Raw genomic sequence first — 57,671 nt, 5'->3', positions numbered from 1 at the left:
TTTTAAATCGTATCACCAAAGCGACGTTTGATTTCTTCCATTAGTTCTGCGGCGCCTTCTTTACTAAGAGTCAGCTTACCATCCACAAATTTTTTATTATCAACGGAAAACTCTCCAGTAACATCACAAACCAAGCCAGCTGAATATTTTTTTAATACAATTGCATCTTCATCAGTAAAAATTTCTAGAGGGTCTTTTACGTTTAAATTCATTGTGCGTCTAATTTCAATCGGGATAACGACACGACCCAACTCATCGATTTTTCTTACCATTCCAGTTGATTTCATTTTCTCACCTTCTTGATAATTTTAATTCATTTTAACAGATTATCAATATAATAGGAATGAATTCGAGGTGAAAAGGGTATAGACCATAAGCAGAAGAATTAGGGGGAATAAAAAATGAACATAGTTATCGCATTAATTCCAGCAGTGATGTGGGGGATTATGCCGTTAGTTGTTTCGAAAATTGGCGGTAAACCGAGGCAACAAATTATTGGTACAACATTCGGGGCACTAGCTTTCGCAATCGGCGTTTTTATTTTTACAAATCCAGAGTATACAGCAACAATCATTATTGCTAGTTTTATTTCCGGGGCATTTTGGAGCTTAGGGCAAATGAATCAGTTCCGGGCCTTTACGCAAGTGGGCGTTTCTAAAACAATGCCACTTTCAACAGGAATGCAGTTAGTCGGTACCTCACTGTTTGGTGTTTTTGCTTTCCACGAGTGGGGAACAACATCGAAGCTAATCCTAGGTTTTTCCGCGTTAGCACTTATTATTATCGGGATATTTTTAACGAGTTATCAACAACATAAAGACGAAAATTCTGACCAAAATATGAAAAAAGGAATTGTCACTTTACTTATTTCATCAGTAGGTTATGTAGGATATGTCGTTATCACTCGTTGGTTTGATATTAGTGGATGGGACGCGATTTTACCTCAAGCAATCGGGATGGTAGTCGCAGGATTATTATTTTCCATCAAGTCCGAAGAAAAACGTTTTAAAAAGCAAACATGGTTAAATATGATTCCAGGGGTGATGTGGGCTACTGGTAACTTGGCTCTACTTTTCTCAAACAAATTGGTTGGAATCGCTACAGGTTTTTCACTTTCACAAATGGGTGTTGTAATTTCAACCATTGGAGGAATCCTTTTCCTAGGAGAGAAAAAAACCAAGAAAGAACTTATTCTGGTCATTATCGGGGTTATCTTAGTTATTATCGGTGGTACGATGATAGGAATTGCTAAAAGCTAAGACCAAGCTTCCGGTTTGATAAAATGCTATACTTAAATTAATCTAAATTAAAGGTGGTTATGGTGAAAATGAATGCGAAATTAGAAGTAAATGGTGAGCTTGTAAAAGAATCTTATGTTTATTTATTGTCGCGGTATCTCGTTTTACGTCAAGAAAATTTTGATACGAAAGAAGATAAAATTCCATATAACACACTTAAGCATAATTCGGTTTCTCCAGCAGATGCGAATTTTGTGAATCCTAACTTTGATGTGGTTTATTCAGAAGCTTGGATCGCTGTAGATGACGATAATGCTGTTATTTTAGAAGTGCCAGAAATTAAAAATCGCTACTATACTGTGCAACTTTTAGACGGCTGGGGCGAAGTGGTAACAAATATCAATGAACGTAACTACCCAGATCATCCATACGGAAAATTTGCTTTCGTTAAAAAAGGAACAAATCCTTCCGTTCCAAGTGACGCTGTAAAAATCGAATTACCATCAGAGAAAGTAAAAGTACTCCTTCGCGTAGAACAAAAAGACGATCCTGAAGGCGCAGTAAAACTTCAAAAAGCATTCAAATTCGACGCACCAGATAATATAAAAATCAAAGAACCACTTGAGATTCCACATTTCACTAATGCAAACTTCTTATTAGAAGAAATTTATTCCAATTTAGAAGAACTACTAGCAACGTATCCAGATAAAATGCCAAAAGCGGCTGAATTCCAAGATAAAGCAAGACAAGTTGCGGCTTATATCGAGCTTGGCGACGAGCAAAAAGCAGAAGTAAGAAACCTTATTGTAAAAGAAGCCATTCCTTATTTTACTGACGGGGCAAAAGGTTTCGGAACGCAAAAAGGCGGTTGGTCAGTTACTTATGTGGCAGGCGCATTCGAAAACGACATTTTAGCACGAGCGATTATTAATTACGGAGGTATCTGGGCGAACTCCATCCAAGAAGCTTTATATTTCATCGGGCAGCAAGGTACGGACGGCGAACTTTTAAGTGGGGATAAAGTCTACAAAATCCATTTCCCGAAAGATCAACTTCCAAATGGCCTTGCAGAAGCTTTCTGGTCCGTTACACTTTACGGCGTTCCAGACTATCATGTTATTCCAAATAAACTAAACAAATTCAGTATCAATGACTATACTGGTCCTAAGACAAATGAGGACGGAAGCCTATCACTTTATATTGCAGCAGAAAAACCAGCAGATGTTGATCCTGGTAATTGGCTGCCAAGTAAAGCTGGCAAAGGATTCTCACTAAACTTCCGACTCTATGTTCCGAAAAAAGAAGTATTAGAAGGAAAAGTATTCTTACCACCGCTTGAAGTCCTTTAATAAACGAAAAAAGCTAAGTATGAAACTATCGATTTCAGATAGTAACATACTTAGCTTTTTTTATTTCTTTTTAAATAATAGTAATGGGGCGCTAATTAAAAGAAGTAGAGCTCCGAAGATAGTGGATGATGTACTTTGGTCAGTATCACCAGTTTTTGGTAAAGAGTTATAGGTTGTTTTTTCTATTGAATGACTAGTAGTAGCTGGTTTTACAGTGACCGGATTATGAGCTGCCGGGTTATCTGGATTAACAGAGTCAACTGATTTAACGGGATCAACAGGATCAACCGTAATTGGTGTTGGTGTAACGGCATTTTTTTTATAAATATAGTCAATTGTTTGTTCAGTATCAGTGAAAGTACCAGTTGCATTTGTAGGTGTGGTTTCTAAAGTATAACCAGCAATTTTTTTGCTTGTTGATTGGTAATTACTATTGAGAACTCCAGTTAATGTATCTGATTCTGCGATTTTATTTCCATCGCTATCAAGATAATTCACTGTGATATTTGCCCCGGCTATTGGAGCAGGAGTTGCTACGTGAACTGTAACTTTTACTACATTTGAAACGTTGCCTGCCTTATCGGTTGCTTGAACATTGACGGAATAATCGCCACTAACTGTTAAATTAACGGAAGAAGTAAAATCGCTTGTGAGGCTAACAGTGGAGTCGTAATTATCAGTAACACTAGCATTAATATCCGTTAAAAATTGTTCTTCCGTAACACTGCTTCCAGGGCTGTACGTGATTTCAGTTTTATCAGCTTTAACAACAGGAGCATTAATATCTTTTGGTTTTAAAGAGCCAGTAGAGGTTGACTTGTTACCAGCTTTGTCTTCGCTTGTAGCAGTGGCAGTTGCAACTAAAGAATCGATTTTGGCTTCTCCACCTTCACCTGAATAAGAGGTTTTCCAGTCGAATTTTACTTTTGCTTTGGATAAACTGTCCCAACTGGTTACTTTGTCGAATTTAAAAGTAACGGTATTAGTGGAACTGTCAAAGCTAGTTGTCCCTACTTGATTTGTAATATCTTCCCCACCAACAGAAACGTGTAAATCCGTATAGTTCATGCCGGTTGGTAGAGCTAATTTTATTTCCAGTTTATAGTCTTCTTTGGTTTGATTCGTTAAATCTGGAAATGTAATAGTTGATGTATATTTATATGGAAAATTCTCATTGGTGTTTTGAAGTAATGAAATATCATTTGTATCACGAGTATCAGCAAGTGCAGAAACGGGCGTAAGTGCTATTTGGCCAGCCAGAGTGCTTAAAATGATAAGGCTAGCAATAGTTTTTTTCTTAGTAAACATTTGTTAAATAACCTCTTTCCTGATGTTGAAATTTAATACAATTTAATTGTAGCACTAAATTTTGGAGCATAAGTGTACTAGTGGTAGTATAATGCGGCATACTTTGTCGAAATAGTGGCTAATGAGAATCATAAAAATATAAAACGTTCATTTAAACTTTGGCGATTAGCTCTATTAAATACTTTTACTCCGAAAACCTCTATCATCTTCCTGTTATTTCCGCTATAATGAAGTAATTGAAAACTAAATTAAACGGCAAACAAGGAGGAAAACGATTTGAACATTATGATTGCGCTGATTCCTGCATTACTTTGGGGAACAGTTCCGCTAATTATTACAAAATTTGGCGGTTCGACACGACAACAAACAATGGGGATGACGCTTGGGGCGCTCACTTTTGCAGTAATCGTTTTCTTCTTTACTGACCCGGTTTATACACTTAAAACAGTAGGAATTAGTTTTATAACAGGGTGTTTATGGACTGTCGGACAGATGTTCCAATTGCGCGCTTTTAAAATCATCGGCGTTTCAAAAGCGATGCCGATTTCGACCGGAATGCAATTAGTTGGAACAACACTTTGCGGCGTTATTCTATTTCATGAATGGGATACGACGTTACGCATTATTCTTGGATTTATCGCACTTGCGCTTATCGTTGGAGGGATTTTCCTAACTTCCTATGCGGAAAAAGAAGAAGATGGAACTAACGCTTTAAAACAGGGCTTAATTACATTAGTTATTTCATCTTTAGGGTATGTAGGGTTAGTCGTTCTCATTCAAGGGTTTAAAATCGACGGAATTAATGCGATTTTACCGCAAGCGATTGGAATGGTTTTAAGTGCCTTAATTATGACGCATAGTGGTGGCACGGAAAAACGCTTTAATAAACGTACATTGTTGCTCATTATACCGGGAATGATCTGGGCAGCAGGAAATGTAGCGATGGTACACGCAAACCAACTTGTCGGAGTCGCGACTGGTTTTTCACTTTCGCAGTTAGGTGTTGTCATCTCAACTATTGGCGGCATTGTACTATTAAAAGAAAAGAAAACCCAAAAAGAAATGCTTTATGTTATTGTGGGCGTAGTTTTAGTCGTTCTCGGCGGGATTTTAATCGGCGTCGCAAAAGGCGCTTAATTAATTATTTCGTTTAGCGCGAAAAATGATATAATGATACTAATTGTTTTATTTTTAAGGAGGGAATTGTGTTGCCTGAAGAGAAAAATACGTTTTATATTACAACACCAATCTATTATCCAAGCGGAAAAGCGCATATTGGACATGCTTATACGACTGTTGCGGGGGACGCGATGGCTCGTTATAAACGCTTAAAAGGATATGATGTGTTTTACTTAACTGGAACAGATGAACACGGTCAGAAAATCCAAGCAAAAGCAAAAGAACGCGGGATTTCTGAACAAGAATACGTGGATGAAATTGCAGAAGGTTTCCAAGAACTTTGGAAAAAACTAGAAATTTCTAATACTGATTTTATTCGTACAACACAAGACCGTCATAAAACATCCGTAGAAAAAATCTTTGAACAACTTTTAGAGCAAGGCGACATTTACTTAGGTGAATACGAAGGTTGGTACTCTGTTTCTGATGAAGAATATTTTACAGAAACACAATTAGAAGAAGTATACAAAGATGAAAATGGTAAAGTAATCGGCGGAAAAGCCCCAAGTGGTAATGAAGTCGAGCTTGTTAAAGAAGAATCCTACTTTTTCCGCATGAGTAAATACGCGGATCGTTTAGTAGAATATTATAATTCGCACCCAGAATTTATCCTACCTGAATCTAGAAAAAATGAAATGATTAATAACTTCATCAAGCCTGGCTTAGAGGATTTAGCAGTATCTAGAACAACTTTTGATTGGGGTATTAAAGTTCCCGGAAATCCAAAACACGTTGTTTATGTGTGGATTGATGCGCTTTCTAACTATATTACTGCGCTTGGATATAATACGGACAATGATACGAAATTCCAAAAATACTGGCCTGCTGATGTACAAATCGTTGGGAAAGAAATTGTTCGTTTCCATACGATTTATTGGCCAATTATGTTGATGGCACTAGACTTACCACTTCCAAAAATGGTATTCGGTCATGGCTGGATTTTGATGAAAGACGGTAAAATGTCGAAATCTAAAGGGAATGTAGTAGATCCTTACATGTTGATTGACCGCTACGGACTAGACGCGCTTCGTTACTATTTATTACGTGAAGTTCCATTTGGTTCAGATGGTTTATTTACGCCGGAAGACTTTGTTGACCGCGTAAACTATGATCTTGCTAATGACTTAGGAAACTTACTTAATCGTACAGTTGCAATGATTAATAAATACTTTGATGGTGAAATTCCAGCTTATCAAGGTAATGTAACAGAATTCGATCAAACATTAGTAGATTTCAAAAATAACGTCGTGAAAGAATACGAAGGTAGTATGGACCATATGCAGTTTTCAGTAGCATTAAACCAACTATGGTCACTAATTTCTCGTACAAATAAATATATTGATGAAACTGCTCCATGGGCACTAGCTAAAGAGGAAGATAAGCGTACAGAACTAGCGAGCGTAATGACACATTTAGCTGAAAACTTACGTATCATCGCAGTTTTACTTCAACCATTCCTAACAAGAACTCCAGGTGAAATCTTCTTACAACTAGGCTTGCAAGAAGAAAACTTGAAGAAATGGGATAGCATCTATGGCTACGGCGAAATTCCAGAAGGTACAACGGTAGTGAAAAAAGGTACGCCAATTTTCCCAAGACTCGATGCAGAAGTCGAAGTTACTTATATTCAAGATGAAATGAAAGGCTCTGCACCAGCTCCTGCTGAAGAAGTTGCAGAAGTTGAAGCACTTGAAACCCCGCAAATCGGTATTGAAGATTTCGACAAAATTGATCTTCGGGTTGCGGAAGTAAAACAAGTAGACAAAGTAAAAAAAGCAGATAAACTTCTTTGTTTCCAATTAGACTTAGGTGAAGGTAAACTACGCCAAGTTCTTTCAGGTATTGCAGAATTCTACCAACCAGAAGAGTTAATTGGCAAAAAAGTTATCGTTGTTTCCAACTTAAAACCTGTGAAACTTCGCGGACTAATGAGCGAAGGCATGATTCTTTCAGGAGAAAAAGATGGAAAACTAAGCGTAATTGAAGCAAATAGCGCACTTCCAAATGGCGCAAAAGTAAAATAATAAAAACGAGCCCTAATTCGCTGGAATTAGGGTTCATTTTTTTATCGAAAAAAACTTTTTAAAAAAAGATTGCATAATGCAAACGATTACAATATAATGTAACTATACTTACTTAATTCAATGAACGAAGTAAGTGCTCATCCAGAAGTAAAGGAGCCGGACTATGGATATCTTAAGAAAAGGGAACAAAGACTTAATTAAAGATATAAATCGCTATACGGTGCTGAATTTAATCCGTGAAAAAGGAGAAATCACACGTACAGAAATAGCTAAAAAATGCGATTTTGGGATGTCTACATTAACGTATATTCTAGATGACTTGCAACAAGAAGGCATTATTCTAGAAGGTGCGGAAACATCATCTACTGGGGGCAGACGTGCCAAACTAGTAAGATTTAATAAAGATTATGGATTTGTTGTTAGTGTCAAAGTAGAAGAGGAACAACTTCTTTTTGCGTTAACAGACTTAAATGCAGAAATTATTAAAAATACTTCCATACCATTTTCATCAGAGAAAAAACCGGAAGATGCAATAGACTTAATTGCTGAAAATGTAAAGAAAATGTGTAAAAACAGAGATATGAAAAACTTGCTAGGCGTTGGGATTGCTATTTCAGGTCTAGTGAATCGTAAAAAAGGAACAGTAATCCGCTCTACTATGCTGGGCTGGGAAAACGTTGCCTTAGAAGCGATGTTACATGTACATTTCCCTAATATTCCAGTGTATGTAGATAAAAATATAAACTGCTACACACTCGCAGAACTTTGGTTAGGTGAAGGGAAACAATCCAATAATTTTGCAACCGTTTCAGTTGGTGCTGGACTTGGTTTATCTGTTGTTATTAACCGTCAAATTTATTACGGTGCGCAAGGTGGAGCCGGAGAATTTGGTCATACAACAATCCAACCAGGCGGATACAAGTGCCACTGTGGTCAAAAGGGGTGCTTAGAAATGTACGCATCCGAATTTTACTTCCGAAACCGCGGCGAAGAAATAAAAGAAGCTTTTCCTACATCTGAATTAAATGATTTTCATTTTGATAATGTAGCAAAAAGCGCGCGTGCTGGTGACGAGATGGCGATAGAACTTATGGGGAAAATGGGAGAATATTTAGGATACGGGATTCGAAATATCATTAACACCTTTAACCCAGAAAAAGTAATTATTGTCGGAGAAGGCTTACACCACAGAGATTTATTCTTAACTAAAATTGATGAAATTGCTTCACAGAACTTTTTTTCAGGGGCTGGCTTTGAAACGGAAATTACAACAACTTCTCTAGAGGATCCTGCGTGGTTACAAGGTGCGGCTTTACTAGTCATCCACCAACTATTCCAAGTGCCAATCTATGAAGAAGAACAAACTTTATTACGTTAAAAGTACATAAATTATTTCGGGAGGTTATTTTTACATGGTTGGTATGACTAGAAAGAAAACACTATTTTGGCTATGCATTTTCTTGTTGCCCAATTTATTAGGTTTTCTCATTTTTATTGCTATCCCAATCCTTGGCTCGCTCGGTATTAGTTTTACCGATTGGGACTTAGTGAGTACGATTCACTTTACTGGATTTGAAAATTACAAACGTTTGTTTAATGACCCAGAATTTTGGAAGTCATTTAGAAATACTATCACATTTATCATCGGTTACTTGCCAAGTGTAATGATTCTTGGGCTAGCTTGTGCCTTGATGTTAAACCAAAAAATTAAACTTAGACCATTTTTCCGAGCAGTGTACTTCTTACCCGTGATTACTTCATGGGTAGCTGTTTCACTCGTTTGGAAATGGCTTTTCAACCCTTCATACGGTCTCATCAATTATTTCTTATCGTTAATTGGAATTGCTGGACCGAACTGGTTAACAGATCCACAAACAGCGATGATTGCAGTTATTATAACTAGTGCGTGGAAAGATATTGGTTTCGTTATGGTACTGTTTTTGGGTGGTTTGCAAAATATTTCACCTTCCTATTACGAAGCTGCAAATATGGACGGAGCGTCAAAACTTCGCCAATTATTCTCAATTACCATCCCGCTTCTTACTCCAACTACATTCTTTGTGACGATAATTTCGCTTATCAACTCATTCCAGGTGTTTGACCAAGTGATGATTATGACAGAAGGTGGACCAAGTGGAGCGACGATGACCTTAGTCCAAAACATTTACAATCATGCATTTAGATACTTCGAAATGGGCTATGCTTCCGCGATGAGTTGGATATTGTTTATTGTTATTTTCATCATTACAATTATTCAAAATAAACTTCAAAAAAGGTGGTCCAATTACTAATGAAAACAGAAAAAAGTGGTTCACCAAAATGGCAACTAATAAAAAATATTCTTACCTATACGATTATCTGTCTTGGTGGAATTATCATGCTTATGCCGTTTGTTTGGATGATTTCAACAGCCTTTAAAACAGGTGCGGCAAACATGGTACTACCACCACAATTTATTCCCAAAGAACCGACAACCGCAAACTTCACTCAAGTATTTGAAATGTTCCCAATGTTAAGATTTTTGATGAACTCAGTTGTTGTTGCCGTTGTAACGACACTTGGTCAAATGCTGTTTTGTTCGATGGCAGCATACGCATTTGCGAGAATACCTTTCTGGGGCCGCGATAAGTTATTTTTACTTTATTTAGCGACAATGATGGTTCCAGCTCAAGTTACGATGATTCCGCAATTTATCTTAATGAAACAATTTGGTTGGTTAGATTCTTATGCAGGGCTGATTGTACCAGCGTTATTCAGCGTTTTCGGCACTTTCTTATTACGCCAAGCTTTCATGGGAATTCCAAAAGAATTAGAAGAAGCCGCATTTATGGATGGGGCAAATCATTTTACTATTTTCCGAAAAGTTATTTTACCACTTGCGAAACCTACATTTGCAACACTTGGAATTTTAACTTTTATGCAATCTTGGAACAGTTATTTATGGCCATTAATCGTGACAAGTTCACAAGAAATGGCAACTTTACCTTTAGGATTATCTCTTTTACAAGGTAGATATGGAACGAATTACGGCTTAATGATGGCGGGTGTACTTATTAGTGTTATCCCGATTCTAGCAGTGTACCTTTTTGCTCAAAAATATTTCATCCAAGGAATGGCAATGAGCGGAATGAAAGAATAAAAAACCAACAAAAAAGGAGTGTTACAAATGAAAAAAGGTTTATTATTGTTAATGGTAGTTGTACTGTCTGTATTTGGTCTCTCAGCTTGCGGCGGTGGTAGTAGCAGCGGCGATAAAACAGAAATAACGTATTATCAATTCTCTGCCCCAGCGGATGGAAAAGCACTTGATAAAATGGTAAAAGAATTTGAAAAGCAAAACCCTGATATTAAAGTAAACGTTCAAACAATCGCATTTAACGACTATTTCACTAAACTACAAACACAAATCGCAGGTGGCGATGCTCCTGATGCCTTTGAACTTAACTACGAAACATTCATGCAATACGCTGAAAAAGGTGTTCTTGCAGATTTAACAAGCTATATCGAAAAAGATAAAGATTTTGATCCATCTACTCTTAATAAACAAGCGTATGATGCTTTCAAATATGAAGGCAAACAATACGGTATGGTAGAAAGTTTCTCCAACGTTGTAACTATTTATAATAAAGACATTTTTGACAAAGCCGGAGTTGAATATCCAACTGCTGACTGGACTTGGAAAGACGAAGAAGCTGCAGCGAAAAAATTAACAGATGCTAAAAATAAAGTTTGGGGAACTTCCCAACCAGTAACAATGAACGAATTCTTCAAAGTAGCTGCACAAAATGGTGGTTCAATTTTCGATAAAGATATGACAAAAACTACTATTAACAGCCCTGAAAACGTAGAAGCATTAACTCACTTAACTAATGAAGTAACAGAATCTAAGGTTGCTCCTTCACCATCTGATTTATCTGGACAATTACCAGAAGACTTATTCATGAATGGTCAAATTGCAATGCTTCATACAGGTATTTGGTTATTCGATATGTTCCAAGACGCACCATTTAAATGGGACGTACAAGTAGAAGCAGGCAATAAGCAAAAAGCGACTCACTTCTTCGCTAATGGAATCGGTGTTTCTAAAGACTCAGATAAAAAAGAAGCGGCGTTCAAATTTGCTTCCTTCATGAGTGCAAATAAAGAAGCGGCAAAAATTAGAATTGCAAACAACTGGGAACTACCGGCAACCGAAAACAAAGAAATTTTACAACCGTATCTAGATGCGACTCCTCCAGATAACAGAGAAGCAGTTTTTGAGTCCTTACAATATATGGTATTACCTCCAGTTGTAAAAGATTGGAACAAAATTAGTGATTATACAAACTCAGAATTTGAAAAAGTGCTAAACGGCGAATCTACACCAGAAAAAGCACTGAAAAATAGTGAAGATAACATCAACAAAACAATGGGTTTTAAATAAGTAACGAGAGTGGCAGGGACGTTTGTAAGTACCTTTACAAATTAGACTGCCACTTTAGTATATCCAAGAAAGGAAATAAAACATGTCTAAATTCACAAAATTAATGCAGGGTTACTTGCATTTAATAGAAGGAAAAAATGAAAATATCAAGCCAATCCTACTGGAAACAAAACCTGACTTTACAACTGATTCAGTACTCGAAACCGCTTCTTGGCTATGGCTTAGCAGTAAAATCAACCATTATGACAGAGAAGAAGTAGAGCCAGTAATTGCATTTTTAGTTGAAAACTGGAATCGTCCTGAAAAGTCTATTTGGGGTTCAGGTGAAAATGATATTTATTTAGCAACTATTTCAAGTGTATACTCTGCATTATTAGATGTGAAAAACACTTTTCCAAAACCGGAGTTACAACAAACAATTACAATTATCCGCGACTATTGTTTTGATAATTTATTAAAAGGTGATAGCATCCTTACTGGCTTTAACACGCGGAAAGTGTCAACCGACCAACTTTTATCCGTGCTTCCGTTTGGGTTATTTTCGCCCGAAGATCTTGTAATGGTGGCGGCTGTTGGCAAAATGGAACAACAATTAGTGCAAGATGATGGAGTATTGCCTTATTCAGGAGCTCCGAAAGTTAATTCCTTTGCAACGGCTCTAATGGCGCTATATTTCTTAGAAAAAAGTGACCAAGATAAAGCGTTACACTATTTGAATATGGCAATGAAGATGGAAGATAATGACGAACTTGGCGCGATTTTTATTGAAATTAACCAAGCTTTCCGGGCGATGGAAAGTGAAGTAACAGCGCATATTTCACACGATCCTTTCGGGAATGAAAATCGCTATGAGCAGCAGTTAACTGAACGTACGCCACATTACCCCGAAACAGAAATGCATTTTTCGGCTGCGTGTGAAGTTATTTCTGGAATCGAAGCAATCCAAGTCGAACTTGTATTAAAAGAAAAAGACTGGACCATTTTATGTGAGAAAAAAGAGAAAAATGATGTCCAAATCTGGGAAGCACTCGTTCCGCCATTAGAAGAAGTTGGCGAATACACCTATTATTTCCAGGCGACAATGAAAGACCAAACCACTTTGACATCAGATGATTATACTGTCGAACCAATCTGGAAACACTGGTCAGAAGAAGCAGCAATTTGTGAAACAGAGCAAGGCTTAATGGTTTTATTTAAAGAAAATCCATCAAGTGTCATCCCGGTCGAGTTCACCGTGAAATCAGATGAACTTGTAATCGGATTAAAACCTTCATTTGAAGCGAGCGATTTTAAAACAAAATCATCCGGCCAATTAAAAAAAGATGATTTAGAGATTATCGTTTCAAATAATCCAGTGCGTCTTGAGGTTCACTTTAAAGGCAAATTAATTTTAGAATCGCATAAAATTTACCCAGCGTTACAATGGTATACCGATAAAACTGGCTTGATTAACAAAGTAAAACTGCATTTAGACGCGCCAAAAGAAGAAGAGTATTACGGCTTCGGTGAACGATACAATGCATTAGGTCAGCGCGGGAATGTGCTTGATTGCTTTGTTTATAATCAATACCGCGATCAAGGAACGAGAACCTACATCCCGATGCCGTTTTATCATACGAATCGTGATTATAGTGTGTTCGTTGATACCGCTCGTTACACAAGTTTTGATTTAGGTAACCAATTAGCGGATAAACATACGATTACAGTAGAAATAAATGGCTGTGATACGGATATTTGTCTTCTAATGGGAGATATTCGTAGTGCAGTTGCTAATTATATGAAAAAAACTGGCAAGCCTGCAATGGTTCCAGTCTGGGCGCTTGGACCGTGGATGTCTAGTAATAACTGGGACCGTGAATCTGTCGTTCGAAATGAAGTAGAAACAACGCAAGAGCTGCAAATTCCATCAACGGTTGTCGTATTAGAACAATGGAGCGATGAGGCTACCTATTATATGTTCAATGACGCCGAATATGATGAAAAAGCACCTTCAGAAGCATATAGCTACGATGAAATTCGATTCCCTTCATGGGGCAGATGGCCAGATCCAAAAGGTATGGTTGACTACATCCATGACAACAAAATGAAATTAATTCTTTGGCAAATCCCAATTCAAAAATACTTAAATCGTCAACAACACCCACTAAAAGACCGCGAAGAAGCCTATATGATTGAAAAAGGTTACGTCGTTAAAAATCCAGATGGCTCGCCGTACCGTATTCCAGAAAACTGGTTCACAGAAAGCTTGATAATGGATTTCTCCAATGAAGAAGGAAAAAAATGGTGGTTTGATAAACGACAATATTTGATTGATATTGGCGTTGACGGCTTTAAAACAGATGGCGGCGAATTCGTTTTTGGAGAAGGATTACAGTTTGCTGATGGTAGACGTGGCGATGAAATGCGTAATCTTTATCCAAATGACTATGTGGAAGCTTATTATCAATTTGCGCAACAAAACGATGGCATGACATTTAGTCGCGCTGGCTATACGGGCGCTCAAAACTTCCCGGCTCACTGGGCTGGCGATGAAAGATCGACTTTTGATGCTTTTAGAAGATCCCTTATTGCTGGACTTTCAGCTGGATTTTCTGGAATTCCGTTTTGGAGCTTTGATTTTGCAGGATTTAATGGTGACATTCCAACTGCCGAACTATTTATCCGTTCTGCGGAAATGGCTACTTTCTGCCCAATTATGCAGTATCATGCCGAAAGTAAAGCCGAATTCAACCAAGACCGGACACCGTGGAACATAGCTTCAAGGACTGGTGATGACTCGGTTATTCCAATATACCGTCATTTCGCGAATGTAAGAATGAACATTTTACCTTATATTTATAATGAATCGTTAAAATGCGTCGAAACTGGCTTACCGATGATGCGTGCGCTTCTGCTTGATTACAAAGAAGATCCCCGTGTTTCTGATATGTATGATCAATACTTATTCGGGGAAGCTATGCTGATCGCGCCAGTAATTGAAGACGGGGTGCGTTCGAGAGAAGTATATTTACCAGAAGGAACTTGGTATGATTTCTGGAATGGAACTAGAGTAAGTGGACCAACTTTACGCAAATGTAAAGCGGATAAAGAAGAAATCCCAGTATTCATTCGTGGCGGTAAAGCCGTGCTATGTAACGTTGATGCCACTTTGAAACTCGGCTCATGGGTTGGAAATACAGTGGAGGAATATGATACCCCATTACTCAAAGTTTATTTAGACGGCGATTTCACTGAAGAAATTACTGACCATTTATCAGAAAAATGGCTAGTAAAAGTTACCGAAAATGCGGATGAAGTAACTATCTCCGTTCAAACAAATACGCCAGCATACGAAGTTGAAGTAATTGGAACCACCAAAAAAGTACAAATAAAGAAAGGAAGATAACGATGGATGCTTCCACAAGTTTTGCTATTTTACCATCTAACGTAAAACAAAAAACAGCTTTCCCGAGAAAAATAAACCAAGTGAAAACAGCTAGTTGGGCGAATAATTGCCTAACTGGCACACTTGATGTCGGTCATTTCAGTTGTTATTTTGTTAATGAAAAAATTGCACGCGTAACAGTGAATCCGTTTGGTGAAGCGGATCTGACACCTTCTATTGCGGCAATTAACGACACAGAAAAACAAGCTGCCATATTCACTGAAACAAATGATTATTACGAACTTCAATTTGCAGATAAAAAACTTATCGTTTCAAAAAATCCTTTCCAAATTATAATGAAGCAAGCTGGAAAAACCATTTTCCAAACAGAAGGACTGGCAATTAATCGTGATAAAGAACACCAAATTTCTATCCAAAGTAAGCCTGGAACCGCGATTTTTGGGCTGGGTGAAAAAACAGGAGCGTTAAATAAAGCTGGTTCCATTATTAGCATGTGGAATACAGATGTATACAGTCCGCATAACAAAGATACAGTGGAACTATATCAGTCCATCCCATTTATGATTGCGGATACGGAGGAAACAACGTACGGTCTGTTTTACGATAATTCACATCGGACAGAATTTGATTTTCAAAGTTTTGAAGAGATGTATACAATTTTAGCAGAAGGCGGGCAAGCAAATTTATACGTTATCTTTGGTGAAGATGTCAAAGAAGTTGTCGCGAACTACACGGATTTAACAGGAAAAACCCCACTTCCGCCAAAATGGTCATTAGGTTATCATCAATCAAGATATAGCTATACATCGGAAGAAGAAGTAGAGCGAATTGCCAACACTTTTAAAGAAAAAGAAATTCCGCTAGACTGCGTATTTATGGATATACATTATATGGATGATTTTCGGGTGTTCACTTTTAACCCGGATACTTTTCCAAATGGACCAGAACTAATTGCCCGTCTTCGGGAACAAAACATTGATGTTGTGCCAATTGTTGATCCGGGAATTAAAAAAGATGTTAATTATTCCGTATATCAAGAAGGGATCAAGCATCATTATTTCTGCCGTAAACTTGAAGGTGCGATTTATTATGGTGATGTTTGGCCAGGTGTCAGTGCTTTTCCGGATTTCCTAAGTACGACTGTTCAACGCTGGTGGGGAGATTTGCATCAGTTTTACACAGACTTAGGTATTCGCGGGATTTGGAATGATATGAATGAGCCATCTGTATTTAATGAAAGTAAAACGATGGATTTAGATGTTGTACACAATATGGATGGGAAAAATGTAACCCATAAAGAAGCGCATAATTTATACGGATTGTATATGAGTAAAGCGACTTTTGAAGGATTAAAACGCCTTGTGCCAAACGAGCGTCCGTTTTCACTCACTCGTGCTGGTTATGCGGGAGTTCAGCGTTATTCAGCCGTTTGGACGGGGGATAATCGTAGTCACTGGGAGCATTTAGAAATGTCGCTGCCGATGATTATGAATTTAGGTTTATCTGGTGTCGCATTTACAGGTGCGGATGTTGGTGGATTTTCTTCTGACTGTACGAAAGAAATGCTAATACGCTGGACGCAAGCAGGCGCGTTTTTACCATATTTTAGAAACCATTGCGTGCAAGATAGCATTTATCAAGAACCATGGGCATTTGGGCTAGACGCGGAAAAAATTGTGAAGAAATATATTGAAATGCGCTACACCTTTTTACCGTATATTTATACAGAATTCCAAAAAACTGCGGAGAATGGCTTGCCGATAGTTAGACCACTTTATATGGAGTTTAAAGAGGAACGCGATTTAATTCAAGTGAACGATCAATTTATGCTAGGTGAAAATATCCTCGTTGCGCCAATCGTTCGCGAAGGCCAAGTGAAGCGTTTAGTTCGTTTACCAAAAGGGACTTGGTTTAATTATTGGACGAAAGAGCAAGTAGAAGGCGGAGACTATATTATCGCTGACGCTCCGATTGACATTATGCCAATTTATATTAAAGCAGGAACGATTTTACCATTAGGTACTAGCGTTCAAAATACAAAAGAAACACAAGATTTGGCATTAGAAATATACTTAGATAACGACGAGGCAAGCGGATACGTGTATAATGATGATGGCAAAAGCTACCAATACGAAAGCGGAAAAATATCCAAAACAGCTTTCACTGCTACTTTCAAAAACGGCGAAGTACAGATAAATGGTGACCATCACGGCGAAGAAAACTTACAACAAAAAGTTACTACTATAGAAGTTTTCGGTAAAAAAATAGACAAAATTACAAGGGCGGGAATTTAATCGATGAAAGAAAAAGACTGGTGGAAAAAAAGCGTAGTTTACCAAATCTATCCAAAGAGTTTCAATGACTCAAATGGCGATGGAGTCGGTGATATTCAAGGGATTATTGAGAAATTAGATTATTTAAAAGAGCTTGGTGTAGACGTTATCTGGCTATCTCCGGTGTATGATTCGCCACAAGATGACAATGGATACGATATTCGCGATTACCAAAAAATTTACGAAGAATATGGTGATATGGCAACGTTTGACAATCTGTTACAAGGTTTACATGATCGTGATATGAAACTCGTAATGGATTTAGTTGTTAACCACACTTCCGACGAACATAAATGGTTTGAAGAATCTCGGAAATCCAAAGACAACCCTTATCGTGATTACTACTTCTGGCGCGAAGAAAATGAAATCAACAACTGGGGCTCGATTTTCAGTGGTCCAGCATGGGAATTGGACGAGAAAACAGGCGAGTACTACTTACACCTTTTCTCTAAAAAACAACCAGATTTAAACTGGGAAAATCCTAAATTACGCCAAGATGTATATAATATGATGAAATTTTGGCTTGATAAAGGTATCGATGGGTTCCGTATGGACGTAATTAACTTCATTTCCAAAAACACAGCTTTCCCAGATGGACCAGTTGCAGAAGGTCAAATTTACGGGGATGCAGGTAACGATTTCTGCAATGGACCACGTATTCATGAGTTCTTGCAAGAGATGAACCAAGAAGTAACTTCCAAATATGATGTAATGACTGTTGGCGAAATGCCAGGTGCTAGCACAACTGACGCGCAAATTTATACAAATCCAGCAAATAATGAAGTGGATATGATTTTTACATTTGAACATATGAACCTAGACTCCGATGGTGATAACAAATGGGATCTAAAACCAATTTATTTACCAGATTTAAAAGAAAACATGTCCGAGTGGCAAGTAGCGCTTCAAGAAAACGGCTGGAACAGTTTGTATTGGAACAATCATGACCAACCACGTATTGTTTCTCGTTTTGGGAATGACAATCGTTTCCGCGTTCGTTCGGCGAAAATGCTTGCAACATGTCTGCACATGATGAAAGGAACACCGTACATTTATCAAGGTGAAGAAATCGGAATGACAAATGTTCATTTTGAAACACTGGAAGAATATCGAGATATAGAAACATTAAACATGTACAAAGAACGTAAAGAGCAAGGACACAGCCACGAAAGCATTATGCAGTCTATTTACACTAAAGGACGCGACAATGCAAGAACACCATACCAATGGGATAATAGCGAGAATGCTGGTTTCACAACTGGAACGCCGTGGCTTAAAGTTAACCCGCGTTATACAGAAATCAACAACGAAGAAGCGCTGAAAAATCCAGATTCGATTTTCTATTACTACCAAAACCTAATTAAGTTACGCAAAACAACAGAAATTATCACAACTGGTAATTATCGCCTGTTGTTACCAAAAGATGAAGCGATTTTCGCATATGAACGTTATACAGAAAATGAAAAATTAGTCGTTTTATGTAATTTCACAGAAGAAGAGCAAGTTATTACCGATGAAAATATTTTAAACGACATCAAAAAAGGCTCCGTGCTTGCAAATAATGTTCCTGATATTATAGAAGGAACTTTACGACCATACGAAGCAGTAGTTTATCAAATTAAATAAACAGACTAGAAAGGCCACTTGCGTTTTAAGTGGCTTTTTTTGTTTGCATCAAAAATTATAGTATAATAGAAGGAAATGATTTTATTAGGAGGAATTCTCGTGCTATTTGATACGCATGTACACCTCAATGACGAGGCTTTTGATGATGATCTAGAAGAAGTAATAAAACGCGCAAAAGAAAACGATGTGACCCGTATGGCCGTTGTAGGCTTTAATAAAGAAACAATTGACCGGGCACTTAAATTAGCCGATAAATATGATTTTATCTATCTAATCGTCGGCTGGCATCCTACAGACGCTATTACCTTCACAGACGAAGATTTAGAATGGTTACGCGATTTAGCCCTAACGCACCCGAAAGTAGTTGCTTTGGGCGAAATGGGCTTGGATTATCACTGGGATACTTCACCAAAAGAAACACAATTTGAAGTTTTTAGAAAGCAAATTCGTTTAGCTAAAGAAGTGAATTTACCGATAGTGATTCATAATCGCGAAGCCACAGAAGATGTAGTTCGCATTTTGCAAGAAGAACATGCTGAAGAAGTAGGCGGAATTATGCATTGTTTTGGCGAAACAGTCGAAGTGATGGAAGCATGTTTAGCAATGAATTTTTATATTTCATTCGGTGGAACAGTCACTTTTAAAAATGCAAAATTACCAAAAATCGCAGCCCAAGCTATACCAATTGACCGTTTATTAATAGAAACTGACGCCCCATATCTCGCTCCAACCCCAAATCGTGGAAAAAGAAATGAACCAGGATACGTCAAGTTAGTTGCCGAAAAAATCGCGGAACTGAAAGAAATGAAATATAGCGAAATCGCCACGCACTCAACAGATAACGCGAACAGGCTTTTTAAAATTAAAGACTGATTGTAATATAACTGTAATATAAGGCCGAGTCTGTAACCCAATCTTAAGCTTCTAGAAGATAAAAATCACTACTTGGACAAAAACCCTTATTTCATGCCTACGACCAGAGACGTAGAAAAATGACACATTTCTGTTACATTTGACACTTTTTAAAAATTTTATATTTGAAAATGGCTTTATACCAACGTTTATGCTTTAAGTTTGCGAAGGTGTGAACAAACTATAGAAAAAATTGACAGTTCTTTAGTCCCCTGTATATAATCACTAGCGAAGTAGAAAGGGGAGAAATACATGACCATGGAAAACAGCAGTAACGTAGCCCAATCATCAAAATGGAAATTACCAATCATGATTGCAGGATTTGTTATTGTAGTAGCATTGGTTTTTTATTTCGTTTTCGAAGGAACTAAAAACGATATCACTATAGTAAACGCTGGTGAAAAAATTGAATCAAGAACACATGCTAAAACAGTTTCTGAAGCATTAGATGAAGCAGGAATTAAAGTAAGTGCACAAGATGAAATCGCGCCAGGAAAAAATGCGGAAATTAAAGACGGTATGGAAATTAAATATCTTCCAGCTCGTCAAGTTACAATAAATGATAATGGTACAAAGAAAAACGTTTGGAGCACAAAAACAAACGTAGCAGACTTGCTTAAAGACGAAAATATTACTACTCGTCCACAAGATGTTTTAAATGTTGCATTAGATACTAAATTAAAAAATGGCCTAGAGGTTAACATTAACCGTGCCATTGAACTTTCCTTACAAAACGGAACTAAAAAAGATACAGTATGGACAACTAAGAAAAAAGTTAGTGATTTACTAACAGAGAAAAACATCAAACTTGATAAAGATGACCGCGTGTCACCTGCTAAAGACAGTAACTTAAAGGAAAAAATGACCGTACAAGTTACATACGTCAATTCAAAAGCAGAAAAGAAAAATGAACAAATCAAATTTGAAACAGTTTATAAAGAAGACGATAGCCTAAATAAAGGCGTTGAAAAAGTCGTTCAAGAAGGTAAAAATGGCGAAAAAGTTGTCGAGTATAATGTAACTTTTGAAAATGACAAAGAAACAAAACGCGATGTCATTAAAGAAAACGTTACTTCTGAAAAGACAGATAAAGTAGTTGTACGTGGCACAAAAGAAAAAGCGAAAGTATCACAAATCGCAAATGCTTCATCTTCAAAAGCAACCACTTCTAACGCTTCATCAGCTCCATCAGGTGGTAAAACTTATCGTATGGAATCAACAGCATATTCAGGTGGCGGTATGACAGCTTATGGTATTAACCTAAGTGCTAACCCTGGAATGAAAGTAATCGCAGTTGATCCAAACGTTATCCCACTAGGTTCTAAAGTATGGGTTGAAGGTTACGGCGAAGCAATCGCTGGAGACACTGGCGGCGTTATCAAAGGAAATATCGTTGACGTTTATTTCCCAAATGAAAGCCAATGCTACTCATGGGGTAGAAGAATGGTTACTGTAAAAGTGTTAAACTAATTTCGTATAAAAACGAGGCTGACTCATAGGGCCTCGTTTTTTCTTTGCCCAAAATGTGGTATGATGTATTTACTTATTTTATAAAAAAGGATGTTATCAATATGAGCGGGAAGCCTGTAATACATGAGTTTATTGTTGTAGAAGGACGTGACGATACAACTGCAATCAATCGTTCAGTTATTGCAGATACTATCGAAACCAATGGCTCAGCACTTTCACAAGAAACAATTGAAAAGATTAGACACGCTCAAGAACTGCGGGGAGTCATTATTTTTACGGACCCAGATTTCCCAGGTGAAAAAATTAGAAAACAAATTGATTCTGCGGTACCAGGATGTAAACATGCATTCATTAATCGACAAGACGCTCTACCAAAAGCAGGACGTGGACTCGGCGTAGAACATGCGAGCAGCGCCCATATTAGAGAAGCTTTAGAGCACTTTCATACAAGCAGCGTACCGACTGAAAAACAATATATCTCCAAAGAAACCCTGATTCACTTAGGCCTTCTAGGTGGAACAGGAGCAAAAGAACGTAGAGAAAAACTCGGCAACATTTTAAAAATCGGCTATACGAATGGAAAACAATTGCAAACAAGGTTGGAATCATTTGCCATTAGTGAAGAACGATTAGTAGCCGCGTGCCAAACGATTATGCAGGAGGAAGAAAATGAGTAAAGATATTGCAACTCCCGGAAGAACTACGGAAATTTTAAAAAAATATGGTTTCTTATTTAAAAAAAGTCTCGGTCAAAATTTTCTCATCGATAGCAATATTTTGACACGGATTACCGATACAGCTGAAATTACGAAAGAAACGAATGTCATCGAAATCGGACCAGGAATTGGTGCGCTAACTGAGCAGTTGGCCAAAACAGCAAATGAAGTCGTTGCGTTCGAAATTGATCAACGTTTGTTACCGATTCTGGATGACACACTTAGTAACTACGATAATGTGCGCGTTGTCCATAATGATGTGCTGAAAGCCGATGTTGCTGAAGTGATCACTGAACAATTTGCGAAACCTGAACTGCCTCTTAAGATTGTGGCAAACCTGCCTTATTATGTAACTACCCCGATTATTTTGAAATTACTTCATGATAATATCCCAGCAGACTCAATGACTTTTATGTTGCAAAAAGAAGTTGCTGACCGAATTAGCGCAGTTCCAAGCACAAAGAGTTACGGTAGCTTAACCATTGCTATCCAATTTTACATGGAAGCAGAACTAGCATTTATTGTTCCAAAAACTGTCTTTATGCCGCAACCTAATGTCGATTCTGCCGTTATTCATTTAAAACGCCGTAAAGAACCATTAGCAAAAGTAAACGACGAAGAGTTTTTCTTTGAAGTAACAAGAGCATCTTTTGCTCAAAGAAGAAAAACGCTATGGAATAATTTAGCATCCAAGTTCCCGGCCTTAAAACCGCGTAAAGAAGAGTTGGTAGAAGGTTTAAATGCAATTGGTATAGACTTAATTAGACGCGGAGAAACGCTTGATATACCAGAATTCGCTAAATTAAGTAACTTTCTTGCTGATTTCCTCGCAGAAAAATAATTTTTTTCAAAAAGAGCGCTTTCTTAGTTGACAGCTAGCCCTTCCAACTGTTAAAATATTTGGTTATTGATTTCCGAGCCCATCTGTGCTATAATTGTTATTAGTGAGGTGGAAAATAAATGCCAAAAACCATTGCAAGCATTAAGACGAATTTAGATTCTAGATTAGGTAAAGCATTGACATTGAAAGCAAACGGCGGTCGTAAGAAAACGATTGAACGTTGCGGTATCCTAGCTGAAACATATCCATCCGTTTTCATTGTGGAGCTTGATCAAGATGAAAACAACTTTGAAAGAGTATCCTATAGTTATACGGATATCTTAACAGACGCAGTAGAACTTGTATTTACAGATGATAATAAAGAATTAGCTTTATAATGAAGCTGAAGTAACCGAACCGTTTAGTATGGTTCGGTTTTTGCTTTACATAGAAACCCTTTTGGACCGCTAGCTACATATTTTTTCTTTCATATGATAGAATAGAAAAAGAGATTTTGAACGCGGAGGCCAAGAAAAATGAAAATAAGCATAACAGCACCAGCTAAAATTAATCTTTCACTTGATGCGCTATACAAACGTGAAGATGGCTATCATGAAGTGGAAATGGTGATGACAACAATAGATCTTGCTGACAGATTATTCTTAGAACGCTTAGACGAGGATAAGATTGTGCTAGATGTAAAAGCGCATTTTATTCCGGAAGATCGTCGTAATTTGATTTATCAAGCGGCTCTCCTCTTAAAAAATCGTTTTAACATAAAAATGGGAGTGCGCATCACAATTGATAAGCACATTCCAGTTTCAGCGGGATTAGCTGGTGGGAGTTCGGATGCTGCTGCTGCGCTCAAAGGTTTAAATATCATTTGGGAGCTCGGTCTTTCGATAGAAGAATTAGCAGAAATAAGTTCCGAAATCGGGTCTGACATAGCTTTTTGCGTATATGGTGGAACTGCTCTTGCGACTGGACGTGGAGAAAAAATCTCTGCATTGCCTAATATGCCTGGTTGTTGGATAGTACTAGCTAAACCTAGCATTAGCGTGTCGACACCAACGATTTATAAAGAATTACAAGTAGATAATGTAGAACACCCTAACACCGAAAAAATGATTGAATCTATCAAAAATGGCGATTTAGACGGAATTTTTGCTTCAACAGGAAATGTATTAGAGTCTGTAACGCTAGAAAAAAATCCACAAGTTAAGCGAATTAAGGACCGGATGTTAGCATTTGGTGCTGAGGCGGCTCTAATGAGTGGTAGCGGCCCGACAGTGTTTGCGCTCATCAAACAGTATTCAAGAGCGAAACGTGTCTATAATGGCTTGCGTGGCTTTTGTGAGGAAGTTTATATGGTTAGACCGTGGAGTGAAAGCGAAAACGATACGATTAATTAATGGATGAGAGGGGTCAGACAAATGAAAATTATTTTTAATGCAGATGACTTTGGAATTAGCCCAGGAGCAGTTTATGGTATTTTAGAATCGTATAGACGAGGTGTTGTAAAATCAACGACACTTCTTGCTAACAGCCCAGCTTTTGATTTGGCTGTAGAAGTAGCGAAAGAAAATCCTGGACTGGATATTGGTGCTCATTTGACCCTTACATTCGGTTACCCGTTACTTCAAGGTTTAGAAACTTTAACGGATGATAACGGGCGTTTCCGCAAAAATTATACAGCGCTTGAGTCTGGTTTAGCTAACGTGGATATGGAAGAAGTGGAGCGCGAATTAACAGCGCAAATCGAGAAAATTTTGGGTGCAGGAATCACTATTTCGCACTTTGATACACATCATTCCATCGAACCGTTAATTTATCCAGTTCAGCATAAGTTGGCAGAAAAATATGGTGTAAGTATTAGACGTCATTCAGATGTTTCTGATTTTGGCGCTATTAAAACACCAGATTTATTCGATACATCTTTCTATGCAGATGGCGTATCTTTTGAAACAATTAAAAAAATAGTACAAGAGCATATCGGAACAAACGATGTCGTGGAAGTGATGACTCATCCAGCGTATATCGATGAAACGCTGCGAGAAATATCCAGTTATGTAGAGCCGCGCATCAAAGAAGTTTCCATTCTAACTTCAAGAGAATTACAAGCATATTTAGGCCAACAAGAAGTAGAAATTATTAGTTTCCGTGATTTATAAAAGCATTGGCCTGTCAAAGGATGTTTATTTGACAGGCTTTTTAATACTTTAAAAGAATAAAAGTTGTCAATTTTATAGAAAACGTTTTATAATAGAGAAAATACGGACAAAATACGTGAAATAGCTTTTTAATATACGGAATTTTATCAAAGGGAGAGAGATTATGAAGATTCGTCGCAGTGAACGATTAATTGATATGACGCAGTTTCTATTATCGCATCCGCGAAAGTTAGTGCCGCTTACGATGTTTGCTGAACGTTATGGCTCAGCTAAGTCTTCTATTAGTGAAGATTTGGTTATCATAAAGAAAACATTTGAAGATAGAGGGATTGGAACACTTGAAACTGTTCCGGGTGCTGCTGGTGGAGTGCAGTATATTTCAATAGCGGGAAATGACGATGTGCTTGATTTTGTACATACGTTGTGTAACCGAATCGCGGAACCTAACCGTCTACTTCCAGGAGGGTATTTGTACCTTTCAGACCTACTTGGGGAGCCAGTGACGCTTAAAGCAATTGGTAAAATTTTAGCTACCAAATTTAACAACCAAAAAATAGATGCAATTATGACTGTGGCAACAAAAGGGATTCCTATTGCACAAGCTGTTGCTGAGCATTTGAGTGTACCTTTCGTTATCGTGCGCCGAGATAGTAAGGTTACTGAAGGCTCTACAGTGAGCATTAACTATGTTTCAGGCTCATCTAAACGAATCGAAAAAATGGAACTATCCAAACGAAGCTTAGCAGAAGGATCTAACGTAGTAATCGTGGATGACTTTATGAAAGCTGGCGGTACGATTAATGGGATGAAGAATTTACTAGAAGAATTCAATGCGCATTTAGTTGGTATTGGCGTTCTAGTTGAATCTGAATATGCAGAGGAACGTTTAGTCGATGATTACGTTTCACTTGTCAAAATTAAAAACGTCAACATGAAAGAAAAACAAATTGAAGTAGTTGACGGAAATTACTTTAATAACTAATTGATAAACCCTAGAAGAATTTTCTAGGGTTTTTTATTTTCGTTAAGTGATACTAAAAACAAATCAGACTTGCGATGTACTTCACTCAGTTAACTTTTGTGGTAGAATGAAACCTATCATTGCTACATAAAATACAGGGCTTCTATTCATAAGAAGCAGGAGGAGAACATTCATGAAAAAATGGGTTAAATGGTTAATTGTTATCGTAATTATCGCAGTGGTTGCCGCGGGTGCGGTTTTCTTGCTGTCAAAAAATAGCGGTTCCGTAACACAAGAAAAATTAGTTACAGCCAAAGTGAAACAAGGGGATATGAAAATCAACGCTACAGGAACAGGTGCCATTTCGCCGCAAAACACACAAGTTCCAGATTATGATGAGCTTCAACTAGTAGCGCAAATGGATGAACTGGATATTCCTAACATCAAGAAAGACCAAGAAGTTAAAATCACAGTAACAGCACTTCCTGACAAAACATACACAGGAAAAGTAAAAGAAATTGCAGAACAAGGTCAAGTCCAAAATGGCGTGTCTAGCTTCTCTGTGATTATTTCTCTTGATAAAACAGACGATTTGAAGGCCGGTATGACTGCTGATGCCTCAATTTTAGTAAAAGAGAAAAAAGATGCGCTTTACGTACCGATTGAAGCTGTTCAAAAAGACAGCGATGATAAATATTATGTACTAATTCCAGAAGAACAAGAAAATGGCAAAACGAAAAAAGTGAAGAAATTTGTAGAAACTGGTCTTCACAACGAAGATAATATCGAAATCACTAACGGCGTTAAAAAAGACCAAAAAGTAATCCTTCCTACACAAGAAACTTCCACAGTTCCAGGTGCTCCTAGCTAAGTTTTTTGTATATACGTATTAGATAAATAGTATGAAGGAGGGATAAACATGCCAAAACCGCTAATTGACATGAAAAATTTAACGAAAACATATACACTAGGCGGAGAAACGTTTAAAGCATTAGACGATGTTACTTTTACCGTTGAAAAAGGTGAGTTTTTATCCATCGTTGGTCCATCTGGATCCGGTAAATCAACTTTAATGAATATGATAGGTTGTTTGGATGTTCCAGATGAAGGCAGTTATCACCTTGATAATGTAGATGTATTTAAATTAAGTGACAACAAATTATCCGAAATTAGAAATAAGAAAATCGGTTTCATTTTTCAGCAGTTTAACTTACTTCCTAAATTATCTGCTTTTGAAAATGTAGAATTACCTTTAATTTATGCTGGGCTAAGTGTTTCAGCACGCGAAAAAGCTGCAATCGAATGCTTGGAAAAAGTTGGTTTACTAGAAAAACGAAGAAATTTACCAACTCAATTATCAGGCGGGCAGCAACAACGTGTAGCTATTGCGCGCGCACTTGCCGGTAACCCACAAATCCTTTTAGCAGATGAGCCAACAGGAGCTCTTGATTCAAAAACAGGTAAAGAAGTAATGGGTATCTTACAGGAATTAAACAGAGCAGGGAACACCATCGTTATGATCACCCATGATCCAACCATCGCTTCTTACGGAACAAGAAGTATTCGTATTCAAGATGGTAAGCTATTCCACGAGGAGGCGACACAAGCATGAATGTTCTCCAAAGTATGAAAATGGCGTGGAAACAATTAAAAGCAAGTAAACTTAGATCATTTTTAACAATGTTGGGTATTATTATTGGGGTTGCCTCTGTTATTCTGTTAGTTTCACTAGGTAATGGTGTGACGAAAGAAGTAGACGACCAAATGGGCGATTTAGGCTCCAATTTAATCACAGTAGTTAATAGTTCGGTGAATCCAAATGATAAATATACTTATGATGAAGTAATGAAATATCAAAACATCGATGGCGTAAAAAGTGTATCTCCAGAGCTATCTGGTCAAGTGAATGCGACATACGATTATAAAAGTTCAAGCAATAAAGTCATTGGGACGAATGACCAGTACAAAGCGGCTCGTAGCTTAGAAATGAAGGAGGGGCGCTTCTTACTACCGATTGATACGGAATATGGCCAGAAAGTAGCTGTAATAGGCTCTACGGTAGCCAGTGATCTATTTGGTTTTGGTAATCCAATCGGTGAAACAATTAGATTGAATGGTATGCCTTACAAAGTAGTTGGCGTTCTTAAAGAAAAAGGCGCTTCTATGATGGGCTCGAGTGACGACCAAATCTTTATCCCGATTTCTTCGGCTCAACGATTACTAAAAGATACAAATGTCCGTACTATCTACGTAGAAACAAAATCTGCTGAAGATGTTGATTTTGTAGTAAATACATTAGAATCTCGCCTCGCTATTAAGTTTGGCAATGAAAAAGAACAAGAAGAAAATGCTTCTTCTGCTCAAATGGGACCATCTTATCAAGTCATTAATCAACAAGAAATTCTCAACGCGTTCAATACAATCAGCACTACATTAACTACTGCGCTTGGTGCAATTGCGGCCATTTCGCTTGTAGTAGGTGGGATTGGAATTATGAATATTATGCTTGTTTCTGTTAGTGAAAGAACGAGAGAAATAGGTATAAGAAAAGCGTTAGGAGCTAAAAAACGAGCAATTCTGCTACAATTCCTAATAGAATCTATTGTTATTAGTGTTTGCGGCGGGATTATTGGAATTCTTATCGGCGTTTCAGGCGCATTGATATTCGGCTCAGTTGCTGGCATATCGTCAGGAATAACAGCTGGAACCATTATCTTCTCGTTTGTATTCTCCTTATGCATCGGCGTAATATTTGGTATCGCCCCTGCGAATAAAGCATCTAAATTAAGACCAATCGACGCTTTAAGATCAGAGTAACGAAAAAAGAAATCCGGAATTGTGTATTTCGGATTTCTTTTTTTAACTAAAATTAGTGCTTTAAGTTGTCTTGTCATCTATATTTAATGTTTTTGTCACAATTAAGCGTTTTCAAATCGGGATTTAGTTCTTTTTTTTACTAGAAAAAAGAAAAAAGTTCTTGAATCATGCATTAGAATAGGATTTTCAGGGTATACACTATTTATTGACTTATTCAGATGAGATGAATAGAGACATCTAAAATTGTAAATATATGATCTCAGAAAAATCATAAATTCTCTGTAAATTGTATACAATTATTTTTGAGAAATCATAATTTTAACACCATTTTACTAGCGTTCTTGCCCATAAAATAGTATGATGATTACATCTTGATACTGTGCTAGCAATGGTTTCGGCGTTTTTGTTACTTTAGTGATAAAAATTGTATACAAAACAAAAACTTGAAGAAACAATCTGAAAATGTCAATGATTTTCAAAGAAAAACTATTTTTTTTGGTTTACAATTCACAAAGTTGTCAAATTTAGTTTTTTTTATTATTATGTTCATAGGGAAGAATTTTACGTTAATATTGCTTGCTTATAAAAGTGATTTTTTCTATGGGGGAATTTTTCTCGAGTGTGTACTTATGTTGCATGTGAGCATTGTTTACTAGCAGCGCAACTAGAATAAGGTGGTGAAGATAATGGAGATTACAGATGTGAGATTACGACGTGTTGAGACAGATGGGAGAATGAAAGCTATTTCTTCAATTACGATTGATGGTGAGTTTGTTATTCACGACATTCGTGTCATCGATGGCAACGAGGGTTTATTCGTAGCTATGCCTAGTAAACGTACGCCGGATGGTGAGTTTAGAGATATTGCTCATCCGATTAACTCAGGCACCCGTGCAAAAATTCAAGAAGCCGTTTTAGCTGCTTATGAAGTAGCGGACGAGCCAGCAGTAAACGAAGAAAGTTCTGCAGACGAAAGTGTTGTAGAAGAAAACTAAAAAATCCTCGGTTAGGAAGAACGTTGTTGGGAACAGCTGGGGGATACTTACCTGAGATTTTAGCTGGGATAAGCAGATTCTTTTTGAGAGAGGCAAATGGGATAAGGAGTGACTAATAATGCAAGTAACAGATGTGAGATTACGTCGTGTAGAAACTGATGGAAGAATGAGAGCGATTGCTTCAATCACTTTAGATGAGGAATTTGTAGTTCATGATATTCGCGTTATTGATGGGAATAACGGATTATTCGTAGCTATGCCAAGTAAACGTGGTGTTGACGGTGAATTCCGTGACATCGCTCACCCAATTAATTCCGATACTCGTGCAAAAATTCAAGAAGTTGTTTTAGCTGAATATGAGCGCGTTGGTGAAGAAGAAGCAACTGCGGTAACAGAAGAAGAATCTGAATCCGTTTCTGCTGAATAATTAAAAAAATTTCCAAGGGCTAGCTTAGTGCTAGCCCTTTTTGTGTAGAATAACTATGAAAAAAATCATAAATAGCCTTGGTCTTCTATTTTGGCTATGGTATAATTAAAAGCAGATTGTAAAAACAGGGAGGAGATTTTAAGTGATGTTGCAAAAACAGATGTATTCAAGCAAACATTTTTGTAGCACAAGTGTAAAATCCTCTTTTAGTAAGCAAATAAATAACCACACTGTATCTTTCGGAATTTTCAAACAAATAAAACTTTAAATTTCCTCTTTACCTAAAAAACGTAGGTAGGGGTTTTTATTTGGGCGCATTCTTGAAAAAAAGCAAATTTTACGTTATCATTCATAGTGGATGAATAGTGAATATTGGAGGTTCTATATAATGTCAAAACGATATGCTGTAGTGCTTGCTGCTGGCCAAGGCACACGGATGAAATCAAAATTATACAAAGTATTACATCCTGTTTGTGGAAAACCAATGGTCGAACATGTAGTAGACCAAATTTCGACACTTGATGTTGATAAAGTGGTTACAATTGTAGGTCATGGTGCTGAGAAAGTACAAGAGCATTTAGCGGGTAAGAGCGAATTCGTGAAACAAGATGAACAACTTGGAACGGCGCATGCAGTACTTCAAGCGAAATCAGAACTTGCAGGAAAAGATGGTGTGACGTTAGTTGTTTGTGGAGATACACCTTTAATCGAAGCTAGCACAATGGAAGCTTTATTAAAATATCACCATGAAAAAAGAGCAAAAGCAACTATTCTTACAACCGTTATTGAAGACCCTACAGGATACGGACGTATTATCCGTGATGACCTTGGTATTGTCGAAAAAATCGTTGAACATAAAGATGCGACAGAAAAAGAACAACGCATTTCAGAAATTAACACCGGCACATATTGCTTTGATAATAAAGCTCTTTTTGAAGCTTTGGAAAATGTCTCTAATGATAATGTGCAAGGCGAATATTACTTACCAGATGTTATTAAAATTTTAAAAGATGCGGACGAAGTTGTTGCAGCTTACAAAATGGAGTCCTTCGAAGAGTCACTTGGAGTAAATGATCGAATTGCTTTAGCTGAAGCTTCCAAATTAATGCAACGTCGAATCAATGAGAATCATATGCGTAATGGAGTAACACTTGTTAATCCGGAAAACACGTATATTGATATAGATGTAAAAATAGGTCAAGATACAGTTATTGAGCCAGGAGTAATGCTTCGTGGCAAGACTGTAATTGGTGATGATTGCGTGGTAACGAGCGGTTCAGAAATCGTAAGTAGTGTAATCGGTGAACGCGTGCACGTCAGAAATTCCTCGATTTTTGAAAGTAAAGTCGGTGATGACGTTCAAATCGGACCATACGCTCACTTAAGACCAGAATCTGATATTCATAATCATGTGAAAATCGGAAATTACGTCGAAACTAAAAAAGCAGTTGTCGGTGAAGGAACTAAATTACCTCATTTCATTTACATGGGAGATGCGGAAATTGGTAAAAACGTCAATGTTGGTTGCGGAAGTATTGCTGTTAATTACGATGGCAAAAATAAAGCAAAAACCATCATTGGTGATAATGTCTTTGTCGGATGTAACTCGAACTTGATTGCACCTGTCAAAGTGGGAGATCGTGCTTTCATAGCAGCGGGCTCCACAATTACAAAAGATGTTCCTGAAGATGCGTTAGGTATTGCTCGCGCGAAACAAGATAACAAACTTGGCTACGCGAAACATTTGAATCACGGTAAATAATTTCCTATTGGAAAGTTTAAAATTTTAATAAAAAATAGTGGAGGCTGATTATGTCAAACGAGTATTTTGATCCAAAGTTGAAGATTTTCTCGCTAAATTCTAATCGTGAACTAGCTGAAGAGATTGCGAAAGAAGTAGGTATTGAGTTAGGGAAATCAAGCGTTACTCATTTTAGTGATGGAGAAATCCAAATTAACATTGAAGAAAGTATCCGTGGTTGTCATGTATATGTTATTCAATCAACGAGTAATCCTGTAAACCAGAATTTAATGGAACTTTTGATCATGATTGATGCGTTGAAACGCGCTTCCGCAGCAACAATTAATATTGTTATGCCTTACTATGGTTATGCACGTCAAGACCGTAAAGCAAGAAGTCGTGAACCAATCACAGCGAAATTAGTAGCAAACTTAATCGAAACTGCTGGTGCAACTAGAATGATTACACTTGATATGCATGCACCGCAAATCCAAGGTTTCTTTGATATTCCAATTGATCACTTGAATGCAGTTCGCCTTCTAAGTGACTATTTCAGCGAACGTCATTTAGGTGATGATTTAGTTGTAGTTTCACCTGACCACGGCGGGGTTACACGCGCTCGTAAAATGGCTGACCGTTTGAAAGCGCCGATTGCTATCATTGATAAGCGTCGTCCGCGTCCAAACGTAGCTGAAGTAATGAACATCGTTGGAAATGTTGAAGGAAAAGTTTGTATTATCATTGACGACATTATCGACACAGCTGGAACAATCACGCTTGCTGCAAAAGCATTACGTGAAGCTGGCGCGACAAAAGTATACGCATGTTGTTCGCACCCGGTTCTTTCTGGCCCAGCAATGAAACGTATTGAAGATTCACCAATCGAAAAACTAGTTGTAACAAACTCCATCGCTCTTCCAGAAGAAAAATGGATCGATAAAATGGAACAACTTTCTGTAGCAGCTCTTCTTGGTGAAGCAATCGTTCGCGTTCATGAAAATGCTTCTGTAAGTTCTTTATTTGAATAAAATTTAAAACTAAAAAGGATTTTTCTGTGATTATCATAGAAAAATCCTTTTTTTAATTAAACCAATTATGAAGACAGAAAATATACTCATTATATAAAATCTCCCTTTTGAAAACGGCGAGAAAGTCCATTTTTATCATTGTTTTAGATGAAGATGTGATAACTTTAATTCGGGATAAATGGTTGCGGAAAGCAGTATCTAGAATGGTTTTGAACTTGTTTTTCGAGAAGATTCTTACAAGTTTTTCGCAAGGATTTTGGAGGATAAAGTTCACAGAATGTCTATTGTAATGGCTCTGTTTGTTAGGTACCCTTATAATAGTACAAAAGACTAATTAGGAGGAGCATCTATGAAAATGCTAAAAAAGGGAACTACAGTATTATTTGTAATGATTATGGCGGTTATGTTAGTAGCGTGTGGGGATAAGGAAGAAAGTAAGACCTTTGCGCTTTCTCAAAATGGTGTAGATTCGAAATTAACATACACTTATAAAGGGGACAAAGTTACTAAGCAAACCGCTGAAAACACAATGTTATATACTTCAATGGGCATTAAAACAAAAGAAGAAGCTGAAAAAATGCTTAAAGAAACAAGTGAGAAATTCCAAAATATTGAAGGATTGAAAGAAAGCATTGATTATAAAGATGATAAAGCTATTGAAACATTAGAAGTAGATTACACGAAAATAGCTTCTGAAGATCTTAAGAAATTACCGGGCATGGCAGCGACTGGCGATGTATCTAAAGGTATTAGTATGAAAGAATCTGAAAAAATGTTGAAATCTCAAGGCTTTAAAGAAGTCGAAAAATAAGCTAGTAGTAAAAAAGAAGTATCCGACCAGTCGGATACTTCTTTTTGCTTAATAATCTTGCGCTTCAATAACAACGGCAGTACCGGAAGCAGTAACCATTAACATGCCATTATCTGCACCGAGCACTTCATAATCAATGTCAACACCAATAACGGCATTTGCACCAATATCTTTCGCGCGTTGTTCCATTTCGCGAATTGCTTCCTCGCGAGCGTTAATAAGTTCATCTTCATAGCCTTGCGAACGGCCCCCGAAGAAATTTCTAAGTCCGGCTCCGATGTCTTTCATAAAATTAACACCAGTAATGACTTCGCCGAAAACGATTTTTTTATACTCGATAATTTGTTTGCCTTCAATATTTGGTGAGGTTGTTACAATCATGAGTTATCCCTCCAGTTTTCTTTTATCATACCTCTTAGTACTTTTTCTAGTCAAAGGATATCTGCTTAATTTGTACGATTTCGCGCTTTTTCAATATAAGAAATTGCATCTGGAACTTTACAAGCTGTTTTTCCTAGGTTTACGTGAACCTTTCCAACTGATTTTGCAGCTTCAATTGCTTTTTCATGCAAATCGTCTTTGTAAATTCCGCAAGTGATAATAAAGCCGTTCATCGAATAGCGAGTTCTGTTTGATTCGGATTGTAATGTTTCTTTCGCGCGTTGTAGTAATGCCTCTGCTTCAGGCAAGTTGTTAATATGCTCGCTATAAATCTGCCAGCCCATGGATTTAGTTAAATCATACTCGCTCTCAATCCACTTCTTTGCAAAAAGAAGTGCATCATCACGTTTGCTTACGATCGATGCTAGTCCAAAGGTGAGTTGTGACCATGTTTCGCGAAAAGCTACATTCCATTTTTCGATTTGCTCGGTAGTTACTTTGTTTGGATTGACCGCAAGTAAACCAAGATAAATTAAGTCGCTGTTATTTGATTCGATTAGCTCTACGGCCAGTTCATGGTTTTTAGTTAATTTTTCGCGGCGGATAATTTTCTTTAAGTCTCCAATTTTTAGTCCGTAAAGATCTAATGAATCCGGACAACCGTGATTACGAAAAATTTTAATCGTATTGGGGTTTTCTAAGGCTTGTAGCTCGGTGTCAAGTTGGTCAAAAGTAATCATACGCGTCACTCCTCTCGAATAAATTAAGTATAACAAAAAAGCATGCAAAATCGCATGCTTTTAGGAATTAAGAATATTAGTCGATTTGTTTCATTGCGTCGTCTAGAACTTTTTTAAGTGTGTCTGCGGAGTTTTTCATTTGTTCTTTTTCTTTATCGTTTAAGTTCATTTCAACAATGTGGCGAACTCCTTGGCGGTTAACTACTGCTGGTGCGCCGATGTAAATATCGTTCATACCATAGTGGCCATCTAAATAAACAGAAAGTGGTAAAATCGCATTTTCGTTATTTAGGATCGCTTTTGTAATACGAGCAAGAGCCGCAGCAACGCCGTAGAATGTAGCGCCTTTTTTATTGATAATTTCGTAAGCTGCATCACGAACGCTTACGAAAATAGTATCCATTGCACCTTGTTCGTCTTCGTTAATCCATTCAGTGATTGGAAGGCCACCAACTGTTGTATGGCTCCATGCTGGGAATTCTGTGTCGCCGTGTTCGCCGAGGATATAACCATGGACGTTACGAGCATCCACTTTTAAGTAATCGGCAATCGACATACGGAAACGTGCTGTATCAAGGCTTGTTCCAGAACCGATAACGCGTTCTTTTGGAAGACCTGAGAATTTCCATGTAGCGTAAGTTAAGATGTCTACTGGGTTAGAAGCGATTAAGAAGATACCGTCAAATCCGCTCGCCATAACTTCATCCACAATGCCTTTCATGATTTTGATATTGCGGTTTACTAGGTCTAAACGAGTTTCACCAGGTTTTTGTGCAGTCCCAGCAGTGACAACAACTAAGTCTGCATCATGGCAGTCGCTATAATTTGCTGAGTAGATTTTCTTCGGTGTGGAAAATGGAACGGCGTGGCTTAAATCCATCGCATCCCCGATTGTTCTGTCTTTATCTATGTCAATAATGCCGAATTCTTGTCCGATACTTAAGTTTACACAAGCAAATGCATAACTAGAACCAACTGCTCCGTCGCCAACTAAAATAATTTTTTGATGATCTTTCATTTCGAATTCCTCCTATAAAAAATCTATTTACTAGTACAGTATAACATGTATTTTTCATTTGTGAAGCATTGAACGTCCTAAATTTTAAAAAGTTGTTATAATAAATTTATGAAAACGCTATAGTACAGTTTGAAAGCGTCTGCATTAGGAGCGGTTCGCTATTTTCTGTTTACCTTTTATTGAGAATTATAAACCTTTTAAAGAGAAATAAGGCTTTTGCTTTGTTTTGCTATTTTTCTAAAGGGTAGATATAATATAGATGTACCAAAATTGAATGAGTGGAGTGATTTTTTATGGCAACAACATTAGAGGTCCAGAAAAGAGAAACAACGCAACATTCAGAAGTAACGAGATTGCGTAGTGAAGGAAAAGTGCCTGGAATTATTTATGGTTACAAATCGGAAAATGTTCCAGTTTCCGTTGATTCTTTGGAATTAATCAAAGCAGTTCGTGACAATGGTCGAAACGCCGTATTTTCAGTTACTGTAGACGGCAAGAAATTAAATGTTTTATTACATGAATATCAAGTGGATCCGTTAAAAGACGTATTAGTACACGTTGATTTACTAGCTGTTGATATGAATGAAGAAGTTGAGACTGATGTTCGCGTGGTATTAGTTGGTGATGCTCCAGGCGTTAAAGCTGGCGGTGTACTTCAACAAATTATCCATGATGTAAAAGTTTCAGCAACACCAGAAAAATTACCAGAAACAATTGAATTAGACATTTCTTCATTAGAAATCGGTGATGTTTTAACTACAAACGACCTTCCTGAAAACAAAGATTATGTCGTGCAAGCAGAGGAAGAAGAAACAGTTGTTACCGTTTCTGCTCCACGTGCTGAAGAAGAACCAACGACTACGGAAGCACCAGAACCAGAAGCTGTACATGGTAATGATGAAGAACCAGTTGAATAATTTTTTATAAATAAGGATGGAAGATTCGCATTTGTTTGCGATATCTTCCATTTTTTTTGTTATAATAGCTGTATGAAGGAGGCGGTTTCATGCTTGATAAATCAGTACCACATATTTCTGTTGCAATGGTAAATCATAGTGCTACCAAATATCCTGAGTTCAGTTTGCCAGAAGGTTATTCGTTTCGTTTTTATAGAGATGGGCTGGAGGAAGACTGGTGCAGTTTGCAACTAGAAACTGGCCAAGTTCCATCGATGGAAAGTATTCGGATGCGTTTTAATACAGAATTTGGAAATGAAAAAGAAAAATTAGCCAAGCGCTGCGTCTTTGTAGAAGCCCCAGACGGCGAAATTATCGGGACCGCAATGCTTTGGGATGGAAATACATTTGGCGAGATGGCAAGCCGCATTCATTGGGTCGCTGTACTCGACTCGCACGGCGGAAAAGGTATCGCCAAAGCCTTGTTATCTAAAATTCTCGGCTTAAACAAAAGTGATTTCGTCTATCTAACAACGCAGACAGGAAGTTACCAAGCTATTTATCTTTATCAAAAATTTGGCTTTGAAAAATTCGTGGGTGAAACTCCTGAAAATTGGAAAACAGAAAACTTTCAAGCAGAAAACGAAAAAGCTTGGCAAATAATTGAAAATAAAATTGCGGAATACAAGGCTTAGTTGGAAAACTTTCAACCAATGGAAATCCGTGTTATAATCAAAAAAACATCGAAACAAAAACCAGTTCATTCGTGAAGTGGTTTAGTTCATGTAAGGAGAAGCTTTTATGAAATTAATCGCAGGACTCGGAAATCCGGGCAAAAAATATGAACGTACCCGGCATAATGTCGGTTTTATGGTAGTAGATGAGCTGAGTTTTCGCCATCAAACCCCTTGGAAAAAATCAAAATTTAACGGTATGGTAAGTGAAATTAATGTGGGCGGCGAGAAAATGATTCTAGTTAAACCACTGACTTTCATGAACGCTTCTGGTGAGTGCATTCGTCCGCTAATGGATTACTACAATATCCAGATAGAAGACGTTCTAATTGTATATGATGACTTAGATTTACCAGTTGGGAAAATCAGATTGCGCCAAAAAGGTAGCGCAGGTGGTCATAATGGGATGAAATCAATTATTCAACACGTCAAGACGCAAGAGTTTAATCGTATCCGTGTGGGTGTCAGTCGTCCTTTAAAAGGGGAAGTCATCCATTATGTATTAGGAGATTTTCCAAAAGCGGAACAACCTGATATTATCGCAGCAATTCAAAAAAGCGCAGATGCTATTGAAGATTTTGCGCAAACACCATTTATTGAAGTAATGAATAAGTATAATTAAAAAATAGACTATCCGAGAGGCGTGGCAATGCTTTTGCCACGTATTTCGGTCTTTCTTCTAGCGTGTGATTTAATCTTGCATTGCATAGAATGAATTTTCTGACAAAAAAGGAGCTGTTTTCCCTTGAAAGGATTACAACAATTAATATATGAACAAAAAGATATTCGCGCGGTCTTAAATGCGCTTGATGAAAAAGAAAAATCACAACTTGTCACAGGGCTGACAGGCTCTTCGCGTGCACTTTTTGCGAGTGTAGTGGAAGGTGCATCTAAGCGGCCAGTTGTGTTTGTAACGCATAATTTGTACCATGCGCAAAAATTATACGATGATTTACTTTCTTTAATAGATGTTGATAGATTGTTTTTATATCCAGCAGATGAATTGATTTCTTCAGAGTTAAGTATTTCTAGTCCAGAATTGCGTGGTCAACGTGTTGAGGCGCTCGACTTCTTATTATCTGGCAAACCAGGAATTGTAATTGTTCCAGTTGCGGGACTTAGAAAAATGCTTCCACCTGTCTCGTTATGGAAACATTTTAATATATCTATCGTTGAAGGCGAAGAAATCGATCCAGATGTATTGCGCCAAAAATTAGTCACTATGGGTTACACGATGAGTGGAATGGTTAACACCCCAGGAGAATTCAGTGTCCGCGGGGGCATCATTGATATTTATCCGATTACAGAAGAATTTCCGATTAGAATAGAACTTTTCGATACCGAAGTGGATTCTCTTCGTTTCTTTGATGTGGAGACACAGCGTTCGACAACACGTGTTGAAGAATTCCGTTTGCTTCCCGCGACAGAAATCATCTTAGATCAAAGCTATTATCCTGACATTGTTACTCGTTTAGAAAAGAAAATGACGCTTACGTTAAATGAACTAAAAGAAAATGAAGATAAACAAGCACTCGTTGAAAATTTAGAAGAAGATTTAGAAATGTTGCGTTCTGGCGTAAAACCAGACATGTTCTTTAAATATATTGGTTTAGCTTATCCAGATCCAGCTTCACTTTTCGATTATTTGCCAAAAAACACTGCTATATTACTCGATGAATTTGCGCGGATTTTAGAAACCGAAGAAAGTTTGGAGCGGGAAGAAGCTGAGTGGCAGACTGAAACATTAAGTCGCATGGAAACAGTTCGCGACGTTCAAGTAAGCCATTCATTCAAAAAATTATTAGATGAAAACCATTCGCCCAAAATATACTTAACGCTTTTCCAAAAACAAATGGCAAGTATGCGCGTGTCAAAAACGACCAATATCGTTTATAAACAAATGCAGCAATTTCACGGTCAAATGAATGTTTTAAAAACAGAAATAGAAAGTTGGCACAAAAATAATTATGCCGTAGTTATCTTAGCGCCAAACTTAGAACGCGCTGAAAAAATGCAGCAAACTTTAGCTGATTACGATATGGAAAGCACGATTTTGAAAAAAGAATCGGATGTACCAAAATACGGTATGGTTCAATTTGTCATCGGAACGTTCCAAAACGGTTTTGAACTTCCGCTTGCAAAAGTAGCCATTATTAGTGAAACTGAACTTTTTAATAAAAAAATCAAAAAGGTGAAAAAACGTCAAAAACTTTCTAATGCAGAGCGAATTCAAAGTTATTCTGAATTAAAAGTTGGAGACTATGTGGTTCACGTTAATCATGGTATCGCCCGTTATGTGGGGATGGAAACACTAGATATTAACGGCGTGCACAAAGATTATTTGCTACTTGTTTACCAAGGTGAGGATAAACTTTTCATTCCAGTGGATCAACTTGATTTAGTTCAAAAATATGTTGGTGCAGAAGGGAAATCCCCAAGGTTAAACAAACTAGGTGGTGCTGAATGGAAGCGTGTGAAGAAGAAAGTACAAGCTTCTGTCCAAGATATTGCCGACGATTTAATCAAATTATATGCCGAACGAGAAGCTGAAAAAGGGTATGCTTTTAGTGCGGATGACGAAATGCAGCGCGAATTTGAGGAAGCCTTTCCGTACCAAGAAACCGACGACCAATTGCGCTCAATTTCAGAAATTAAAAAAGATATGGAACGCCCGCGCCCGATGGATCGACTTTTGGTTGGAGATGTTGGTTACGGGAAAACCGAAGTGGCTTTAAGAGCTGCTTTCAAAGCAATTATGGATGGCAAGCAAGTTGCGTTCTTAGTCCCAACGACTATTTTGGCGCAACAACATTATGAAACAATGAAAGAACGGTTCCAAGGTTTCCCAATCGAAATCGGACTTTTAAGCCGTTTCCGTACAAAAAAACAACAAACAGAAACGTTAAAAGGAATGAAAAATGGCACAGTTGATATTGTTGTCGGAACGCACCGCCTATTATCAAAAGACGTTGAGTACCAAGATTTAGGCTTGCTTGTAGTCGACGAAGAACAACGATTTGGCGTAACTCACAAAGAAAAAATCAAACAAATGCGTTCAAAAATAGACGTGCTAACTCTTACTGCAACACCAATTCCGAGAACACTTCATATGTCTATGCTCGGCGTTCGTGACTTATCTGTTATCGAAACGCCTCCAGCGAACCGTTTTCCAGTTCAAACATACGTAGCAGAGCAAAATAACGTTTTAGTTCGCGAGGCAATTGAACGTGAGTTGGCGCGGGATGGGCAAGTTTATTATCTTTACAACCGTGTTGAATCAATTACGCAAAAAGCTGATGAGATTTCTGCGATGGTTCCGGATGCGCGTGTTGCAACGGCTCATGGTCAAATGGGTGAATCGGAATTAGAATCGGTTATTTTAAGTTTCCTTGAAGGAGAATTCGATGTGCTTGTTACGACAACTATTATTGAAACCGGAGTAGATATTCCGAACGTTAATACGCTTTTCGTGCAAGATGCTGACCGTATGGGACTATCACAACTGTACCAATTGCGCGGACGGGTAGGACGCTGGAACAGAATCGCATATGCTTACTTTATGTATCAAAAAGATAAAATTTTGCGTGAGGAAGCTGAAAAACGCTTATCAGCCATTAAAGAGTTTACCGAGTTAGGCTCTGGATTTAAGATTGCAATGCGCGACTTATCCATTCGTGGGGCTGGAAATATCCTTGGAGCGCAACAACACGGCTTTATTGATTCGGTCGGCTTCGATCTATACTCGCAAATGCTAAAAGAAGCAATTGAAGCGAAAAAACCGAAAGAAGAACAAAAGCAAATCGTTCCAGTCGAAATCGACATTCAGGCAGATGCCTATATTCCAGAATATTATATTACTGACGGGCGCCAAAAAATTGAGATGTACAAACGTTTCCGAAATATTGAATCGTTACTCGACCTAGAAGACTTGCAAAGCGACATGATTGACCGTTTCGGTGAGTATCCAGAAGAAGTTGAATATTTATTTACGATGACAGAGCTCAAAGTACATGCGCTTGAAGTTGGAATTGAGTCAGTTAAACAAGAACAAAATAAAATTACGATGTTATTCTCAGAAAGCGGAACAGCTGGAATTCGCGGAGACATCGTCATGCAAATTATTGGCGAATTTGGTCGTATGGTTGGAGTCGGCATGGAAGGAACACAGCTGAAAATCACTATAAATGTCCAAAATAAACCTTTAAAAGAATGGTTATATCAAGTGAAAAGTTTAGCTGAAAAACTTCGTGGAGCTATGAAAGAACAAGTATCTACCGAAAAGTAGTACATTATTAAGACGAAAGGAGGTGGCGGGATGTCAGAACGTTCCATGAAGGGACTAATGAAAGGAGCGGCTTGGCTAACCGCTGCCTCGTTTATTTCTAAATTACTTAGTGCAGTTTACCGAGTACCTTTTCAAAATATGGTGGGGGATGTTGGATTTTATATTTTTCAACAAGTATATCCAATATATGGAATTGCGATGACACTTGCGCTTGGAGGCTTCCCAGTTGTTATTTCTAAAATGCTGGCAGAAGCAGAGGGCGATTTAAGAAGGCAGCAAATAATTATGCGCGCTGTCTCCCGGATGCTTCGAATTGTAAGCATCGTGATTTTTGCTTTCTTATTCATATTTGCAGGTTTGATTGCAATCATGATGGGCGATCCAGCCCTTTCTGAGTTGATTCGCGTTATTAGCTTTGTGTTTTTACTTATGCCACAACTCGCGTTCATGCGCGGATTTTTTCAAGGCGAGGGAGACATGATACCAACCGCAATTTCTCAAACAGTCGAACAAATAATTCGAGTAGCTATCATTTTAATTGGTGCAGGACTTGCGCTCAATTTGGGACTTAATCTATATGACGCAGGCTCGATGGCGATGAGCGGTGCATTTTTTGGCGGGGTTGCAGGAATCTTTATTTTGCGCCACTTTTATAATAAAAAAGTCGCGCTTGGAGGAGGATTACAACCTGCTGTATTTGCAAATAAGGAAGAAAAAGTAGGGATTGGCCGGGCTTTTTTACGGCAAAGTGTAGCGATCTGTGTGGTCAGTTCCATGCTGATTTTATTTCAATTAGTGGATTCTTTTCAAGTTTATCGGTTAATGAGCGATTCGGGAATTCCGGAATTTATCGCTAAATCACTCAAAGGGATATACGACCGCGGGCAGCCAATTTTGCAATTAGGACTTGTATTATCAACGGGGCTCGCTCTTGCGCTTGTTCCAATGATTACTGCGGCAAGGGTTCAAAATCAACAAAAAGAACTCAAACGATCCATTTTATTAGCAGTTAAAATTACATTGATTTTATCGGGAGCAGAAACTGTTGGCTTAATCGTTATTATGCGCCCTTTAAATCAAATGCTATTTCAAACGCCAGATGGAACCTTTGTCTTACAATTATTCATGCCCGCCGTTTTCCTAAGTTCATTAATTGTAATGCTGAGTAGTATTTTACAAGGCTTCGGAAAAATCATCGTACCCGCAGTTGGTGTTGGAATCGGTCTTATTGTAAAATGGATTACAGGCAGCTTACTAATACCACGACTTGCAACTATTGGCGCGTCAATCTCAACGTGTATTGGCCTACTGATAGTCCTAATCATCTGTTACATTTCGCTTAAACAGACCATTCGTGTACCATTTGTAGAGAAAACAATGATTTTAAGATTAGTCGCTGCGTTAGCTTTAATGGCAGTAGTTCCGTGTTTGTTCGAATGGTTCGCTCCGTTAAGTACTAGACTCGGAAGTGCATTCCAAGCTATAACAAGTGCCGCTATTGGCGGAAGCGTTTTTCTTGTTTTTGCTCTGAGGTACAAATTGCTCGGCCCGAAAGATTTCGTTTTCCTTCCGTTTGGCTCCAAATTACTCGCACTTAGTAAGTTTGTTGCACGGAAATAATAATATAAAGTAGGTGAATAAAATGGCAACAACTATGCGCTTAGATAAATATTTAAAAGTTTCAAGATTAATTAAAAGACGAACAGTAGCAAAAGAAGTAGCTGAAAAAGGACGCATCGCTGTCAATGGAGTAACAGCTAAACCAGGAACAAATGTAAAATCTGGTGACGAACTTGTGATTCGCTTTGGTCCAAAAATCGTTACAGCAAAAATTGAACGCTTAGAAGAAAATGCAAAGAAAGAACAAGCAACAGAAATGTATACAATTTTAAAAGAAGAACGCACAGATGAAAGCAGATAGAAAAATCGTTTGAAATCGCGCACGTTAGCCGATTTCAAACGATTTTTTATTGCGCATAATAAAGTACAAACAATTTTTTGCAAAAAAGTCAAGAAAAATATCATAAAAAAAGCGGATTCCAATAGACAAATGCCTGATTTATTGATATTATTTTAAGCAAGAAACGTTTTTTTCTCTACCGAATTTCACAGATAAGAGCAAATAAGAACATGGGAGGGACGATGTATGAAAAAAGCCGAATCAAAAGTAGCGAGAATAGAAAACCGCTATATTAAAGATACCGCAACAATGAAAAAAACTCGTAATCGTCGCCGCATTGCCCTGTTCCGTAGACTTGCTTTTATGGCCATTATCTTTGCAGTCGTTGGTGGACTACTAACTATTACGTATACCAAACAAGTTTTAGCCCTCAAAGACAAAAAAGAAAAACAAGTGCAAGTAGATAAGAAAATGGTTGCAATGAAGGATGAACAAGAAGCGCTAAATGACCAAATCAAAAAACTTCATGATGATGAGTACATAGCCAAATTAGCAAGAAGTGAATATTATTTATCCAAAGATGGAGAAATTATTTTTAATATTCCCGAAGAAAATTCGAAACAAAAAGAGTAAGTCAGAGCCGAGCCGTCATTCTCCATGGTAAATCAAAGGGAAAATATAGTTGAGTATTTTTGGAGTTTGTAAGTTTGACTGTTTGACACTCTTTTTATTATAGCTATAATTAAGCAATAGAGTGATATTTTAAGGAGGACGCATTTTTTTATGTCGATCGAAGTAGGCAACAAGTTACAAGGGAAGGTTACTGGAATTACTAATTTTGGAGCATTTGTGGAGCTAGAAGGTGGCAAAACAGGTTTAGTCCATATTAGTGAGGTAGCAGATAACTATGTTAAAGACATTAATGACATCTTAACTGTAGGGGATGAAGTTACTGTCAAAGTAATGAATATTGGTGATGATGGCAAGATTGGTCTGTCCATTCGTAAAGCAGTAGATCGTCCGGACCGCCCAGAAAAAAGTTATGATCGTAAGCCAAAATACAGCAAAAAACCTGCTGGAAACTATGTGAAACCAGCCGAGAGCTTTGAAGATATAATGTCTAAATTCTTGAAAGATAGTGATGAAAGACTTACTACTATCAAACGCCAAACAGAATCTAAACGTGGCGGCCGAGGCGCAAAACGCGGCTAAAACGCTAAAAACTAATTGTAAAGTATAGAAGGATGCACCGTATTGGATCATAATACGGTGCACTTTTTGATAAAATGTGAGAGCCGAATTTCGAAGGAAGGGTTTCTTGAATGGATGACACCAAAAAACGAATACATAAATATATCGAGAAACATGACTTAATCCGATCCGATGATAAATTGCTTGTGGCAGTTTCTGGTGGGCCGGATTCTTTTGCGTTGCTCCATTTTTTATGGTCAGCTAAGTTAGTTCCAAAAGAAGCTATCGCCGTTGCTCATCTAAATCACCATTTACGAGAAAATGCAGAAAAAGAGAAACTCGCCGTTCAGACTTTTTGCGAAGAGCGGGGTATTCCATTTTTTATAGAAGAAGTAGATGTAAAAAAACGCGCGGAGAAGCTGCAAAAAGGCATTGAAGAAACAGCCCGCATTGTCAGATATGACTTCTTTGAAAAAGTAATGGCCGAGAACAATATAAATAAACTTGTACTTGCGCATCACGCGGATGATCAAATCGAGACAATTCTCATGAGGTTAGTTCGTGGTAGTTCTAGTATCGGTTGGTCAGGCATACAACCAAAACGTGAAGTGAAAGGCGGTTATGCCATTCGCCCTTTCTTACCAATTACAAAAGCCGAAATCATCGAATACGCAAACAAACACACTTTGCCATATGAAATCGATGAATCAAATACCAGCCAAGAATACACTAGAAATCGTTATCGTACACAGCTGCTGCCCTTTCTATCTAAAGAAAATCCCGCCGTTTATGATCACTTCAAAAGATTTTCCGAAGAAACAAGCGAAGATTTTCAGTTTTTAGAAGAGTTAGCGAGCAATTTATTAAAGAAAAATCTCATTCAAAACGGCAAACAATCAACACTTTTACTCAGTGACTTTAAAAATGAAGCGAATCCTTTACAACGTCGCGCAATTCATTTACTATTGATGTATCTGTACAATGATGATGGCCGTGTTATTACAGTCAATCACATCTACCAGATTATCCAGATGATTCAAAGCGAAAATCCATCAAGCTCTATTGATTTACCAAAAAAACTCACTGTTATAAGATCATACAACGAACTCCATTTTCAATTTGGAGAAAGACATGCTCCTCCTGAGTTTTATCATCAATTAGAACTAAATGACCGCATTGAATTAGACAATAAAGCAAGCATCCGTTTAAAGTTAAAAAGTTCTGTTGTTCAAACAAATGGGCTAAATGGAATGCTACTGGATGCAGAAGACATCACACTTCCATTAATCGTCCGAAACCGTGTGAACGGCGACAGAATGACGATGAAAGGACAAGCAGGTAGTAAAAAACTAAAAGATATTTTCATCGATGCCAAAATACCAAGGCAAGAACGCGACAATTTACCCGTAATTACAGACTATACTGGAAAAATCCTTTGGGTGCCCGGCGTGAAAAAGTCTGTATATGACCGAGAATTTAGTCGTAGCAAAAAGCAATACATTATTAGGTACACTCGAAATATAGGAGGAAACGAGAGCATGCATAATGATATTCAGAAAGTACTGATATCGGAGGACGAATTACAAGAGAAAATTCGTGAACTTGGTCGTGAGTTGACAGTGGAATATGAAGGACGTAACCCATTAGTGGTAGGCGTGTTAAAAGGCGCAACCCCTTTTATGACTGATTTACTTAAAAGAATAGACACATACTTAGAGATGGACTTCATGGATGTTTCCAGTTACGGAAATGGTACAGTATCATCGGGTGAAGTGAAAATTATTAAAGACCTGAATGCTTCAGTAGAAGGTCGCGATGTACTTATAATTGAAGATATTATTGATAGCGGTCGTACACTTAGTTACCTAGTAGACCTAATCAAATATCGCAAAGCAAAATCAGTTAAACTGGTTACTTTGCTTGATAAACCAGCTGGAAGAAATGTGGCAATTGAAGCTGACTATGTAGGGTTTGTTGTACCTAATGAATTTGTAGTTGGATATGGCCTAGACTATGCTGAACGTTACCGCAATCTACCATATATCGGTATTTTAAAACCAGAAATTTATAGCGAGTGAAAATAATTAACAAACAGAACTATTTTTTGTTAAAATGTAATAGATACCTTTTTCGAAAACAAAAAGAAAAAAATTGCTGGCAAACATGCAAAATAGTGGGCAATCTAGATTCGGTATGCTATCATTAGTCTTAGTTTTCGAAGGTGAAAATTGTATCAATAAATATTAAAAAATCTAAATTAATAATAGAATAACTTCGTGAGAGAAAAAGCGAAACGGATATGTTTTTAATAATCAGGGGAAGAAAACATTGTTTCTCAATCTGCTATTAGTAAAAAACAACTTTTAAAGGGGTAAAAGTCCAGAGAAAGTAAGAATCCAAGCTCTTACGTGGGAGGAGGTAAGGAATGAACAGGTTTTTTAGAAATGCGATATTTTATGTCATAATATTCCTTGTTATTATCGGGATTGTTGCTTCATTTAATTCAAATAAAGAGGCAGCCAAAGATATTAGCTATTCAGAATTTGTGAGTAAATTAGAAGATGGTAAAGTTAAATCCGTAGAAATACAGCCAGACCGCAGTGTTTATACAATCGAAGGAGAATTTAAATCAAGCGATAAAAGCTCCGACGACAAAAAAACCGGTCTTGGCCAAAGTAAAACAAGCAGCACTGCTTTCACAACATACGCTTTAAATAGCGATACTTCACTTGACGATTTACAAAAAACAATCAAAAGTGAAGACGTGAAAATGAATGTAGTACCTGCCAAACAAAACAGCGGTTGGGTTACATTCCTAACTTCTATTGTACCTTTTGTAATTATCTTCATCCTCTTCTTCTTCCTAATGAGCCAGTCTCAAGGTGGTGGCGGCGGTAAAGTTATGAGCTTTGGTAAAAGTAAAGCCAAACTTTACAACGACGACAAGAAGAAAGTTCGCTTCACAGATGTAGCTGGAGCAGACGAGGAAAAACAAGAACTTGTTGAAGTAGTAGAATTCCTAAAAGATCCGCGTAAATTTGCGGAACTTGGCGCTCGTATTCCAAAAGGTGTCCTTTTAGTAGGGCCTCCGGGTACTGGTAAAACCTTGCTAGCTCGTGCAGTTGCCGGTGAAGCAGGCGTGCCATTCTTCTCAATCTCAGGTTCAGACTTTGTAGAAATGTTTGTCGGTGTCGGTGCAAGCCGTGTCCGTGATTTATTCGAAAATGCGAAGAAAAATGCGCCATGTATCATTTTCATTGATGAAATTGATGCAGTTGGTCGTCAACGTGGAGCAGGAATGGGCGGCGGTCACGATGAACGTGAACAAACCCTAAACCAATTACTAGTTGAAATGGATGGTTTCGGCGGCAATGAAGGTATCATCATTATTGCAGCAACTAACCGTGCAGACGTACTTGACCCAGCACTTCTTCGTCCAGGTCGTTTTGACCGTCAAATTATGGTTGATCGTCCAGACGTAAAAGGCCGTGAAGCAGTACTTCGTGTTCATGCTCGTAACAAACCACTTGCTAAAAGTGTTGATTTAAAAGCAATCGCTCAACGTACACCAGGGTTCTCTGGTGCCGATTTAGAAAACTTACTGAATGAAGCTGCACTTGTTGCCGCTCGTTCCGATAAGAAAGAAATAGACATGAGTGACCTCGATGAAGCTAGTGACCGCGTAATTGCTGGACCGGCTAAGAAAAATCGAGTTATCTCTGAAAAAGAACGCCGCACAGTTGCCTATCATGAAGGTGGTCACGTTATCGTCGGAATGGTACTTGATGAAGCGGAAGTTGTGCATAAAGTTACCATTGTTCCTCGTGGACAAGCTGGTGGTTATGCCGTAATGTTACCAAAAGAAGATCGCTTCCTAATGACGAAAGCTGAGTTAATGGACCGTATTACTGGTTTACTTGGTGGACGCGTAGCCGAAGAAGTTACTTTTGGTGAAGTAACAACTGGTGCAAGTAACGACTTTGAACGTGCAACTGAACTCGCTCGCCGCATGGTAACTGAATGGGGTATGAGTGACAAGATTGGACCACTTCAATTCACTTCTGGTAACGGTCAAGTATTTATGGGCCGCGATTTTGGTAGCGATAAAGGATATTCCGATAAAATCGCCTACGAAATTGATACAGAAGTTCAAAGCTTAATCCGCTACTGTTATGACCGCGCTAAAACAATCATTACAGAACACCAAGAGCAACATAAACTTATCGCGGAAACATTACTAAAAGTAGAAACATTAGATGCTCGCCAAATTCGTTCCCTATTTGATGACGGTGTAATGCCTCCAGATATCGATACGATTGACGTAGAAGCAGAATATCCTTCTGAAAAAGACGAAGAAGTAGCAGGTAAATCTTTTGAAGAAGAAAAAGAAGACTTGAAAGAAGAAAAAGTCGAAGAAACACAAGATGAACCAAAAGAAGTAACTTCGGAAGATGCTCCAAACATTGAGCAAACTCCAAACGATAAAAAAGACGAATAAGATCAAAGAGGCTGGGCTTTCCCAGTCTCTTTTTTGAAGCTATATTATTCGGATTTTTAAGTAAAACATGTTATGATACGTTAGAAAAATCTTCTAAAGGACGGTATTTAAACTTATGATACTTGTAATAGACGTGGGAAATACTAACTGTACTGTCGGAGTTTATAAAGAACAGAAACTTCTAAGACATTGGCGGATGACAACTGATCGTCATCGTACTTCCGATGAATTAGGAATGACAGTCTTGAACTTTTTTTCGTATGCAAATTTAACGCCTTCTGATATTCAAGGAATTATTATTTCGTCCGTCGTTCCACCAATCATGCACGCAATGGAAACAATGTGTGTACGCTATTTCAATATTCGACCGCTAATCGTTGGTCCAGGAATAAAAACAGGCTTAAATCTAAAAGTCGATAACCCTAGGGAAATTGGTTCTGATCGAATCGTAAATGCTGTCGCTGCTTCAGAAGAGTACGGAACTCCGGTAATTGTAGTTGATTTTGGAACTGCAACCACTTTTTGCTATATTGACGAGGCTGGAGTCTACCAAGGAGGCGCAATTGCTCCCGGTATTATGATTTCGACCGAAGCCCTATACAATCGTGCCGCAAAACTTCCGCGGGTAGACATTGCAGAATCAAGCCAAATTATTGGTAAATCTACCGTGGCATCGATGCAAGCGGGTATTTTTTACGGTTTCATCGGTCAATGCGAAGGAATTATCGCAGAAATGAAAAAGCAATCTAATACAAGTCCGGTTGTAGTAGCGACTGGCGGGCTAGCTCGGATGATAACAGAAAAATCTTCCGCAGTAGACATTTTAGATCCATTTTTAACATTAAAAGGTTTGGAACTTCTCTATAGAAGAAACAAGCCAACCACAGAAAAATAAAGGAGTTTTATATAATGAGCGATTATTTAGTTAAAGCGTTAGCCTACGATGGCATGGCGCGCGTATACGCAGCAGTAACAACAGAAACAATCAAGGAAGCACAAAGAAGACATGATACATGGTCAGTTTCCTCTGCCGCACTTGGTAGAACGATGACTGGAACACTTTTCCTTGGAGCAATGCAAAAAGAAGACCAAAAAATAACCGTGAAAATCGAAGGCGACGGCCCAATCGGTCCAATCGTAGCTGATAGTAACGCACAAGGTCAAATTAGAGGTTACGTAACAAATCCACACGTCCACTTCAGCGAACTAAATGAAGCTGGAAAACTAGACGTCCGCCGCGGTGTTGGAACATCCGGCATGCTTTCAGTAGTAAAAGATTTAGGCTTTGGAGAAAATTTCACTGGTCAAACACCAATCGTTTCAGGTGAAATTGGCGAAGACTTTACTTACTATTTAGCGACGTCTGAACAAATCAATTCATCAGTAGGCGTTGGAGTTCTTGTTAATCCAGATGATACAATCGAAGCAGCAGGAGGTTTCATGCTGCAACTTCTTCCAGGTGCAACAGACGAAATCATTGATGAAATTGAAAAAAATCTCTCTACATTACCCACAGTTTCAAGAATGATTGAAGCCGGAGAAACACCAGAAACCATTCTAGCTAAACTCGCAGGCGGTGAAGATAAACTGCAAATTTTAGAAAAAATCCCTGTAGCATTTGAATGTAATTGTTCCAAAGAACGTTTTGGCAGTGCGATTATTTCACTTGGAAAAGAAGAAATACGTTCGATGATAGAAGAAGATCACGGTGCCGAAGCAGAATGTCATTTTTGCCGTAACACCTACGATTTCTCAGAAGAAGAATTAGAAAAACTATACGAAGAAGCGAAATGATGAAAAAGAGCGCCTGACTGGGTGCTCTTTTTTTAAAAGTGATTAAACTTGACAAAATAGGTCGGAATTAATTAAACTATATGAAAGACCTAAAAAAGATAGGAGTGCTTTAAAAATGACAATTGTAAATTCGATCACTGATTTAATTGGAAAGACACCTATTGTGAAACTTAATCGTTTACCAGAAGCAGGTAGCGCCGACGTATATGTGAAATTAGAATTCCAAAATCCGGGTGGTAGCGTAAAAGATCGTATTGCTAATGCGATGATTGAAAGCGCTGAAAAATCAGGTGCATTAAAACCAGGAGATACAATTATCGAACCAACTAGTGGTAACACTGGTATCGGACTAGCAATGGTAGCAGCAGCAAAAGGTTACCAAGCAATCTTCGTAATGCCAGAAACAATGAGTATAGAACGTCGTAAATTACTTCAAGCTTATGGTGCGAAATTAGTGTTAACTCCAGGGCCAGATGGCATGAAAGGCGCAATTGCTAAAGCAGAAGAACTTGCAAAAGAAAATAATTATTTCGTTCCTCAACAATTCCACAATCCAGCAAACCCAGCTGTCCATGAAGAAACAACTGGACCAGAAATCGTTGAAGCTTTCGGTAAAGATGGCTTAGATGCTTTCATCGCAGGAGTAGGAACAGGCGGAACAGTAACTGGTGTAGGACACGTACTTAAAAAGAACTACCCAGATGTTAAAATCTATGCTCTTGAACCAGAAGAATCCCCAGTACTTAGCGGTGGTTCTCCATCGCCTCATAAAATCCAAGGTATCGGAGCTGGTTTTGTACCAGATACATTAGATACAAAAGTTTATGATGGCATTTTGAAAGTTTCAAGTGAAGATGCGCTTGAAACAGCACGCGAAGTAGCGAAAAAAGAAGGTATCCTAGTAGGTATTTCTTCCGGAGCAACTATTAAAGCTGCTCTAGACCTTGCAAAAGAACTTGGTGCTGGTAAAAAAGTACTCGCAATCGTGGCAAGTAACGGCGAACGCTACTTAAGCACACCGCTTTATAATTTTGAAGCTTAGTAATCCAGAGAGCCTAGATTTTCTAGGTTCTTTTTTTATGATAAGAAATAAATGTATTTCTTACTATTTTCTAATCAAATGCACAGCGGAAATTTTCTTTTTCTAGTTAAAATGTATTTATAAGCTAACAACAACAAAACATTTTCATTCTTTCCCCTTTTAGAATGGAAATCCCAAACTCCCTTTTTGACCAGTGTGGTTTACTCCCTTTTTCCACACTGGTTTTTTAATGCAAAAAATGAAAAGAAAAACCGAGAAATCTCATGAAACTTTAACAAAAATCACAGTGTATCCACCGAAAACTTGGTTAATATATAGTCATAAGCTAACAACAAGCAAAACAATTCATTCTTTCCCCTTTTTAGAATGAAATTCCTAAACTCCCTTTTTGACCAGTGTGGTTTACTCCCTTTTTCCACACTGGTTTTTTAATGCAAAAAATGAAAAGAAAAACCGAGAAATCTCATGAAACTTTAACAAAAATCACAGTGTATCCACCAAAAACTTGGTTAATATATATTCATAAGCTAACAACAAGCAAAACATTTTCATTCTTCTCCCCCCTATTAGAATGAAAACCCTAAACTCCCTTTTTTTGACCGATGCGGTTTACTCCCTTTTCCGCATCGGTTTTTTTGTGCGCTAAAATCACTGAATTCTGCTATAATAAATCTCGGAAAGAGGTGTTGGTGCTTGAAGAAGTGGAAAAGGGATCACCTAGGTATGGTCATGGGAATATTGAATGTTACGCCAGACTCTTTTTCAGACGGCGGAAAATATATGCAAGTAGAAGAAGCTGTAGCTCGAGCTGTGCAAATGGCGAAAGATGGAGCGGGAATTATCGACGTTGGTGGAATTTCTACTCGACCAGGTTTTTCGGAAGTTACACCAGAAGAAGAACTTGCACGAATTATTCCGGTTATTAAAGCTGTTAGAGAAACCCTTCCAAATATATGGATTTCAGTTGATACTTGGCGAGCGGAAGTAGCGGAACAAGCCGTTTTAGCTGGAGCTGACATGATAAATGATCAATGGGGTGCGAAAAAAGAACCGAAAATTGCTGAAGTTGCAGCGAAGTATGGTATACCGATTTGTTTAATGCATAACCGAGAAAATACGCAATATCAAGATTTCTTAGAAGATGTGAAGAAAGATTTATTAGAGAGTGTTGCAATCGCTAAAGCAGCAGCTGTGCCAGATGAACATATCATTTTAGATCCAGGCTTTGGATTCGTTAAAACACCAGCTCAAAATTTAGAAGTATTGCGCCGTATTGATGAAATTGTCGCACTTGGCTATGAAGTCCTGCTTGGAACAAGTCGAAAATCAACTATTGGCTTGGTGCTTGGAACTACTCCTCTAGATAGAATGGAAGGAACTGGCGCAACAACAGTTTACGGATTTGCAAAAGGATGTACAATTACTCGTGTACATGATGTGCTTCCGATAGCTCGCATGGTACGGATGACAGATGCGATTACTGGTAAATTAGATATTACAAAATTATAAAGAGGTGCTTTGATTGGATAAAATTTATTTAAATGAATTAGCGTTTTATGGTTATCATGGAGTTTTACAAGAAGAAACAAAATTAGGTCAAACATTTAGAGTATCTCTAATCCTTGGACTTTCTACAAAAAAAGCAGGTCAATCAGATAGTGTAGATGACACTGTAAGTTATGCGGACGTCTATGAAACCGTGAAAGGAATAGTAGAAGGTACGCCGTTTAAACTAATTGAAGCCCTTGCTGAAAAAATCGCATCAGAAGTTTTAACAGACTATCCGCTTTTAGAAGAGATTACGGTCAAACTTATTAAACCAAATCCGCCAATTCCAGGTCACTATGATTCTGTTGCAGTCGAAATTAAACGTAAGAGAAGTGATTTAGATGGCTAAAGCTTTTTTGTCGATTGGTACAAACATCGGGGAACGCTTAGATAATCTAAATGATGCACTAAGAGGCCTAGCTGATTCTGAGAAAATCAAAATTACTAATGTTTCTAGCGTTTATGAAACAGATGCGGTAGGTTATGAAGATCAAGCAGCATTTTTAAATATCGCAGCGGAAGTCGAAACGGATTTTACGCCAAATGAATTACTAGACTTTTGCCTTGCGTTCGAACTTGAATTGGGGCGAGTTCGATTATTCAAATGGGGGCCGCGCTTAATCGATATTGATATTCTATTATACGACGATGTTAAAATCGATACAGAAAAGCTAAAAATCCCACATCCTTATATGAAAGAACGTGCTTTTGTAATGATACCTTTAATAGAAATTTCACCAGAAAAAAGCAATCTTTTAGAGAATCCAGCAATTTTAGAAGAACAAGGCGTTCGAAAAATAAAAAATCAAGTGAACTGGTAAAATTGGCACTTGCAGAAAAAACTGATTATGATAACATATCACTAGCGCAATTTAAGAGGAAGGGGTTTACCAATAATGTTTAAAATCGGTAACGTAGAAATTAAAAACCAAGTAGTTGTGGCGCCAATGGCCGGTATATCCAATTCCGCATTTCGTCTAACAGTCAAAGAATTCGGAGCAGGTCTAGTTTGCTGTGAAATGATTAGTGACAAAGGAATCGCATACCGTAATGCTAAAACACTTGATATGCTATATATTGATGAAAAAGAAAAACCACTGAGCTTACAAATTTTTGGTGGCGAGAAAGAAACGCTTGTAGAAGCTGCGAAATTTGTGGCTGAAAACACTACAGCAGATATTATTGATATTAATATGGGCTGCCCTGTAAACAAAATTATCAAATGTGAAGCTGGAGCAAAATGGTTACTTGATCCAAATAAAGTTTATGATATGGTAGCTGCTGTTGTGGATGCTGTTGATAAACCTGTAACAGTTAAAATGCGTATTGGTTGGGACGAAGAACATGTCTTTGCTATCGAAAACGCCCTCGCAGCTGAACGTGCAGGGGCTGCAGCTGTTGCAATGCATGGTCGTACTCGTGTCCAAATGTACGAAGGTAGTGCAAACTGGGATGTGCTTAGAGATGTTAAACGCGAGCTAAAAATCCCGTTCATGGCAAATGGTGACGTAAGAACACCTGAAGATGCCAAACGAATCCTAGAACATACAGGAGCTGATGGCGTAATGATTGGCCGTGCTGCTCTAGGAAACCCGTGGATGATTTACAGAACAGTGAAATTCTTGGAAACAGGAGAACTCCTACCAGAACCAGAACCACGCGAAAAAATGGAAACAGCTATGCTTCACTTAAACCGTTTAGTCGAATTAAAAGGCGAAAACATTGCTGTACGCGAATTTAGACAACACGCAGCATACTATTTAAAAGGAGCTCGCGGTAGTACCCGTGCAAAAGTAGCTGCTAACCAAGCGACAAAACAATCAGAAATGGAAGCAATTTTAAATGAATTTGTTCTTCAATACGAAGAAAAAGCATTAGCAAAACAAGATTAATCATTGTTGCCTCGAGATTTCGGGGCAATTTTTAAATTTATACTAGAAAAACAAGACCAAAAAAGCGTATAATGGAAACATCTGTAGAAATGAATAGAATAGGAGTGTACCTATATGAGTAACGAGAATCATGAAGAACTAAATGACCAACTCATCGTCCGTCGAGAAAAAGTGGACACATTGCGCGAAGAAGGCATAGATCCTTTTGGTGAGAAATTCATCCGTTCCATCAGCCCGGAAGAAATTGAAACAAAATTTGCTGATAAATCAAAAGAAGACCTTGAAGAAGCTGCGATTGAAGTTTCTGTAGCAGGACGAATCATGACGAAGCGTGTCAAAGGTAAAGTAGGTTTCACGCATATTCAAGACCGTTTCCATCAATTACAAATCTACATTCGTAAAGATGCTATTGGCGAAGATGCCTATGCAATTTTCAAATTAGCTGATTTAGGAGACATTATTGGTATAAAAGGAACTATTTTCCGCACTAACACAGGGGAGTTATCCGTAAAAGCAACAGAGTTCACTTTGCTTTCTAAATCATTACGCCCACTTCCTGATAAATATCACGGTTTAAAAGACGTAGAACAACGCTACCGTCAACGTTATTTAGACTTAATTACAAATGAAGAAAGTCAAAATCGTTTTGTTATGCGTAGTAAAATCTTGAAATACACTCGTGATTACATGGATAATCAAGGTTTCTTAGAAGTAGAAACACCAGTACTCCATACCATTGCTGGAGGAGCTGCTGCAAAACCATTTATTACACATCATAATGCTCTTGATATGGAATTATACTTACGAATCGCATTAGAACTACATCTGAAACGCCTAATCGTCGGCGGGATGGATAAAGTCTATGAAATCGGCCGTGTTTTCCGAAATGAAGGAACCTCCACACGCCATAACCCTGAATTCACTATGCTAGAATCATACGCTGCTTATGAAGATTATGAAGATGTTATGGACTTAGTGGAAGGCTTAGTATCAACAGTATGTGAACAAGTAAAGGGAACAACGAAAATAACATACGGCGAATACGATGTAGATTTAACTCCGAATTGGCGTCGTATCCACATGGCGGACGCAGTAAAAGAATATGTAGGTGTGGATTTCTGGAATGTAACATCCGATGAAGAAGCACACGAACTAGCTAAAAAACATGATGTAGCAGTAACAGAACACATGACATATGGCCATATTCTTAATGAATTTTTTGAAACATACGTAGAAGAGAAACTAATTCAACCGACATTTGTATATGGACATCCAGTGGAAATCTCTCCTTTAGCTAAGAAAAACAAAGAAGACGAGCGTTTCACTGATCGTTTTGAATTATTCATCGTCGGTCGTGAACATGCTAATGCGTTCTCAGAATTAAATGATCCAATTGATCAAAGAGAACGTTTTGAAGCACAAATGAAAGAACGCGAACAAGGAAATGATGAGGCTCACGGAATGGATGCAGATTTCCTTGAAGCATTAGAATATGGTCTACCGCCAACAGGTGGACTAGGTATAGGTATAGATCGCCTAGTAATGCTATTAACAGACGCTCCATCTATCCGGGATATATTATTATTCCCAACAATGAAACATCGCGATTAACAACGAATCCAGAGCTGATTTTACCAGTTCTGGATTTTGCTATTTTTTTAGAAAAAAACAAATTTGCCAAAGAGAAACTTTTTCTTAAAATATGCTTGCAATACCTATAAAAACATGATATATTTATAAACGTTCCAGTTAAACAAAGACAAAATGTTCTTCAGGAAATTAAATTTTTTTGAAAAAACTTCTTGACTTTAACTACTGGATAGAGTAAGATATAAGAGTTGCTGCTAAACGCGGCAACGAAGAAAAAGTGACCTTTGAAAACTGAACAAAGAAGAAGACGAAAAGCAATGAGACGTAAAGTCTCACTGGTAATCGCAGGGCAGAAAACAGAAAGCTGTTTTCAACAAAAACAAACTAGTGATTTAATTGCTAGCGAAGTCAATTTGACGCAAGGAATC

50 protein-coding genes are annotated in these 57,671 nt (G+C 37.9%); 45 read left to right on the top strand and 5 right to left on the bottom strand.

The features are described 5' to 3' along the window. Window positions 1-2: 2 nt before the first annotated feature. Entirely contained in the window at window positions 3-287 is a 285-nt protein-coding gene (locus tag AC4PG8_RS10115) for an AbrB/MazE/SpoVT family DNA-binding domain-containing protein (protein WP_003759929.1), read from the bottom strand. Between the two features lie 114 nt (window positions 288-401). Here AC4PG8_RS10115 and AC4PG8_RS10110 point away from each other — a divergent pair, with 114 nt between their 5' ends. Next, complete coding sequence (locus tag AC4PG8_RS10110) at window positions 402-1,259, top strand: GRP family sugar transporter (RefSeq protein WP_492170318.1); 858 nt, start codon at window positions 402-404, stop codon at window positions 1,257-1,259. Between the two features lie 62 nt (window positions 1,260-1,321). Then, the gene (locus tag AC4PG8_RS10105) at window positions 1,322-2,587 is read left to right on the top strand and encodes a DUF1214 domain-containing protein (protein ID WP_185485072.1); all 1,266 of its coding nucleotides are present in this window, start codon (window positions 1,322-1,324) and stop codon (window positions 2,585-2,587) included. A gap of 60 nt (window positions 2,588-2,647) precedes the next feature. Here AC4PG8_RS10105 and AC4PG8_RS10100 read toward each other — a convergent pair whose 3' ends face one another. Then, on the bottom strand, window positions 2,648-3,895 hold the full coding sequence (locus AC4PG8_RS10100; protein ID WP_492170317.1) for a MucBP domain-containing protein: 1,248 nt from the start codon (window positions 3,893-3,895) through the stop codon (window positions 2,648-2,650). A 276-nt stretch (window positions 3,896-4,171) separates the two neighbouring features. On the opposite strand from AC4PG8_RS10100, the gene AC4PG8_RS10095 reads away from it, so the two are divergent. The 25 genes from AC4PG8_RS10095 (at window position 4,172) to AC4PG8_RS09975 (ending at window position 33,734) form a co-directional block, all read left to right on the top strand. Next, a complete protein-coding gene (locus AC4PG8_RS10095) occupies window positions 4,172-5,032 on the top strand; it encodes a GRP family sugar transporter (RefSeq protein ID WP_003759937.1) in 861 nt (286 codons plus the stop codon). 65 nt (window positions 5,033-5,097) lie between these two features. Further along, on the top strand, window positions 5,098-7,098 hold the full coding sequence (gene metG, locus AC4PG8_RS10090) for a methionine--tRNA ligase (protein WP_256278334.1): 2,001 nt from the start codon (window positions 5,098-5,100) through the stop codon (window positions 7,096-7,098). A 163-nt stretch (window positions 7,099-7,261) separates the two neighbouring features. Further along, entirely contained in the window at window positions 7,262-8,476 is a 1,215-nt protein-coding gene (locus AC4PG8_RS10085; RefSeq protein WP_112120353.1) for an ROK family transcriptional regulator, read from the top strand. Between the two features lie 34 nt (window positions 8,477-8,510). Next, window positions 8,511-9,389, top strand: coding sequence for a carbohydrate ABC transporter permease (locus tag AC4PG8_RS10080; RefSeq protein WP_003722709.1), 879 nt, complete (start codon window positions 8,511-8,513; stop codon window positions 9,387-9,389). Then, window positions 9,389-10,237, top strand: a complete 849-nt coding sequence (locus AC4PG8_RS10075; RefSeq protein ID WP_003759946.1) for a carbohydrate ABC transporter permease — start codon at window positions 9,389-9,391, stop codon at window positions 10,235-10,237. The genes AC4PG8_RS10080 and AC4PG8_RS10075 overlap by 1 nt, the downstream gene beginning before the upstream one ends. Before the next feature lie 27 nt (window positions 10,238-10,264). Continuing rightward, window positions 10,265-11,521, top strand: a complete 1,257-nt coding sequence (locus tag AC4PG8_RS10070) for an ABC transporter substrate-binding protein (protein ID WP_492170316.1) — start codon at window positions 10,265-10,267, stop codon at window positions 11,519-11,521. Window positions 11,522-11,603: 82 nt separating this feature from the next. Then, complete coding sequence (locus AC4PG8_RS10065) at window positions 11,604-14,906, top strand: glycoside hydrolase family 31 protein (protein ID WP_492170315.1); 3,303 nt, start codon at window positions 11,604-11,606, stop codon at window positions 14,904-14,906. Window positions 14,907-14,908: 2 nt separating this feature from the next. After that, entirely contained in the window at window positions 14,909-17,200 is a 2,292-nt protein-coding gene (locus tag AC4PG8_RS10060) for a glycoside hydrolase family 31 protein (RefSeq protein WP_492170314.1), read from the top strand. A 3-nt stretch (window positions 17,201-17,203) separates the two neighbouring features. Beyond that, on the top strand, window positions 17,204-18,865 hold the full coding sequence (locus AC4PG8_RS10055; protein WP_185482748.1) for a glycoside hydrolase family 13 protein: 1,662 nt from the start codon (window positions 17,204-17,206) through the stop codon (window positions 18,863-18,865). A 99-nt stretch (window positions 18,866-18,964) separates the two neighbouring features. Then, window positions 18,965-19,738, top strand: coding sequence for a TatD family hydrolase (locus tag AC4PG8_RS10050; RefSeq protein WP_492170313.1), 774 nt, complete (start codon window positions 18,965-18,967; stop codon window positions 19,736-19,738). 291 nt (window positions 19,739-20,029) lie between these two features. Continuing rightward, window positions 20,030-21,247: a resuscitation-promoting factor gene (locus AC4PG8_RS10045; RefSeq protein ID WP_003772511.1), complete on the top strand. Its 1,218-nt coding sequence runs from the start codon at window positions 20,030-20,032 to the stop codon at window positions 21,245-21,247. Between the two features lie 101 nt (window positions 21,248-21,348). Beyond that, window positions 21,349-21,924 carry a ribonuclease M5 gene (rnmV, locus tag AC4PG8_RS10040; protein ID WP_010990285.1) on the top strand — a complete coding sequence of 192 codons (576 nt, stop codon included), beginning with the start codon at window positions 21,349-21,351 and terminating at the stop codon, window positions 21,922-21,924. After that, the gene (gene rsmA / locus AC4PG8_RS10035; protein WP_003772508.1) at window positions 21,917-22,804 is read left to right on the top strand and encodes a 16S rRNA (adenine(1518)-N(6)/adenine(1519)-N(6))-dimethyltransferase RsmA; all 888 of its coding nucleotides are present in this window, start codon (window positions 21,917-21,919) and stop codon (window positions 22,802-22,804) included. Before rnmV ends, rsmA begins: the two co-directional genes overlap by 8 nt. A gap of 119 nt (window positions 22,805-22,923) precedes the next feature. After that, window positions 22,924-23,181, top strand: a complete 258-nt coding sequence (veg, locus tag AC4PG8_RS10030; protein WP_003718261.1) for a biofilm formation stimulator Veg — start codon at window positions 22,924-22,926, stop codon at window positions 23,179-23,181. A 138-nt stretch (window positions 23,182-23,319) separates the two neighbouring features. Continuing rightward, the gene (ispE, locus tag AC4PG8_RS10025) at window positions 23,320-24,195 is read left to right on the top strand and encodes a 4-(cytidine 5'-diphospho)-2-C-methyl-D-erythritol kinase (RefSeq protein ID WP_003759978.1); all 876 of its coding nucleotides are present in this window, start codon (window positions 23,320-23,322) and stop codon (window positions 24,193-24,195) included. Window positions 24,196-24,216: 21 nt separating this feature from the next. Further along, window positions 24,217-24,954 (top strand): chitin disaccharide deacetylase, encoded by a 738-nt coding sequence (chbG, locus tag AC4PG8_RS10020; protein ID WP_010990287.1) that lies wholly within the window; start codon window positions 24,217-24,219, stop codon window positions 24,952-24,954. 163 nt (window positions 24,955-25,117) lie between these two features. Further along, a complete protein-coding gene (gene purR, locus AC4PG8_RS10015) occupies window positions 25,118-25,936 on the top strand; it encodes a pur operon repressor (protein ID WP_003759983.1) in 819 nt (272 codons plus the stop codon). 172 nt (window positions 25,937-26,108) lie between these two features. Then, a complete protein-coding gene (locus AC4PG8_RS10010) occupies window positions 26,109-26,786 on the top strand; it encodes an efflux RND transporter periplasmic adaptor subunit (protein ID WP_185482746.1) in 678 nt (225 codons plus the stop codon). Between the two features lie 48 nt (window positions 26,787-26,834). Continuing rightward, window positions 26,835-27,527, top strand: a complete 693-nt coding sequence (locus AC4PG8_RS10005) for an ABC transporter ATP-binding protein (protein WP_045553650.1) — start codon at window positions 26,835-26,837, stop codon at window positions 27,525-27,527. Further along, window positions 27,524-28,732: an ABC transporter permease gene (locus tag AC4PG8_RS10000; protein WP_010990290.1), complete on the top strand. Its 1,209-nt coding sequence runs from the start codon at window positions 27,524-27,526 to the stop codon at window positions 28,730-28,732. Before AC4PG8_RS10005 ends, AC4PG8_RS10000 begins: the two co-directional genes overlap by 4 nt. A gap of 686 nt (window positions 28,733-29,418) precedes the next feature. Continuing rightward, complete coding sequence (gene spoVG / locus AC4PG8_RS09995; RefSeq protein ID WP_003728886.1) at window positions 29,419-29,727, top strand: septation regulator SpoVG; 309 nt, start codon at window positions 29,419-29,421, stop codon at window positions 29,725-29,727. Window positions 29,728-29,845: 118 nt separating this feature from the next. After that, window positions 29,846-30,154 (top strand): septation regulator SpoVG, encoded by a 309-nt coding sequence (gene spoVG / locus AC4PG8_RS09990; RefSeq protein ID WP_003722726.1) that lies wholly within the window; start codon window positions 29,846-29,848, stop codon window positions 30,152-30,154. A gap of 388 nt (window positions 30,155-30,542) precedes the next feature. Then, window positions 30,543-31,916, top strand: a complete 1,374-nt coding sequence (gene glmU / locus AC4PG8_RS09985; RefSeq protein WP_010990291.1) for a bifunctional UDP-N-acetylglucosamine diphosphorylase/glucosamine-1-phosphate N-acetyltransferase GlmU — start codon at window positions 30,543-30,545, stop codon at window positions 31,914-31,916. A gap of 50 nt (window positions 31,917-31,966) precedes the next feature. Continuing rightward, the gene (locus tag AC4PG8_RS09980; RefSeq protein ID WP_003764989.1) at window positions 31,967-32,923 is read left to right on the top strand and encodes a ribose-phosphate diphosphokinase; all 957 of its coding nucleotides are present in this window, start codon (window positions 31,967-31,969) and stop codon (window positions 32,921-32,923) included. A 349-nt stretch (window positions 32,924-33,272) separates the two neighbouring features. Beyond that, a complete protein-coding gene (locus AC4PG8_RS09975) occupies window positions 33,273-33,734 on the top strand; it encodes a YehR family lipoprotein (protein ID WP_185482744.1) in 462 nt (153 codons plus the stop codon). A 48-nt stretch (window positions 33,735-33,782) separates the two neighbouring features. On the opposite strand, the gene AC4PG8_RS09970 is transcribed toward AC4PG8_RS09975, so the two are convergent. From AC4PG8_RS09970 to AC4PG8_RS09960, 3 genes are all read right to left on the bottom strand, one after another. Then, entirely contained in the window at window positions 33,783-34,115 is a 333-nt protein-coding gene (locus AC4PG8_RS09970; protein WP_003725735.1) for a putative heavy metal-binding protein, read from the bottom strand. A gap of 65 nt (window positions 34,116-34,180) precedes the next feature. Further along, on the bottom strand, window positions 34,181-34,855 hold the full coding sequence (locus AC4PG8_RS09965; RefSeq protein ID WP_160464734.1) for a DNA alkylation repair protein: 675 nt from the start codon (window positions 34,853-34,855) through the stop codon (window positions 34,181-34,183). Window positions 34,856-34,931: 76 nt separating this feature from the next. Continuing rightward, complete coding sequence (locus AC4PG8_RS09960) at window positions 34,932-35,873, bottom strand: L-lactate dehydrogenase (protein ID WP_003772488.1); 942 nt, start codon at window positions 35,871-35,873, stop codon at window positions 34,932-34,934. Between the two features lie 293 nt (window positions 35,874-36,166). Between AC4PG8_RS09960 and AC4PG8_RS09955 the strand changes: the two genes are divergently transcribed. From AC4PG8_RS09955 to lysS, 18 genes are all read left to right on the top strand, one after another. Next, window positions 36,167-36,790 (top strand): 50S ribosomal protein L25/general stress protein Ctc, encoded by a 624-nt coding sequence (locus AC4PG8_RS09955; RefSeq protein WP_003760021.1) that lies wholly within the window; start codon window positions 36,167-36,169, stop codon window positions 36,788-36,790. An 89-nt stretch (window positions 36,791-36,879) separates the two neighbouring features. Then, the gene (locus tag AC4PG8_RS09950; protein WP_492170312.1) at window positions 36,880-37,464 is read left to right on the top strand and encodes a GNAT family N-acetyltransferase; all 585 of its coding nucleotides are present in this window, start codon (window positions 36,880-36,882) and stop codon (window positions 37,462-37,464) included. Window positions 37,465-37,570: 106 nt separating this feature from the next. Then, on the top strand, window positions 37,571-38,125 hold the full coding sequence (gene pth, locus AC4PG8_RS09945) for an aminoacyl-tRNA hydrolase (RefSeq protein ID WP_003760026.1): 555 nt from the start codon (window positions 37,571-37,573) through the stop codon (window positions 38,123-38,125). 123 nt (window positions 38,126-38,248) lie between these two features. Next, the gene (gene mfd, locus AC4PG8_RS09940) at window positions 38,249-41,788 is read left to right on the top strand and encodes a transcription-repair coupling factor (protein ID WP_160464735.1); all 3,540 of its coding nucleotides are present in this window, start codon (window positions 38,249-38,251) and stop codon (window positions 41,786-41,788) included. A 30-nt stretch (window positions 41,789-41,818) separates the two neighbouring features. After that, entirely contained in the window at window positions 41,819-43,408 is a 1,590-nt protein-coding gene (locus AC4PG8_RS09935; protein WP_492170311.1) for a putative polysaccharide biosynthesis protein, read from the top strand. Window positions 43,409-43,442: 34 nt separating this feature from the next. After that, the gene (locus AC4PG8_RS09930; protein ID WP_003760031.1) at window positions 43,443-43,709 is read left to right on the top strand and encodes an RNA-binding S4 domain-containing protein; all 267 of its coding nucleotides are present in this window, start codon (window positions 43,443-43,445) and stop codon (window positions 43,707-43,709) included. A gap of 225 nt (window positions 43,710-43,934) precedes the next feature. Then, complete coding sequence (locus tag AC4PG8_RS09925; RefSeq protein ID WP_003765023.1) at window positions 43,935-44,321, top strand: FtsB family cell division protein; 387 nt, start codon at window positions 43,935-43,937, stop codon at window positions 44,319-44,321. Window positions 44,322-44,471: 150 nt separating this feature from the next. Beyond that, window positions 44,472-44,900: a S1 domain-containing RNA-binding protein gene (locus tag AC4PG8_RS09920; RefSeq protein WP_003718298.1), complete on the top strand. Its 429-nt coding sequence runs from the start codon at window positions 44,472-44,474 to the stop codon at window positions 44,898-44,900. Window positions 44,901-45,010: 110 nt separating this feature from the next. Continuing rightward, window positions 45,011-46,957 (top strand): bifunctional tRNA lysidine(34) synthetase TilS/hypoxanthine phosphoribosyltransferase HprT, encoded by a 1,947-nt coding sequence (locus AC4PG8_RS09915; RefSeq protein WP_492170310.1) that lies wholly within the window; start codon window positions 45,011-45,013, stop codon window positions 46,955-46,957. 347 nt (window positions 46,958-47,304) lie between these two features. Beyond that, window positions 47,305-49,377, top strand: coding sequence for an ATP-dependent zinc metalloprotease FtsH (ftsH, locus tag AC4PG8_RS09910; RefSeq protein ID WP_492170309.1), 2,073 nt, complete (start codon window positions 47,305-47,307; stop codon window positions 49,375-49,377). A 115-nt stretch (window positions 49,378-49,492) separates the two neighbouring features. After that, window positions 49,493-50,272 carry a type III pantothenate kinase gene (locus tag AC4PG8_RS09905; RefSeq protein ID WP_003772472.1) on the top strand — a complete coding sequence of 260 codons (780 nt, stop codon included), beginning with the start codon at window positions 49,493-49,495 and terminating at the stop codon, window positions 50,270-50,272. Between the two features lie 14 nt (window positions 50,273-50,286). Further along, on the top strand, window positions 50,287-51,171 hold the full coding sequence (hslO, locus tag AC4PG8_RS09900; protein ID WP_003760045.1) for an Hsp33 family molecular chaperone HslO: 885 nt from the start codon (window positions 50,287-50,289) through the stop codon (window positions 51,169-51,171). 115 nt (window positions 51,172-51,286) lie between these two features. Then, window positions 51,287-52,213, top strand: coding sequence for a cysteine synthase A (gene cysK / locus AC4PG8_RS09895; RefSeq protein WP_492170308.1), 927 nt, complete (start codon window positions 51,287-51,289; stop codon window positions 52,211-52,213). A gap of 693 nt (window positions 52,214-52,906) precedes the next feature. Then, complete coding sequence (folP, locus tag AC4PG8_RS09890; protein WP_185513353.1) at window positions 52,907-53,722, top strand: dihydropteroate synthase; 816 nt, start codon at window positions 52,907-52,909, stop codon at window positions 53,720-53,722. Between the two features lie 13 nt (window positions 53,723-53,735). Continuing rightward, the gene (gene folB, locus AC4PG8_RS09885; RefSeq protein ID WP_003760053.1) at window positions 53,736-54,110 is read left to right on the top strand and encodes a dihydroneopterin aldolase; all 375 of its coding nucleotides are present in this window, start codon (window positions 53,736-53,738) and stop codon (window positions 54,108-54,110) included. Further along, window positions 54,103-54,582, top strand: coding sequence for a 2-amino-4-hydroxy-6-hydroxymethyldihydropteridine diphosphokinase (gene folK / locus AC4PG8_RS09880; RefSeq protein WP_492170307.1), 480 nt, complete (start codon window positions 54,103-54,105; stop codon window positions 54,580-54,582). Before folB ends, folK begins: the two co-directional genes overlap by 8 nt. A gap of 75 nt (window positions 54,583-54,657) precedes the next feature. After that, entirely contained in the window at window positions 54,658-55,653 is a 996-nt protein-coding gene (gene dusB, locus AC4PG8_RS09875) for a tRNA dihydrouridine synthase DusB (protein ID WP_010990300.1), read from the top strand. Between the two features lie 114 nt (window positions 55,654-55,767). Further along, on the top strand, window positions 55,768-57,264 hold the full coding sequence (gene lysS, locus AC4PG8_RS09870; RefSeq protein ID WP_492170306.1) for a lysine--tRNA ligase: 1,497 nt from the start codon (window positions 55,768-55,770) through the stop codon (window positions 57,262-57,264). Window positions 57,265-57,671: the final 407 nt, after the last annotated feature.

This window comes from Listeria sp. MAN/IMW/UF555 (assembly GCF_058684075.1).
Note: the sequence above shows the minus strand (reverse complement) of the source record. Positions and strands in the feature narration are given on the sequence as shown.

Bases quoted from the DNA above. Each gene is read 5' to 3' on its own strand.
- AC4PG8_RS10115 (WP_003759929.1), bottom strand. From the start codon at position 287: ATGAAATCAACTGGAATGGTAAGAAAAATCGATGAGTTGGGTCGTGTC.
- AC4PG8_RS10110 (WP_492170318.1), top strand. From the start codon at position 402: ATGAACATAGTTATCGCATTAATTCCAGCAGTGATGTGGGGGATTATG.
- AC4PG8_RS10100 (WP_492170317.1), bottom strand. From the start codon at position 3,895: ATGTTTACTAAGAAAAAAACTATTGCTAGCCTTATCATTTTAAGCACT.
- AC4PG8_RS10085 (WP_112120353.1), top strand. From the start codon at position 7,262: ATGGATATCTTAAGAAAAGGGAACAAAGACTTAATTAAAGATATAAAT.
- AC4PG8_RS10080 (WP_003722709.1), top strand. From the start codon at position 8,511: ATGGTTGGTATGACTAGAAAGAAAACACTATTTTGGCTATGCATTTTC.
- AC4PG8_RS10075 (WP_003759946.1), top strand. From the start codon at position 9,389: ATGAAAACAGAAAAAAGTGGTTCACCAAAATGGCAACTAATAAAAAAT.
- AC4PG8_RS10070 (WP_492170316.1), top strand. From the start codon at position 10,265: ATGAAAAAAGGTTTATTATTGTTAATGGTAGTTGTACTGTCTGTATTT.
- AC4PG8_RS10065 (WP_492170315.1), top strand. From the start codon at position 11,604: ATGTCTAAATTCACAAAATTAATGCAGGGTTACTTGCATTTAATAGAA.
- AC4PG8_RS10060 (WP_492170314.1), top strand. From the start codon at position 14,909: ATGGATGCTTCCACAAGTTTTGCTATTTTACCATCTAACGTAAAACAA.
- AC4PG8_RS10055 (WP_185482748.1), top strand. From the start codon at position 17,204: ATGAAAGAAAAAGACTGGTGGAAAAAAAGCGTAGTTTACCAAATCTAT.
- AC4PG8_RS10045 (WP_003772511.1), top strand. From the start codon at position 20,030: ATGACCATGGAAAACAGCAGTAACGTAGCCCAATCATCAAAATGGAAA.
- rnmV (WP_010990285.1), top strand. From the start codon at position 21,349: ATGAGCGGGAAGCCTGTAATACATGAGTTTATTGTTGTAGAAGGACGT.
- rsmA (WP_003772508.1), top strand. From the start codon at position 21,917: ATGAGTAAAGATATTGCAACTCCCGGAAGAACTACGGAAATTTTAAAA.
- veg (WP_003718261.1), top strand. From the start codon at position 22,924: ATGCCAAAAACCATTGCAAGCATTAAGACGAATTTAGATTCTAGATTA.
- ispE (WP_003759978.1), top strand. From the start codon at position 23,320: ATGAAAATAAGCATAACAGCACCAGCTAAAATTAATCTTTCACTTGAT.
- chbG (WP_010990287.1), top strand. From the start codon at position 24,217: ATGAAAATTATTTTTAATGCAGATGACTTTGGAATTAGCCCAGGAGCA.
- purR (WP_003759983.1), top strand. From the start codon at position 25,118: ATGAAGATTCGTCGCAGTGAACGATTAATTGATATGACGCAGTTTCTA.
- AC4PG8_RS10010 (WP_185482746.1), top strand. From the start codon at position 26,109: ATGAAAAAATGGGTTAAATGGTTAATTGTTATCGTAATTATCGCAGTG.
- AC4PG8_RS10005 (WP_045553650.1), top strand. From the start codon at position 26,835: ATGCCAAAACCGCTAATTGACATGAAAAATTTAACGAAAACATATACA.
- AC4PG8_RS10000 (WP_010990290.1), top strand. From the start codon at position 27,524: ATGAATGTTCTCCAAAGTATGAAAATGGCGTGGAAACAATTAAAAGCA.
- spoVG (WP_003728886.1), top strand. From the start codon at position 29,419: ATGGAGATTACAGATGTGAGATTACGACGTGTTGAGACAGATGGGAGA.
- spoVG (WP_003722726.1), top strand. From the start codon at position 29,846: ATGCAAGTAACAGATGTGAGATTACGTCGTGTAGAAACTGATGGAAGA.
- glmU (WP_010990291.1), top strand. From the start codon at position 30,543: ATGTCAAAACGATATGCTGTAGTGCTTGCTGCTGGCCAAGGCACACGG.
- AC4PG8_RS09980 (WP_003764989.1), top strand. From the start codon at position 31,967: ATGTCAAACGAGTATTTTGATCCAAAGTTGAAGATTTTCTCGCTAAAT.
- AC4PG8_RS09975 (WP_185482744.1), top strand. From the start codon at position 33,273: ATGAAAATGCTAAAAAAGGGAACTACAGTATTATTTGTAATGATTATG.
- AC4PG8_RS09970 (WP_003725735.1), bottom strand. From the start codon at position 34,115: ATGATTGTAACAACCTCACCAAATATTGAAGGCAAACAAATTATCGAG.
- AC4PG8_RS09965 (WP_160464734.1), bottom strand. From the start codon at position 34,855: ATGATTACTTTTGACCAACTTGACACCGAGCTACAAGCCTTAGAAAAC.
- AC4PG8_RS09960 (WP_003772488.1), bottom strand. From the start codon at position 35,873: ATGAAAGATCATCAAAAAATTATTTTAGTTGGCGACGGAGCAGTTGGT.
- AC4PG8_RS09955 (WP_003760021.1), top strand. From the start codon at position 36,167: ATGGCAACAACATTAGAGGTCCAGAAAAGAGAAACAACGCAACATTCA.
- AC4PG8_RS09950 (WP_492170312.1), top strand. From the start codon at position 36,880: ATGCTTGATAAATCAGTACCACATATTTCTGTTGCAATGGTAAATCAT.
- pth (WP_003760026.1), top strand. From the start codon at position 37,571: ATGAAATTAATCGCAGGACTCGGAAATCCGGGCAAAAAATATGAACGT.
- AC4PG8_RS09935 (WP_492170311.1), top strand. From the start codon at position 41,819: ATGTCAGAACGTTCCATGAAGGGACTAATGAAAGGAGCGGCTTGGCTA.
- AC4PG8_RS09930 (WP_003760031.1), top strand. From the start codon at position 43,443: ATGCGCTTAGATAAATATTTAAAAGTTTCAAGATTAATTAAAAGACGA.
- AC4PG8_RS09925 (WP_003765023.1), top strand. From the start codon at position 43,935: ATGAAAAAAGCCGAATCAAAAGTAGCGAGAATAGAAAACCGCTATATT.
- AC4PG8_RS09920 (WP_003718298.1), top strand. From the start codon at position 44,472: ATGTCGATCGAAGTAGGCAACAAGTTACAAGGGAAGGTTACTGGAATT.
- AC4PG8_RS09915 (WP_492170310.1), top strand. From the start codon at position 45,011: ATGGATGACACCAAAAAACGAATACATAAATATATCGAGAAACATGAC.
- ftsH (WP_492170309.1), top strand. From the start codon at position 47,305: ATGAACAGGTTTTTTAGAAATGCGATATTTTATGTCATAATATTCCTT.
- AC4PG8_RS09905 (WP_003772472.1), top strand. From the start codon at position 49,493: ATGATACTTGTAATAGACGTGGGAAATACTAACTGTACTGTCGGAGTT.
- hslO (WP_003760045.1), top strand. From the start codon at position 50,287: ATGAGCGATTATTTAGTTAAAGCGTTAGCCTACGATGGCATGGCGCGC.
- cysK (WP_492170308.1), top strand. From the start codon at position 51,287: ATGACAATTGTAAATTCGATCACTGATTTAATTGGAAAGACACCTATT.
- folK (WP_492170307.1), top strand. From the start codon at position 54,103: ATGGCTAAAGCTTTTTTGTCGATTGGTACAAACATCGGGGAACGCTTA.
- dusB (WP_010990300.1), top strand. From the start codon at position 54,658: ATGTTTAAAATCGGTAACGTAGAAATTAAAAACCAAGTAGTTGTGGCG.
- lysS (WP_492170306.1), top strand. From the start codon at position 55,768: ATGAGTAACGAGAATCATGAAGAACTAAATGACCAACTCATCGTCCGT.